This is a genomic window from Streptomyces sp. NPDC049585 (assembly GCF_040675615.1).
Taxonomy (GTDB): domain Bacteria; phylum Actinomycetota; class Actinomycetes; order Streptomycetales; family Streptomycetaceae; genus Streptomyces; species Streptomyces luteosporeus.
In genome coordinates this window covers 169,807-227,477 of the sequence record NZ_JBFAPE010000002.1, presented here as the reverse complement: position 1 = coordinate 227,477, position 57,671 = coordinate 169,807, and the positions used below count along the sequence as shown (strand labels likewise).

The window sequence follows — 57,671 nt, the reverse complement described above, 5'->3', positions numbered from 1 at the left end:
GTCGCCGTCGGTCTTCAGGGCGGCGAAGACCGCGCCGTGGAAGGTGAAGAGCACGAGCGTGAACAGGCCGCCGAGCAGGGCGTACGGGCTGATCAGGTCGAGCACGTCACCGGTGAAGTTCTTGTCGGGCCCGATCGGCACCCCGCGCACGACGTCGGCGAAGGCGACGCCCCACAGGAAGGCGGGCAGCAGAGAGCACCAGAAGATGGCGGCCTCCCAGCTGCGCTGCCAGCGCTCCTCGGGGCGCTTGTGGCGGTACTCGAAGGCCACGCCCCGCACGATCAGGCACACCAGGATCGCCAGCAGCGGCAGGTAGAAGCCGCTGAAGAGGGTGGCGTACCAGTCGGGGAAGGCGGCGAAGGTGCCGCCGGCGGCGGTGATGAGCCAGACCTCGTTGCCGTCCCAGACGGGCCCGATGGTGTTGATCAGGACCCGGCGTTCGGTGCGGTCCTTCGCCAGGGTGCGCGTGAGCACGCCGATGCCGAAGTCGAAGCCTTCGAGGAAGAAGTAGCCGGTCCACAGGACCGCGATGAGCAGGAACCAGAAGTCGTGGAGGTGCATGGCCCTCTCTCCCTTGTCTGTGACGCTCCGCCGCGCCGGTCAGTACGCGAACGTCATCGGCTTGTCGGCGTCCTCGGGCCGCTCGTCGGCTCCGTCGCGGCCGCCGGGCAGCCGCAGCCGGGGGTCCTTCGCCGGCGGCTGCTCGTCGGTGTCGGGCCCGGCCTTGCCGTACTTCAGCAGCAGCCGGACCTCGACCACGGCGAGCACCGCGTACAGGCCGGTGAAGACGGCCAGCGAGGTGACGACCTCGCCCTGGCCCACGCCCGGCGAGACGGCGTCGGAGGTCTTCATCAGGCCGTAGACGGCCCAGGGCTGACGGCCCATCTCGGTGAAGATCCAGCCGAAGGAGTTGGCCAGGAGCGGGAAGCCCATGGTCAGGATGCCGATGCGCCAGGACCACTTGGTCAGGAAGGGGTTCATCTCCCGGGTGCGGGTGAGCATCAGGCGCGGGATCTCGTCCTGTCCGACGCGCTTGTCCGGTGCCACCCACAGCTTGCGGCGGGTGGTCCACAGGCCGATCAGGCCGGCCACGAAGGAGGTCATCCCGAAGCCGATCATGAGGCGGAAGCCCCAGAAGGTCATGAAGATGCTCGGGATGTAGTCCTCGGCCTTCCCGCCGTAGCGGGCGGCCTCCTGCGCCGCGATGTCGTTGATGCCGGGGACGGAATCGGTGAAGTTGTTGTGGGCGAGGAAGGACAGCAGGCCGGGAATCTCGATCTCGACGCTGTTGTGCCCCCGGGAGACGTCGCCGACCGCGAAGACCGAGAACGGTGCCGGCGACTGCGTCTCCCACAGGGCCTCGGCGGCGGCCATCTTCATCGGCTGCTGCTCGAACATCACCTTGCCCAGCTCGTCGCCGCTGACGGCCGTGCCCAGGCCCGCGATCACGGCGACGACCAGGCCCACCCGCAGCGAGGCGAGCATGGCGGGCAGCTGCCGGCGCTGCTCGGCACCGAGCTCCTCGCCCCTGATCTGCTTGCGCTTGGCGCGCCAGAGGTGGAAGGAGGAGACGCCTATGACGAAGGCCGCGCCGGTGAGGAAGGCGGCGGTCAGGGTGTGCAGGACGACGACCATGGTCGTGTTCTGGGTGAACACCGCCCAGATGTCGGTCAGCTGCGCCCGGCCGGTGGCCTTGTCGACGGTGTAGCCGACGGGGTGCTGCATCCAGGAGTTGGCGGCCAGGATGAAGTAGGAGGAGAGGATCGTGCCGATGGCCACGATCCAGATGCAGGCGCAGTGGATCTTCTTGGGCAGCTTGTCCCAGCCGAAGATCCACAGTCCGATGAAGGTGGACTCGAAGAAGAAGGCGAGCAGGGCCTCCATCGCGAGCGGGGCACCGAAGACGTCGCCGACGAAGCGCGAGTAGTCCGACCAGTTCATGCCGAACTGGAACTCCTGCACGATGCCGGTGACCACACCCATCGCGATGTTGATCAGGAAGAGCTTCCCCCAGAACTTCGTGGCGTGGAAGTACTTCTCCTTGCCCGTGCGGACCCAGGCCGTCTCCAGGCCGGCCGTGATCGCCGCGAGGCTGATGGTGAGGGGGACGAAGAGGAAGTGGTAGACGGTCGTGATGCCGAATTGCCAGCGGGCGAGCGTCTCAGGAGCCAGGGCCAGATTCACCGGGGTCTCTCCTTGCCTCTTGCCTCACCGGTGACGCCTGCCACCGGTGGTTTCGCCCCTGTATGACCCGTATAAATACGGGCATCCAAGCGCGCTTGTGAACGCGTTCACATTCACAAGCATCATGGCACACCTGTTTTTCGGACAAGCAGCCGGGGTGCCCCAACAGGCCCTAGCGCACACAACGGAACGGGCCCCCACCCCGCCAGGGGTGAGGGCCCGTACGCCCGACGGACGGCGCCGTCACAGCTCCTTGCGGAACTCCTCCGCCGCCCGCAGCACCAGGTCGTTCGCCTCGGTCTCGCCGATCGTCACCCGCACGCCCTCGCCCGGGAACGGCCGGACGACCACGCCCGCCCGCTCGCACGCGGCGGCGAAGTCCGCGGCGCGCTCCCCCAGCGGCAGCCAGACGAAGTTGGCCTGCGACTCCGGCACCGTCCAACCCTGGCCGACCAGCCCCTCGACCACCCGGGTGCGCTCGGCCACCAGCGCATCCACCCGCTCGCGCAGCGCGTCCTCGCTGCGCAACGAGGCGACGGCCGCGTCCTGGGCCATCTGGCTCACACCGAAGGGCACCGCGGTCTTGCGCAGCGCCGCGGCCACCGGCTCGTGGGCAACGGCGAAGCCGATCCGCATGCCGGCCAGGCCGTAGGCCTTGGAGAAGGTGCGCAGCACGCAGACGTTGGGCCGGTCGCGGTACAGGTCGATGCCGTCGGGCACCTCCTCGTCCCGGATGAACTCGCGGTAGGCCTCGTCGAGAACGATCAGCACATCCGAGGGCACGCGGTCCAGGAAGGACTCCAGCTCGGCCCGGCGCACCACGGTGCCGGTGGGGTTGTTGGGGTTGCAGACGAAGATCAGACGCGTCCGCTCGGTGATCGCGGCCAGCATCGCGTCCAGGTCGTGGACCGCACCCTCGGTCAGCGGCACCTCCACCGGGGTCGCACCGGCGACCCGGGTGATGATCGGGTACGCCTCGAAGGACCGCCAGGCGTACATCACCTCGTCGCCCGGCCCGGCCGTCGCCTGCACCAGCTGCTGGGCGACGCCGACCGAACCGGTGCCGGTGGCCAGGTGGGCCAGCGGCACGTCGAAGCGCTCGGCGAGCTCGGCCATCAGGCCGGTGCAGGCCATGTCGGGGTAGCGGTTGAGGGAGGCGGCGGCCTGCAGGGCGCTCTCCAGCACCCCGGGCAGCGGCGGGTACGGGTTCTCGTTGGAGGAGAGCTTGTACGCCACGGGGCCGCCGGCGGCCGCGGGCCGGCCGGGCTTGTAGGTCGGTACGCCCTTGAGCGCGGCGCGCAGCTTGGGGGTCTTCTCGGTCACCGCGGGTCCTCCTCCACCTCTGACTGAATACACCACACCTTATGAGGATTGCCCGGGGCGGCGTCCAGAGTTTCGGGAGCGCTCCCCGCAGGTCCGCGCGCCGTGGCGGGCGCCCTGGCGCGCGTCCCCCGTGAAGGTGAGTTGAGACCTCTTCGAGACCTGGACCATTCCGCGGGCGTGGATATGCCAGAGGCGCACGGCACCCCACAAGCTCCCCCAACTACCTGCGATTCCATGATCATTGAGGGAAGCGGTCACAGCAGAAACGTGCCTGTCAACAGTCAAATGAGGCACCCTGCCAAAGGACCACCCGAGCCCTACTATCGGCCTGCCATGACAGCAGCAGGGAAGCATCAGGTGAGCCGGGCTGAGACCTCCCGCCGGGGCAGCAGGCAGGGGCGCGCGGGCATCCGCGACGTGGCCGCCGCCGCCGGGGTGTCGATCACGACCGTCTCCGACGCGCTCAACGGCAAGGGCCGGCTACCGGACGCGACCCGCCGCCACGTCCGCGAGGTCGCCGACCGGCTGGGCTACCGCCCGTCGGCCGCGGCCCGCACGCTCCGTACGGGCAAGTCCGGGCTCATCGGACTGACCGTGACCACATACGGGGATGAACCTTTCACCTTCACCGAGTTCGCCTACTTCGCCGAGATGGCCCGGGCCGCCACCTCCGCCGCGCTGGCCCGCGGCTACGCCCTGGTCATCCTGCCCGCGACCTCCCGTCACGACGTGTGGTCCAACGTCGCCCTCGACGGCACGGTCGTCATCGACCCCTCCGACCACGACCCGGTCGTCTCCGACCTGGTGCGCCAGGGCATCCCGGTGGTCTCCGACGGGCGCCCGGCCGGCTCCCTGCCGGTGACCGCCTGGGTGGACAACGACCACGAGGCCGCGGTGCTCGACATCCTCGACCACCTCGCCGCCGCCGGGGCCCGCCGGATCGGCCTGCTCACCGGTACCACCACCGACACCTACACCCGGCTGTCGACCACCGCCTACCTGCGCTGGTGCGAGCGCGTGGGCCAGGACCCGGTCTACGAGGAGTACCCCGCGCACGACCCCTGCGCCGGCGCCGTCGCCGCCGACCGGCTGCTGGCCCGGCCCGACCGGCCGGACGCGGTGTACGGGCTGTTCGACCCCAACGGCACCGACCTGCTCGCCGCCGCCCGCCGCTACGGCCTGCGCGTCCCCGACGACCTGCTGCTGGTGTGCTGCAGCGAATCCACCGTCTACGCCACCACCGAACCGCCGATCACCACGCTCTCGCTCAAGCCGCGGCGCATCGGCACCGCGGTGGTCCAGCTGCTCATCGACGCGATCGAGGGCCTGGGCAGCGGCCGCCCGGTCGAGCAGGTGATACCGACGGAGCTGATCGTGCGGACGTCCTCCGAACGGCGCCCCCCGCGCACCACCGTGAGCCCCCCGCGGGGGCCCGCATCCGGCTGACGCCCCGCGACCACCCGTACGCGCGGCATCCGCAACACCACCCGCACCACCCCGCACGTCCCCCCACTGCCACCGCAGTCGCCTCCCGCCCGCCGCGCCGATCCGCGGCGGTCCGCCGGCCGACCGGCCCACGGACCCACCTGCCCGCCCACCCGCCACGCCCGGGTGTCAACCGGGCGCGGGACGTCAACCGGAAGCACACCCGCTCCCGGGGGAGCGGGTCATCGCCCCCGGGGACGGCGCACAGGGCCGCTCGACCGGCCCGAACGGCTCATTTAACGGCGCATTTGGGGAGAAATGACCGGCGATCCCGGTCACCCGCCCCGATTCACAGCCCCTGGTGCGTCACAAGGCGCGACGGTCATTCCTATGATGGGCGCACGACACCGCGGACCGCCGTCGACCAGGCAAGGTCCACAAGGTGCACGGCGGCGCGATGGTGGAGGGGTCGATGACTCAGGGGGCCGGGCAGGGACCTGCGGCACGGGCCACGGCGGCGATGCCGCCCATCTCCGGGTACGCCGCAGCGCAGCCTCCCGCGCCCGGCTACGGCCATCCCGCCCCGCCCCCGGTGCCGCCCGCCCCGGCCCAGCCGCCGCTGCCCGGCGGCGGGGAGTACGCGGAGTACCCCGAGGGCTACACCCCCACCGCCCGCGACCTGCCGGTCATCAACCGCGGCGTCCCGCAGGACGTGCCCACCGTCGAGCTCACCCCGCTCGCCGCGCCGCAGCCGCAGCCCCAGCCCCAGCAGGAGCCCCTGCCGGCCGGCCCCGGCCCGCTGTACGTCGTCGGCGACGTCCACGGCTACCTGGACGAGCTGTACGAGGCGCTGGCCGCCGAAGGGCTGATCGACGCGCACGGCAACTGGGCCGCCGGCAACGCCCGGCTGTGGTTCCTCGGCGACTTCACCGACCGGGGCCCCGACGGCGTCGGCGTGATCGACCTGGTGATGCGGCTGTCCGCGGAGGCCGCCGCCGCCGGAGGCTACTGCAAGGCCCTCATGGGCAACCACGAGCTGCTGCTCATCGGCGCCCGCCGGTTCGCCGACACCCCCGTGAACTCCGGCGCCGGCACCGCCTCCTTCCAGGCCGCCTGGCTGCTCAACGGCGGGCAGCGCAGCGACATGGAGCGGCTGCAGGACCACCACCTGCAGTGGATGTCGCGCCTGGACGCGATCGCGGAGGAGGACGGCCATCTGCTGCTCCACTCCGACACCACCGCCTACCTCGAATTCGGCGACTCCATCGAGGCCGTCAACGACGCCATCACCGAGGCCCTGCAGCGCAACGACCCCGACGAGTGCTGGGAGCTGTTCCGCAAATTCACCAAGCGCTTCGCCTTCCGCGACGAGGAGGCAGGTCCCCTCGCCGTACGGGAGCTGCTGCAGACGTACGGCGGCAGCCGTATCGTCCACGGCCACAGCCCCATCCCCTATCTGCTGGGCGACGTGCCCGCGGAGGACGCGGACGGCGAGGACGGCGCGCCCCTGGTGGACGGCCCGCACCTGTACGCCGACGGGCTCGCGGTCGCCATGGACGGCGGGGTCACCATGGCCGGAAAACTGCTGGTGGCGCAACTTCCGCTGACCGACTGAGGATTCAGCGGGGCGTTCCCCGGGCAGATCGAGGGTTCCACCGGCACGGGGCAATTCGGGAAACCGGCTGTCACCACGCGCCGGTAGCGCTCTACCATCGGCTTGTCCGTCGCAGGCTCGCTCTCCTCCGTTTCCGCCCACTGCCCGGTACAAGCCGACACCACGGCGCCATACGGAGCATCGGGGGATGCACATGAACAGCGCTCCGCACCTGCTTGCCGAGGACCGCCCGGAATTCGAGCGGCTTCTCGACCAGGCGCTGCGTACCGCGAACCAGGACCCGGAACTGTCCGCACTCATAGGACAGCGGCTCGGCACCGAGCAGCTGCGCAGCATGGCACGAGGAGCCATGGCTGCCATCGTCTCGTGCGCGGCGACGGAATATCAGGAGTTCATCGCCGCCCGTGAGGAACTGCGCGCCCGCTCCGCCGCCACCCGGCCCCAGCCGGTCGGCGGCGGTTCCGCTTCCGGTGGCGGGAGCGAGGCGGGGGACGACCACACGGCCCCCTCCGCGAGCGCGACCCCGGAGGGGCCGGACGCCCCGGGCGCCGGCGCGCTCGCGGTGGTCGCGGTGCTGGCCCCCGTGCTGGCCGGGATCGCGGGGTTCCTGTTCCTGCTCATCGGCTATGTGATGCGCACGGTGGGCACGGGCGGGTCGGCGGCCGGCCAGATGGTCACCATCGGCTGGTGGTTCGGCGGCCTGACCGTCGCCGCGGTGCTGGTGGCCTCCTCCGGCCTGCTGGTCACCGCTCTGCGCACCGGCCGGGAGGCGCAGGACGGCGCGCCGCACGATCCCCTCGCCGAGGAGGCCGAGCGGGCCCGCGAGACCTGGCGGCAGGCCGTGCTGCACCGCGGCCTGCTGCCGTTCCTGAGAGAGGCACTGATCAACACGGGCGCGCCGGCCCGCCGTTCGTACACGAACGGCAGCGGCCCGCCCGGCGGGACGGGCCGCACGCCGCGGTTGGGCTACTCCGCGCCGGGTTTCACGAGCCCGGAGCAGGGCGGTGACGGGGCGCCCCGTCAGGGCGCCCCATAGGGGCGCCGCCCCAGGCCGCGTCCGGCGGATGTTCGTCAGGCGCCACCAAGGCGCCCCGTAGGGGCGCGGGGCGGTGTCGATCTGCGGCTGCCGCCGCGTGGCGCGATCAACCACGGACGGCCCGCAGCTGACACGCCACTGCGGGCGCGTCGTGGCTTGTCGCGCAGTTCCCCGCGCCCCTTACGGGGCCTGCCTGATCCGCCGGATACGCCTGGCCGTCGGTGGCCGATCGCGCCCACGCGGCGGCAGCCGCACATCGACACCGCCCCGCGCCCCTATGGGGCGCTGCCCTAGTCGGCGATCGGGAGGTAGACGCGGTTGCCGGAGGCGGCGAATTCGCGGGCCTTCTGGGCCATTCCCTCGTCGGGGTCGACGGCCAGGTCGCCGCCGTGCTCGCGGCGAATGTCCTGGGAGATCTTCATCGAACAGAACTTCGGTCCGCACATCGAGCAGAAGTGCGCCGTCTTCGCGGGTTCGGCCGGCAGCGTCTCGTCGTGGAAGGCGCGGGCGGTGTCCGGGTCGAGGGCCAGGTTGAACTGGTCCTCCCAGCGGAATTCGAAACGCGCGTCCGACAGCGCGTCGTCCCACTCCTGGGCGCCCGGGTGGCCCTTGGCGAGGTCCGCCGCATGGGCCGCGATCTTGTAGGTGATGACGCCGGTCTTCACGTCGTCGCGGTCCGGCAGGCCGAGGTGCTCCTTGGGCGTGACGTAGCAGAGCATCGCCGTGCCCCACCAGGCGATCATCGCCGCACCGATGCCGGAGGTGATGTGGTCGTACGCCGGTGCGACGTCGGTCGTCAGCGGACCGAGGGTGTAGAACGGCGCCTCCTCGCAGATCTCCTGCTGAAGGTCGATGTTCTCCTTGATCTTGTGCATCGGGACATGGCCCGGGCCCTCGATCATCGTCTGCACGTTGTGCCGCTTGGCGATCGAGTTGAGCTCGCCCAGCGTCCGCAGCTCGGCGAACTGGGCCTCGTCGTTCGCATCCGCGATCGAACCGGGGCGCAGGCCGTCGCCCAGGGAGAACGTCACGTCGTACGAGGCGAGGATCTCGCAGAGCTCCTCGAAGTTCTCGTAGAGGAACGACTCCTTGTGGTGCGCCAGGCACCAGGCCGCCATGATCGAGCCGCCGCGCGAGACGATGCCGGTCTTGCGGCGGGCGGTCAGCGGGACGTAGCGCAGCAGCACGCCGGCGTGGACGGTCATGTAGTCGACGCCCTGCTCGGCCTGCTCGATGACGGTGTCCTTGTAGATCTCCCAGGTGAGCTCCTCGGCCTTGCCGTCCACCTTCTCCAGCGCCTGGTAGAGCGGGACGGTGCCGATCGGCACGGGGGAGTTGCGCAGCACCCACTCGCGGGTGGTGTGGATGTTGCGGCCGGTGGAGAGGTCCATGACCGTGTCGGCGCCCCAGCGGGTGGCCCAGGTCATCTTCTCCACCTCCTCCTCGATGGAGGAGGTGACGGCGGAGTTGCCGATGTTGGCGTTCACCTTCACCAGGAACTTCTTGCCGATGATCATCGGCTCGATCTCCGGGTGGTTGACGTTGGCCGGCAGCACGGCGCGGCCCGCGGCGATCTCCTCGCGGACGGTCTCCGGGGAGACGCCCTCGCGCAGCGCCACGTACTCCATCTCGGCGGTGATCTCCCCGCGCCGGGCGTACGCGAGCTGGGTGACCGCCCCTCCGTCGCGGCCCCGGCGGGGCTGGCGGGGGCGGCCGGGGAAGACGGCGTCGAGGTTGCGCAGGCCCCCGCGCGGGGCGGTGTGCCTGATGCCGTCGTCCTCCGGGCGCACCGGCCGCCCGGCGTACTCCTCGGTGTCGCCGCGGGCGATGATCCAGTTCTCCCGGAGCGGGGCGAGGCCCCGTCGTACGTCCGTTACGACGGACGCATCGGTGTACGGGCCGGACGTGTCGTAGAGGCGGACGTCCTGCCCGTTGGTGAGGTGCACCCGTCGCACCGGAACGCGGATGTCCGGACGCGAGCCCGTCACATAGTCCTTGTGCCAGCCGATCTCGCGACCGGTTCCGGACGTGCGTGCATCCTGCGAGGTCATATGACCGTAACTCCCTACGCCGGCATTACCCGGTAACAGGTTCGGCGGTCGGCGCAGCGGCTTTCGCACCCATGTCCGGTTCGAACATGTCCAGTGCGAAGGTCAGCGCCCTCTCAGCCCGGTGCTCCGAGCTCCCGCGATTGCAAAGGTGGCACCACGCTAGCGCCTCCCGCGCCCGGAGGGCCAGGGGGGCTTGTCATCATCGACGGGTGACCCCCACGCATCCTTCCCCCCACTCGCACGCCCCCCACGACCCCGACCACGCCCGTGCGCCCGCCCCCGACGGTCCTGCGCACGGAGATGGGCACGGAGATGGGCACGGGCATGGCCACGGACGACGGCAGAACCATGGACACAGCCATGGGCACGGCCACAGCCATGCCCATGCGCACGGTCCCGCGACGCCCGTCTCGGGTCATCTGCGCAAGGTCATCGCGGCCGTACTCATCCCCTTCGCCGCCGCGGTGGCCGCCGGGCTGATCGTGCTGTGGCCCGGCGGCACCCCGCCGCACCAGCACACCGGCGTCGGCATGGACCAGCAGACGCAGTCGGGGCGGGTGACGGCCGTCAAGGAGTACTCCTGCCCGGCCTCCGGCGGGTTCGGCGGCCCGCAGCAGCAGCCGCAGCAGGGCGCCCCGTCGGCGCCGCCGCCGGCGCAGGGCACCTGCCAGAAGGCCACCGTCGAGGTGACCTCGGGACCGGACAAGGGCACCACGTTCACCGAGCAGGTGCAGCCCGGCTCCTCGCGCCACTACTCCTCCGGGCAGAAGGTGGTCCTCGCCTACGCCCCGAAGGCCCCGGAGAACCTGCGCTATTCGGTCACGGACGTCGACCGCGACCTGCCGATGGGGCTGCTCGCGGGCGTCTTCGCGGTCGCCGTCGTGGCCGTCGGCCGGTTGCGCGGCGTCTTCGCGCTCGTCGCGCTGGTGATCAGTTTCGGGGTGCTGACGCTGTTCATCCTGCCGGCGATCCTGCAGGGCTCGGACCCGCTGGTCGTCGCGGTGGTGGGCGGCGGCGCGATCATGCTGATCGCGCTCTACATGTGCCACGGGCTCAACGCCCGCACATCCGTCGCGGTCCTGGGCACGCTCACCTCCCTGCTGGTCATCGGCCTGCTGGGGTCGCTGTTCACCTCGTGGGCCCATCTGACGGGCAACACCGACGACCAGACCGGGCTCGTGCACGGCCTCTACCCGCAGATCGAGATACGGGGTCTGCTGCTCGCCGGGATCATCATCGGTTCGCTGGGCGTGCTCGACGACGTCACGGTCACCCAGACGTCGGCGGTGTGGGAGCTCAAGGAAGCGGACCCGGCGGCCACTTGGCGCCGGCTGTACGGACAGGCGATGCGCATCGGACGCGACCACATCGCCTCGGTGGTCAACACGCTCGTGCTGGCCTACGCGGGTGCGTCGCTGCCGCTGATGCTGTTGTTCACCATCGCGGACCGGGGGGTGGGCACGGTGGCGACGAGCGAGGTCGTCGCGGAGGAGATCGTACGGACCCTGGTGGGCAGCATCGGCCTGGTGGCCTCGGTGCCGGTGACCACGCTGCTGGCCGCGCTCGTGGTGAGCGCCGACCGGCCCGGCGCCGCGGGGGGCGGCAGGGGGACGGGGCGGCCCAGGTCGCGCGGTGGCAGGCGCCGCCGGGCGAGGTGAGGCCCCGGCTAACCGGCGTTCTGCCCCTCGGGGTTGCCGGCCAGGATGCTGTCGAGGGCCGCGGCGAGCTCGTAGTCGAAGTCGGCGACCGTGTGCTCCTCGCCGAGGGGGGCGATGCGGTCGGTCCGGTCGAGGAAGGCCACCAGCGGGGCGGCCCCGGCCCGGAACAGCGCGCCCTCGCCGCCCACTTGCAGCCGGATGAAGACGTCGGACAGGTGCTGCGAGGAGGCGGGGGCGATGTGCACGTCGCCCTCGCCGGAGGGCTGACTGAGCCCGTCCAGCAGCAGCTCCCGGGCGAAGGCCCAGGTCACCGGCGCGTCGCCGGGGAGGTGGAAGGTGAACTTCACCGCGTAGGGGTCGCTGCTGTCGTAGCCCAGCTCCACCGGGATCCGGAAGGACAGCTCCTCGGAGACGAGGAACGTCATGACCACTTCTGCCTGAACTGTGTCGCGCATCGCCCAATGCCCCGTCTTCGTCGGTTTGGCAGGGATTGGAGCCTGGTGGCCCCAATGACGCCATAGTCTGACAAGAACGCCCAGTGGATCACAAGGAGTGATTTTCCAGTTACTCATGGAGACCGAGGGTGAGCATACGAGCTCTCCGACTCTGGAGCGTAGCGACTCGACTACTCCACGGAGTCGTAACGTGGGATTTGATGGCACGGACCGGCCGAGAACTGGCCAAAGTGGCGCGAGAGGGCACGGATTTCCGTGGGGGCGGTCTCCGGAGCGTTCAGGTTGACGGAGGAAAGTTGACGGCGGAGATAACTCCCCGCCGTCCGTTTCGTTGAGCCGGTGGAGCGGACACCGGACGGTGGCGTGGGCGACGCCCCCTGCCCGGTGGGCGTTCCGAGCGCCCCCGCGCGCCCGGAACCCCCGGCCCTACCAGTCGCCCCTCGACGACGAGGACGACGTGAACTTCTTGACCAGGAAGATCAGGCCGCCGACCAGGGCCACCAGCAGCAGGACCTTGAAGAGCAGGTTGATGACAAAACCGAGCAGGCTCAGGATCAGGCCGCCGAAGACCAGCACCACGAGAGCCGGCAGCACGACCAGCGTCACCCACCACGGCAGTCCCGCGAAAAATCCCTTCTCCGACATCTCAACCCCTGCTCTCGACTTCGTGCGCGTATTCCCGCGCTCTTGTTGATGTGCGGTCGCCGAACGCGCCGCCGCACAATTGCGTCCGCGCATTCCCGGCCGTCCGGAGCGAATGCCCCGTCCTGCCCACGATGCTAGGCGCGCCGGGTGCGCCGCAGGGGCGCGCGCACCCCCGTCCACCCCTGAACCGCCCCCTACGGGATGCCGGGGCCGGACCCCGGACACGGCATCCCGGGACCTCGGCTCCCGGGACCTCAGCTCCCGGAACCTCAGCTCTCGGGCGGCGAGAAGACCACGAGCACCCGCAGGTCCTCGCTGATGTGGTGGAAGCGGTGCGTCACCCCGGCCGGTACGTACACGACGCTGCCGCGCCCGACATGGGTGGTCTCCTCCCCCACCGTGATCGACGCACGGCCGCTCATGACGACGTAGATCTCGTCCTGGGCGTGCGGGCCCTGGGGGTCGGGGGCGCCGGCGTCCAGCGCGTACAGCCCCACCGACATGTTCCGCTCGCGCAGGAACTGCAGGTACGCACCCTCGTTCGCGACCCGCTCGGCCTCGAGTTCGTCCAGCCGGAACGCCTTCATGTCCTGACCCGCTTCCTGCCGCACCGATCATGGTTGATGTGCGGCTCCCCGTGGGCCGCGCCCGTCTGCAACGATCTCACCATGAAGAATTTCGTAGTCAAGACGGTCGCCAACGCCGCGGCCCTGGCGGTGGCCATCTGGCTGCTGAAGGGCATCACGCTCTCCGGCGAGAACACCGCCCGCAAGGTGATCACGCTGTTCCTCGTCGCCCTGGTCTTCGGCGCGGTGAACTATCTGGTCAAGCCGGTCGTCAAGCTGATGTCCCTGCCGCTGTTCATCCTGACCCTCGGCCTGTTCACGCTGGTGGTCAACGCGCTGATGCTGCTGCTGACCTCGTGGCTCGCGGGCAAGCTGGACCTGGCCTTCCACGTCGCGGGCTTCTGGGCCGCGCTCGTCGGCGGCGTGATCGTCTCCATCGTCGCCTGGGCGATGCACGTGATCCTGCCCGACGAGCAGGACTGACGAGCAGGACTGACGGCGGCGGGGCGCGGCGGCCGTGGTGCCGCCGCACCGCCCGCCCGCGCGGGGACTTACGAACCCGCGCCCACCAGGCGCCTGGTCAGCCGCAGCTGGGCCCGCGAGAGGGCGATGACCAGCCGGGGACCGGCGAAGAGCGCGAGGACGCCCGCCGCGAAGTGCAGGGCCACCGCACCCTCGGGAGTGGGACCGCCCCAGGCCGGGTCCGGATAGGGCGCCCAGCCCCACACCGGATAGGTCAGGTTGCGGGCGCAGACGATGACCACGCCCACGGCCAGCGCGCAGGCCACCCCGCTGAGCAGCAGGTCGGCCAGGAAGTACGCGAGCGCACCGCCGAGCCGGCCCGCCCCCGCACGCGGCGCGATCCGCGCCCCGAAGAACCAGCGCGCCCGCGCCCGGCCGAACGCGCCGGCACACAGCAGGGCCAGCGCGGTGAGCACCACCGCACCCACCACGCCAAGCACGGGAACGCCCCTCTCCCGGGTGATTCTCAGGCCGTTGACCACGGCCAGGAACCAGGCCAGGCCCAGCGGCGCGAGCAGCGCATGCAGCATGTGCCGCCAGGTGAGGGCCCTGAAGGGCACCCGCAGCAGGTCGGCGAGCACGGCTCGGGGCGGCGTGCGTGACATGAAGAATCGTCTCCTCGGGGGGTCGGAGGTCATGCAGGTGACGACACCGCAAGAGCGGTGCGGCGCCTGCGTCGTACGACGTCGCGCGCCCAGGCGATGCCCGCCAGCACGGCACTGGCCACCGCCGAACACAGGACCTGCACCCTGGCGTCCGCGTCGGTCAGCATCAGCACGAGCACGGCCGCGACGCCGGCCAGGGTCAGCCAGGTGACGTAGGGGAAACCCCACATCCGTACCGCGGGTCGCTCGGCGCCCGCCTGCTCCATGCGGCGGCGCAGCCGCAGTTGGGATGCGGCGACCAGCAGCCAGACCACCAGCAGCACGGCGCCGACGGTGTTGAGCAGGTAGAGGAAGACCGTGTTCGGCCACAGCAGGTTCAGCACCACGGACGCGAAGCCGAAGCCCACGGAGGCCAGGACGGCCCGGTGCGGCACGCCCTCGCGGTTGACGGCCAGCAGCGCCCGCGGGGCCTCGCCGCGCTCGGCGAGGGAGAAGACCATGCGCGAGGCGCCGTAGAGGTTGGCGTTGATGGCCGACAGCAGGGCCACCACGACCACCACGTTCATGATCTGCCCGGCGGCGGGGATGCCGAGGTGCTCCAGGACCGCGACGTAGGGGCTGCGGCCGATCTCGGAGTCGTTCCAGGGCAGCAGGGTGACGACGACCGCGAGCGAGCCGATGTAGAAGACCAGGATCCGCCACACCGCGCTGCGCACCGCCCGGCCCACGGCCCGGGCCGGGTCCTCGGACTCGGCGGCGGCGATGGTGAGCACCTCCAGGCCGCCGAAGGAGAAGGTCACCGCGAGCACGCCCGCGACCACCCCGCCCCAGCCGTGCGGCAGGAAGCCGCCGTGGCCGGTGAGGTTGGCCAGACCCGGCGAGGACGAGCCGGGCAGCAGGCCGAGGACGGCGAGCAGGCCGAGGCCGAGGAAGCAGACGATGGCGCCCACCTTCAAGGCGGCGGCCCAGAACTCGAGTTCGCCGAAGTTCTTCACCGAGGCCAGGTTGGCGGCGGTGAAGAAGGTGATGAACATCAGCACCCAGGCCCACTGCGGCACCGCCGGCAGCCAGCCGGAGGCGATGGCCGCGGCACCGGTGGCCTCGACGGACAGCACGACCACGAGCATCAGCCAGTACAGCCAGCCCACGGTGAACCCGGCCCAGCGCCCGAAGGCCCGCTCGGCGTGCACCGAGAAGGAGCCGGGCGTGGGGTCGGCGGCGGACATCTCGCCGAGCATGCGCATCACCAGCAGCGCGAGGGTGCCGGCGATGGCGTACGAGATCAGGATGCCCGGGCCCGCGAGGGCCACGCCGGCGCCCGAGCCGACGAACAGCCCGGCGCCGATCACCCCGCCCAGGCCGAGCATGGTCAGGTGGCGCTGTTTGAGGGCGGCGGGCAGGGCCCTGCCGGTGTCGGTCGTCACATGGGTCTCCTGCGGGTCTACGGGACCGCCGGCCGTGCGCCGGCGGGCACGGGGACCCTAGGCAGGGGGCTTTTTGCCTCGTTATCGAAGCGTTTTGCGCCTCCCCGCGCCGCCCTCGCCTCCCGCCCCTTCGCGTTCCTACTCGCCCTCCGAGCCGACCTCGATGCCGGCGGGGCGCAGCAGCGGCAGCCGGTCCTGCGGCACCAGCCGCGGCAGGACCAGGGCCCACACCCGGGCGATCCACTCCGCATCCGCGCCCCGGCCCGCGCCGCCGTAGCCGTCGCCGTCGCCGTCGCGGGAGAAGAGTTCGGCGCCCGCGACCAGGGAGAGGGCGAGGGCGGCCACCGAGTCCTCGTCGGCGTCCGGCAGCAGGCTGCCGTCGGCCTTGGCCCGCTGCAGCAGCGACCGTACGGCCGCGCCCCACTCCTCGTAGCAGTCCGGCCGGGAGCGCTCGGGGAACTCGGCGTCGCGGGAGAGCCGGACGTCGGCCCGGGTCAGCGGGTCGGTGCGCAGGGCGCGGGAGAGGTGGTGGGTGAGGTCGACCACGGTCTGCAGGGCGAGCACCGGCCGCCGGGCCAGGGCGTCGACGGCGGCCGTGGAGGCCGTGCGGGCCTCGTCGCGCACGGCCTGGGCCAGGTCGGCCTTGGTGGAGAAGTGGAAGTACAGCGCTCCCTTGGTGGCCCCGGCGGCCGCGCTGATGCGCGACAGCGTGGCGCGCTCGTACCCGATGCGGTCGAAGACGTCCGCGGCTCCTCGAATGAGGGCCCGGCGGGTGCGCTCCGCCCTCTCCTGCTGCTCCACGTGCCACCTCGGCGTCCGCTGGGTCAACAACATGCGAAGAATAAACATACCGCGTGGTTTCTTCCAAGCCGGTCGGCCCGATTCCTGGGGGTCCGCCCGGCACATCCCACCTGGACAGGGCGGGCACCCGGCTTTGACAAACCGGCTGGCTGGTTTTTAACTGGCATCTGCCCACACCCCGGGCAGCGCCCGGCGCCGTCGATCACGGCGCCCCACACGGGACGTGGCGACACGGCCCGCGCGGCAACCACAGCACGACCGGCACGGAACAACGGGGGCGGAGATGACAGAGGTGGCGTACGAGCAGCAGGCCGGAACGGAGACGGCCGCAGCGGGAATGGAATTCGGGATCCTCGGCCCGCTGCAGGTGACCGCGGGCGGCCGCCAGGTGCCCGTCGGCGGGCCCAGACAACGCACGATCCTCGCGATGATGCTGCTCGCCCAGGGCCAGGTGGTCTCCGTCGACCGCCTGGTGGACGTGGTGTGGGACGGCCGTCCCCCCGCCACCGCGCGCACCCAGGTCGCCATCTGCATCGCCGGGCTGCGCAAGACCTTCAAGGCCGCGGGCTGCGCCGAGGACGCCATCGTCACCGTCCACCCCGGCTACCTGCTGCGCATGAGCGGGCACCGCATCGACGCCGGGGACTTCTCCGCCCTGGTCGCCGAGGGCCGGCAGGCCGCCCGCGAGGGCCGCACCACCCGCGCGGAGGCCCTGTACCGTCGGGCGCTCGGCCTGTGGCGCGGCCCGGCTCTGGCCGGCGTGGCCGGCAGACCCGTGGAGGGCGAGGCCGCCCACCTGGAGGAGCACCGCCTCGCCGCGTACGAGGAGTGGTCCGACCTGCGCCTGGAGCTCGGCCAGTACCAGGCCCTCATCCCCGAGCTCGCCGACCTGACCCGCGAGCACCCGCTGCGCGAGCGGCCCCGCGTCCAGCTGATGCTCGCCCAGTACCGGGCCGGCCGGCGGGCCGAGGCGCTGGAGGTCTTCCGCGAGGCCCGCAGCCGCTTCATCGAGGAGCTCGGCCTCGAACCGGGCCCCGCGCTCACCGAGCTGCACGACGCGGTCCTGCGCGACGACCCCGCCCTGATGCCCGCCCGCACCCCCGAACCCCCGCCCGCCGTCGCCGAACCCGCCGTCACCCCGGCCCATCTGCCCACCCCACTGCCCGTCTTCGTCGGCCGGCAGGCCGAACTCGCCGCGCTCGACGCCCTGCTGGACGAGGAGTCCGGCCCGCGCACCGACGCGCAGCCACCCACGATCGCCCTGGTCAGCGGCATCCCCGGGGCCGGCAAGACCGGCCTCGCGCTGCGCTGGGCGCACCGGTGGGCCGACGCCTTCCCCGACGGACAGCTCTACGCCGACCTCGGCGGCCGCGGCGGCCAGGAGGAGGTCACCGCCGCCGACGTCCTTGCCCGCTTCCTGCGCGCCCTCGGCGTGCCCGGCGAGCGGGTGCCGGCCGACCTCGGCGAGCGCGAGGCCCTCTACCGCAGCGTGCTGGCCACCCGGCGCATCCTGCTCGTCCTCGACGACGCCCAGTCCGGCGCCCAGCTGCGCCCGCTGCTGCCCGGCACCGGCCGCTGCCGCGTCGTGGTCACCAGCCGCGCGCCGCTCGACAGCGCGGCCACCGCGGGTGGCGCCGTGCGCATCGGCCTGGGCATGCTGCACGAGGCGGAGGCCGTCGAGCTGATCGGCCGCATCGCCGGCCGCGACCGCGTCGCCGCCGAACCCGCCCACGCGGACCGGCTGGCCGCCCAGTGCGACCGGCTGCCGCTCGCCCTGCGCATCGCCGCGACCCGGCTCGCGGCCAAGCCGCACTGGACCCTGCGCCACCTGACCGCCCGGCTGGCCGACGAGCGCCGCCGGTTCGCCGAACTGAGCGAGGCCGACCCGGCGCTGCGCGCCGGCCTCGACCTCAGCTACCGCCGGCTGACCGCGGACGCCGCCGCCATGTACCGGCGGCTCGCCCTGCTGGAGGCGCCCGACTTCGCCGTCTGGGCCGGCGCCGCCGTCCTGGACACCGGCGTGCTGGAGGCCGAGCGGCTCATGGAGCAGCTCGTCGACGCCCAGCTGCTGGGCACCACCGGCACCGACGCCACCGGCAGCCTGCGCTACCGCTTCCCCGACCTGCTGCGCCTGCACGCCCGCGAGCGCGCCGAGGCCGAGGAGCCGGCGGACGAGCGGGAGCGGGCGGTGGACCGGGCGCTGCGCGCCTGGCTCACCATCGCCGAGGAGGCCCACCGCCGCGAGCACGGCGTGCGCCGGGTCTCCCTGCAGCGCAGCACGCTGCGGCGCCGGATCGACCCCGACTACCTCGACGAGCTGCTCGCCTCACCGCACGACTGGCTGGAGGCGGAGCAGCGCTGTCTGACGTCCGTCATCGCGCAGTCCGTGGCGCTCGGCCGGGACGAACTCGCCTTCGAGCTCGCGCTCTCGGCGGGATTGCGGGAGCAGGAGACCTCCGCGGCACCGGCACAGGTGCTGGCCGCGGGTTGCCGATGAAGCAGGAGTCAAGGAAAGAGAGGACGAGTGAGGGAGACATCGCATGCGGTCATCGCCGGTTCCCTGATGATCAGTTGTGCCATGCTGGCCGGAGCGGCCGTCGTCTGGCGGGCGGCCACCGAGCAACGCACCGCGTTCGCCGACACGGCGGAACGGGTGCGGGCGATGCAGCGGCTGTTGGAGGATGCCGAATAGCCGGCTGACGATATGACGAAGGGGCCGGGCGGGCACGGGATTCCCGTGCCCGCCCGGCCCCTTCCGCATGGGCTGCCCGGGCTCAGAACTCCTCCTCCAGCTGCACGCTGGTGAACTCCTGGGCCGTGGTGTAGCCCAGGCGCCGGTACAGCCGCACCGCGGACGCGTTGTCGGAGTGCACCGACAGCGTGCACACCGCCTCGCCGCCCGCCAGGACGTCCCGCGTGAGCCGGCCCGTGACGGCCGCGGCCAGCCCGCGGCCGCGCAGTGCGGGCGCGGTGGCGATCGAGGCGAGGTGGGCCGTGCCCGTCCCCGGGCGCCGCTGCAGCGCGCCGGCGGCGGCCAGTTCGCCGTCCTCCGTACGCAGCGTGGCCCACGTCTGCACGGTCGGGTCGCCGGGGCGTACGGCGTAACCGGGGCTGGCCGCCGTCAGCAGGGCGGTGATCTCGGGTATCCCCGCGTCGTCGGTGCGCACTCGCTCTTCCAGCGGATGCGGCTGCGGAGCACGGGTCGCCGTCATCAGCTCCCAGTGCTCGTACGTCTCGTCCGCCACGGCCGTCCCCGGCAGCCCGGTCAGGTCCGTGCCACGCGGCACCGTCAGCCCGTAGGGCGGGGCCGGCAGGTCCGGCAGAACGGCCCGCAGCAGGTCGGCCGCCGGTTCCGGGGCGCCGACGACGGTGAGCCACTCGGTGGGCTCCGGGCCGGATGCGGTGCCGTAGGCCGCGGCGCCCGGCAGCGACCAGGCCACGAGGTCACGGCCGGGGGCGATCAGCGCGGCGGTCCACGCGTCGCCGGCCACGGCGAGGAGCGAGGCGCCGGTGCGGTGGGTGGTGAGGGTCAGCACAGGGGCTCCAGGGCGGTGCCGGCCAGGCGCCGGGCGACGTCGTCGAGCAGCGCGGCCTCGTGCGGCACGAGGTAGAAGTGCCCGCCGGCGAAGCCGCGGGCGGCGAAGCCCGCGCCCGCGACGGCGGCCCAGGCCAGCGCCTCGGGCTCGGCGGCGCCCGTGTCCTGCTCGCCGTAGTACGCGGTCAGCGGCACGGGCAGCGCACGGGTGGTGGCCTCGCCGGCGTAGGCGTCCAGCATCCGGTAGTCGGCGCGCAGCACGGGCAGGAACAGCTCGCGCAGCTCGGGGTGGTCGAGGGCGGCCGATGCGGGCGCGCCCCGGCCCTGCACGTGCGCGACCAGGGCGTCGTCGGCCAGGTCGCCGGTGCCCGAGGGCCGAAGCCGGTGCGGGGCGCGGCGGGCCGAGACCAGCAGGGCCGCAGGTACCCGCGCATGCTCGCCGGCCAGCCGGTGCGCCACCTCGTAGGCGACGGAGGCGCCCATGCTGTGCCCGAACAGGGCCAGCGGCCGCTCGTCCAGGGCCAGCAGGGCCGCGGTGACGGCGTCGGTGATCTCCCCCATCCGCGTGGCGCACGGCTCGGCGATCCGGTCCTCGCGGCCCGGGTAGCTCACCGCCAGCACCTCGACGTCGTCCGGCAGGCCGGCCGGCCAGGTGCGGAAGGCGCTCGCCGTACCGCCGGCGTGCGGGAAGCACACCAGCCGTACGCGCGGCTCCGCCACCGCGCGCAGGACCCGCAACCAGTTCGTGCTCATGCCCGCCTCCTGTACTGCCGCACCGCCAGGCCCGTGAAGAGCGCGATCAGGCCCGCGCTCCAGGCGAGCGCGCCCGTCGCACTGCCGGCCACCGGACCGCCGTTCATCAGGTTCCGGGCGGCGTCGACGACCAGCGTCATCGGGTTGTTGGCCACGACCACGCGCAGCCAGCCGGGCATCGTACCCGGGTCGACGAAGATGGAACTGCCGAACTGGAACGGCACCATGGCCAGCATGCCGATGCTCTGCACCGTCTCCGGCGTGCGGGCGGCCAGCCCGATGTAGGCGTGCATCCAGCACAGCGCCACGCCGTACAGCAGGATCAGCCCGATCGCGCCCAGCACACCGAGGACGTCGGTGTGCACGCGAAAGCCGATCAGCAGCGCGAACGCCAGGATCACCAGCAGGCTCACCAGCATGCGGACCGTGTCCGCGAGGATGCGCCCGCCCAGCACCGCCGAACCCGCCATCGGCAGGGAACGGAAGCGGTCCATGATGCCGTTGCCGAAGTCGCCGTTGATGCTGATGCCCGAGGTACGGGAGGCGATGGTGATGCTCAGCGCCATGATGCCCGGCATCAGGTACTGCCGGTACTCCGCGGCACTGCCCGAGATCGCGCCGCCGAAGCCGAACACGAAGATCACGGCGAAGATCAGCGGCATCAGCGTGGCATCCAGGACCTGCCCCGGACTCGCCAGCACCTTGCGCAGGTTGCGGCGGGCGATCGCCAGCGTGTGCTGCACCGCATCCGCCGCTCCGGGCACCCGGGCCCCCGTGGCAGTCGTCGCGCTCATGCCGCGCTCCTCGTGGTCTCGTCCCTCGTGGTCTCGTCGTCGTGCGCACCGGCCCCGGTGAGCGTCAGGAACACCTCGTCCAGGCTCGGCACGTGCGTGTTGACCCCGGCCACCGGGATCCCGGCCGCGCCCAGCGCCCGTACGGCCGCCGTCAGCGCCCCGCCGCCCTCGCCGGACAGCGGCACCTGGACATGGCCCGCGGCCTCGTCCAGCTGTGCCTCCCCCGCCCCGCAGCCCGCCAGGACGCGGCGCACCTCGGGCAGCTGCCCGGGATCCTCCGGCACCACCCGCAGCACCTGACCGCCCACCCGGGCGCGCAGCTCGGCCGTGCCGCCGGAGGCGATGACCCGGCCGCGGTCGATGACGACCAGCGAGTCGGCGAGGGCCTCGGCCTCCTCCATGTACTGGGTCGTGAGCAGCACCGTCGTACCGGCGGCGGCCAACGCCCGCACCTCGTCCCACAGTTCGTTGCGGCTGCGGGGATCCAGTCCGGTGGTCGGCTCGTCCAGGAACAGCACCCGCGGACTGCCGACCAGGCTCACCGCGATGTCCAGCCGGCGGCGCATGCCACCGGAGTAGCCGCCCGCGGCCCGGCCGCCGGCCTCCGTCAGCCGGAACCGCTCCAGCATCTCGTCGGCCCTCGCCCGCGCGCCACGCCGGCCCAGGCCCGTCAGCCGGCCGACCAGGTAGAGGTTCTCCCAGCCGGAAATGTCCTGGTCCACCGCCGCGTACTGGCCGGTCAGACCGATCAGCGAACGCACCGTGCGCGCCTCGCGCACCACGTCGTGGCCCAGGATCTCCGCCCGCCCGCCGTCCGGGCGCAGCAGCGTGGAGAGCATCCTCACCGTCGTCGTCTTGCCCGCGCCGTTGGGGCCCAGCACGCCCAGCACGCTGCCCGCCGGCACCTCCAGGCTCACCCCGCGCACCGCGGGGGTGCCCGCGAAACTCTTGACCAGATCCTCGGTCCGGATCGCCGTCGTCATCGGGTCCTCTCGATTTCTCCCGGGGTACCACCGGGGTCCGGAAACTAGGCGGCCCGCGTATTGGCGGCATATCGCTTGCTTATCCCGAGCGGCGCCCCTCGGTATGAAAAGCCGTCAATAACACGTCGAAAACCCGGCTCATTAACTTCCCCGCAAGATCGCAATGAGCGAACGAGGAGTCGGATTGATGGAAGGTGTCCCGATGCCGTACGAGTCCCTGCGGGACCGGCTCGCCGCGCACGCGACCCGTACGCCGGAGCGCACCGCGCTCACCGGCGCGGGACGGCGGTGGAGCTACCGCGAACTGGACCGGGACACCGAGGTGCTGGCGCGGCGGCTGTACGACGTCGGCGTGCGCGCCGGTGACGTGGTGGCCGTGCACGCCGAGCGTGATCCGCATCTGGTGCTGGCGTTGGTGGCCGTGCTGAAGGTCGGGGCCGCCTTTACCGTGCTGGATGCGGGGCATCCGGGTGCTCGGGTTGCCGACTGTGCGGCTGCGGCTGCGCCGCGGGCTTGGCTGACGTGTGCGGCTGGTCCGGTGCCGGCCGGGGACGGGGTGCCGGTACTGGACGTACCGGGGGTCGTTGCTGCCGGTGGGTCGGTTGGCGCCCACCCGTCCCGCCCAGCGGGACGCCTGCCCGCCAACGCGTATGTTGCGTTCACTTCCGGGACCACCGGGAAGCCGCGTGCTGTTGTGGGCGCTTGGGAGCCCGTTGCGCACTTTCTTGAGTGGTACAGCCAGGCGTTTGCGCTCGGGGCCGGGGATCGGTTCGCCGCGCTGGCCGGGCTCGGGCATGACCCGTTGCTGCGCGATCTGTTCACACCCCTGTGGATCGGCGCCGAAGTGCACTTCCCCGACGTGCCGTTGCGCGACGCCGCCGCGCTGGGCCGGTGGCTGGCGCAGGCCGGCGTCACCGTCGTCCACCTCACGCCCGGTCTCGCCGACGCCCTCGCCGACGCCGCCCCCGCGGGCGGCTGGCCGGCGCTGCGGCAGGCCGGCTTCGGCGGGGAGGCGCTGGGCTGGGGGACCGCCCGTACCTGGGCGCGGCTCGCGCCCGGTGCGCGGCTGCTGAACCTCTACGGCGCCACCGAGACCCCGCAGGCCGTCTCCGTCCTCGTCGTGCGCGAGCCGGGCGGCCCGCTGCGGGCCGAGTCCGGGGCCCGTGTGCCGCTGGGGCCGGGCATCGACGGCGTGACGCTGCTGGTGCGTGGCGAGGACGGCACCCTCGTGGACGCCGGCACCGCCGGGGCCACCGGTGAGCTGGTCGTGCGCACCCGGTACCTCGCCCGGTACGCCGACGCCCCCGAGGTGCCCGCCGAGTACGCCACCGGCGACCTCGTGCGCGCGGCCGGCGACGGCACGCTCACCTACCTGGGGCGCGCCGACGACCAGGTCAAGATCCGCGGTTTCCGCGTCGAGCCCGGCGAGGTGGAGGCCGTACTGCGCGCCCACCCCGGGGTCTCGGGCGCGGCCGTGACCGTCACCGAGGACGCCTCCGGCGACCGCGGTCTCGTCGCCCACGTCGTGGGCGACACGGCGGGGCTGCGCGAGCACGCCGCGGCTCTTCTGCCCTCCTACATGGTCCCCTCGGTCTTCGTGGCGCTCGACGCCCTCCCGCTCACCCCCAACGGCAAGGTGGACCGCGCCGCGCTGCCCGCCCCGGGCGCCGCGGCGGCCGCAGCGCGCGGCCGGGCGCCGCGCACGCCGCGCGAGGAGGTGCTGTGCGGGCTGTTCGCCGAGGTGCTCGGCGTCGCGCAGGTCGGCATCGACGACGACTTCTTCGTGCTGGGCGGCCACTCGCTCAAGGCCAACCGCCTGATCAACCGGGTGCGCAAGGTCTTCGGCGCGGCCCTGTCCGTGCACACCCTCTTCGACGCGCCGACGGTCGCCGCCCTGGCCGCCCGCCTCGACGCGGAGGCCGGCTCGCACCGCCCGGCCCTTCGCCCGGCCGAGCGCCCCGCGCGCGTGCCGCTGTCCGCCGCCCAGCAGCGTCTGTGGTTCCTGCACCACATGGACGACCTGGAGGACGGCGCCGCCGCGTACAACGTCGCCCTGCGTGTGCACCTGCGCGGCCGGCTGGACCGCGGCGCCCTCGCCGCGGCCCTGGCCGACCTCACCGACAGGCACGAGTCGCTGCGCACCCGTTACCCGGCGGTGGACGGGGAGCCGTACCAGGACGTGCTGCCGGCCGGCGACCACCGCCCGCAGCTGGCGGTCGTCGCCGCGGGCGACGGCCTGGAGGAGGCCGTCACCGAGGCGGCCCGCCACCGTTTCGACCTCGCCGCCGAACCGCCCTTCCGTCCCACGCTGTTCACCGTCTCCGACGACGAGCACGTGCTGCTCCTGCTGCTGCACCACATCGTCACCGACGGCGGCTCCCTGGCGCCGCTCAGCCGCGACCTGTCCACCGCGTACGCCGCCCGGCTCGGCGGCCGTGCGCCGCAGTGGGCGCCGCTGCCCGTGCAGTACGCCGACTACGCGCTGTGGCAGCAGGGCCACCTCGGCGACGAGCAGGCCGCGTACTGGAAGGAGCGCCTCGCCGGCCTGCCCGAGGTGCTCGAACTGCCCACCGACCGGCCCCGGCCGGCCGTGGCCAGCAACACGGGCGGCCTCGTCCCGCTGAGCCTGGACGCCGACCTGCACCAAAGCCTCACCAAGCTCGCCCGCCGCACCGGCACCACGGTCTTCATGACCGTGCACGCCGCGCTGGCGGCGCTGCTCACCCGGCTCGGCGCCGGCACCGACATCCCCCTCGGCACGCCGGTGGCCGGCCGCGGCGACGAGGCCCTCGACGACCTCGTCGGCTTCTTCGCCAACACCCTCGTCCTGCGCACCGACACCTCCGGCGACCCCACCTTCCGCCAGCTGCTGGGCCGCGTGCGCGAGGGCGACCTGGCCGCCTTCGACCACCAGGACGTGCCCTTCGAGCGCGTCGTCGAGACCGTCAACCCGGCCCGGTCGCTGGCGCACACCCCGCTGTTCCAGACGATGCTGACGTTCGCCGGCTCCACCGGCGCGCAGTTCGCGCTGCCGGGCCTGACCGCCGACCTGACCACCGTCGACAAGCGCGTGGCGAAGTTCGACCTGTCGTTCGTCCTGCAGGAGGAGCACACGGCCGACGGCGCCCCGCAGGGCATCACCGGCAGCCTGGAGTACGCCGCCGACCTCTTCGACGAGGACGGCGCCCGCGCCGTCGCCGACCGCCTGGTGCGGCTGCTGGCCGCCGCCGCGGCCGAGCCCGACCGGGCCATCGGCGAGCTGGAGATCCTCTTCCCCGAGGAGCGCCACCAGCTGCTCTCCGGCTGGCACGGCGAGGAGCGCGAGGTCGACGCCACGACGCTCACCGCGCTCTTCGAGGCCCAGGCCGCCCGGACCCCGCACGCCGTCGCCGTCGAGCACGCCGGCACCACGCTCACCTACGCCGAGCTCGACGCCCGCGCCAACCGGCTGGCCCGGCTGCTCGTGCGCCGCGGCGTCGGCCCCGAGCGGTACGCGGCCGTCGCGCTGCCCCGCTCGGTCGACCTGGTCACCGCCCTGCTCGCCGTGCTCAAGGCGGGCGGCGCCTACCTGCCGCTCGACCTGGCGTACCCGGCCGAGCGCACCGGCTTCATGCTGGCCGACGTCCGGCCCGTCACCGTCATCGGCCACGGCGCACAACTGCCCGCGCTGCACGAGGCCATCGCCCTGGCCGGCCCGGCCGACGAGGCCCCGGACGTCCTGCTCCTCGACGAGGACGCGACGCACGCCGCCCTCGCCGCCGAGGCCGACGGCGCCCTGGACGACGCCGAGCGCACGACGCCGCTGCGGCCGTCCCACGCCGCCTTCACCATCTTCACCTCCGGCTCCACCGGCCGCCCCAAGGGCGTCATGGTCGAGCACCGCTCGCTGGTGCAGTACCTGTCGTGGGTCCGCGAGGCGTACGACTGCGTCGACGGCCGCGCGCTGGTGCACTCGCCGGTCTCCTTCGACCTGACCGTCACCGGCCTGTTCGCCCCGCTCATCACCGGCGGCTGCGCCCACCTCGTCCGCCTGGACGGGCGCACCGACCCCGACGAGGTCACCGAGGCGACCCGGCCGACGTTCGTGAAGGCCACCCCCAGCCACCTGCCGCTGCTGCTGGAGCTCGACGACCGCTTCTCCCCCTCCCGCCAGCTGGTGCTGGGCGGCGAGTCGCTGATGGGCGAGGTGCTGGACCTGTGGCGGGCCCGCCACCCGCAGGCCACCGTCATCAACGAGTACGGCCCGACCGAGACCACCGTCGGCTGCACCGAGTACCGCATCGAGCCCGGCGAGCGCGTGCCCTCGGGCGTGGTCACCATCGGCCGCCCCATCTGGAACACCCAGATGTACGTGCTGGACGCCGCGCTGCGCCCGGTGCCGGCCGGGGTGCCCGGCGAGCTGTACATCGCCGGCGACCTGGTCACCCGCGGCTACCTGGGCCGCCCGGCCCTGACCGCGGGGCGCTTCGTCGCCAACCCGTACGGGCCGCCCGGCAGCCGCATGTACCGCAGCGGCGACATCGTGCGCTGGGCGCGCGACGGGCAGCTGCAGTTCGTCAGCCGCGTCGACAACCAGGTCAAGCTGCGCGGCTTCCGCATCGAACTCGGCGAGATCGAGACCGTCCTGGGCGCCCACCCGCAGGTCACCCAGGCCGCCGTCGTGGTCCGCGAGGACCGGCCGGGCGACCGGCGCCTGGTCGCCTACGTCGTCGGCGACACCGCCGGCCTGCGCGAGCACGCGGCGGCCGAACTACCCGAGTACATGGTGCCGTCGGCCTTCGTCACCCTGGACGTGCTCCCGCTGACCCCCAACGGCAAGCTCGACCACCGCGCCCTCCCCGCGCCCGCCTCCAGCCGGGCCGGCAGCGGCCGGGCGGCACGCACGCCGCGCGAGGAGATCCTCTGCGGCCTGTTCGCCGAGGTCCTCGGCCTGGACGCGGTCGGCGCCGACGACAACTTCTTCGCGCTGGGCGGCCACTCCCTGATGGCCACCCGCCTCATCAGCCGCATCCGCACCGCCTTCGGCGCCGAGCTGCCGATCCGGGCCCTGTTCGAGGCCCCGACCGTCGAGCGCCTCGCCGAACGGCTCGCCGAGGCCGGCGAGGCCCGGCCCGCCCTCGTGGCCGCGCAGCGGCCCGAGGTGCTGCCGCTGTCCTTCGCCCAGCACCGGCTGTGGTTCCTGAGCCGCCTCGAAGGCCCCAGCGCCACCTACAACGTGCCGCTGGCCGTACGCCTGTCCGGGCCGGTCGACACCGACGCCCTTCAGGCGGCCCTCGGTGACGTGGTGGCCCGCCACGAGAGCCTGCGCACCCTCTACCCCGAGGTCGACGGCACGCCCGTCCAGCGCATCCTGCCCGCGGACGAGGCCACGGTGCGGCTGACGGTCACCGACACCACCGACGCCGACGCCGCGCTGCGCGAAGCGGTCGGCCACGCCTTCGCGCTCGACACCGAACTGCCGCTGCGCGCCACGTACTTCCGCGAGACGGCCGAACAGGGCGTACTCCTCGTCCTCATGCACCACATCGCCGCCGACGGCTGGTCGACCGCGCCCCTGCTGGCCGACCTCACCGCCGCCTACACCGCCCGCCTGGCGGGCGAGGCACCCACGTGGCAGCCGCCGGCCGTGCAGTACGCCGACTACGCGCTGTGGCAGCACGACGTCCTCGGCGACGAGAACGACCCCGCCGGCGTCGCCGCCCAGCAGGCCGCGTACTGGAAGGAGCGCCTGGCCGGGCTGCCCGAGCTGCTCGACCTGCCCACCGACCACGCCCGCCCCGCCGTCGCCTCGCACCGCGGCGAGCAGGTGGACTTCGCCCTGCCGGCCGACGCCCACCGGGCCGTCACCGAGCTCGCCCGCCGCACGGGCACCACGGTCTTCATGACCGTGCAGGCCGCCCTCGCGGCCCTGCTCACCCGCCTCGGCGCCGGCACCGACATCCCCCTCGGCACCGCCGTCGCGGGCCGCACGGACGAGGCCCTCGACGACCTGGTCGGCTTCTTCGTCAACACCCTCGTCCTGCGCACCGACACCTCCGGCGACCCCACGTTCGAGGAGCTCCTGGCGCGCGTCCGCGAGACCGACCTGGCCGCCTACGCCCACCAGGACATCCCCTTCGAGCGCCTCGTGGAGATCGCCAATCCGGCGCGCTCGCTGGCACACCACCCGCTCTTCCAGGTCATGCTCGTCCTGCAGAACAACGCCGAGGGCACCCTCGACCTGCCGGGCCTCGCCGCCACGACGCTGGAACTGCAGGCGGCGGCCGCCAAGTTCGACCTGTCCTTCAACCTGCACGAGCGCTTCGCCCCCGACGGGACGCCGGCCGGCATCGGCGGCGGCCTCGTCTACGCCACCGACCTGTTCGAACGGCACACCGCCGAGGACATCGCCGGCGGCCTGGCCCGCCTGCTCACCGCCGCGGCCGCCGACCCGGCGCGCACCGTCGGCGAGCTCGACGTCCTGGCCGCCGAGGACCGCGCCCGGCTGCTGGGCGGCGACTGGAGCGGGGAGCCGCGCGCCTTCCGCACCGCCTCGGTGCCGCAGCTGTTCGCCGAGCAGGCGGCCCGCACCCCGGACGCCGTCGCGCTGGTCGCCGGCGGGAACACCGTCACGTACGCCGGGCTCGACGCCCTCGGCAACCGCGTCGCCCACCGCCTGCTGGCGCACGGCGTCACCGCCGAGACCCGCGTGGCCCTGCTCCACGACCGCTCCGTCGAGGCCGTGGCCTGCCTGCTGGGCGTGCTCAAGGCCGGCAGCGCGTACGTACCGCTCGACGCCCGCCACCCGGCCTCCCGCATCCGGGCGATCCTGGCCGCGTCCGGCGCGCAGGTGCTGCTCACCGACCGGCCGGCCGCCGAACTCGGCGACCTGCCGGAGCAGATCACCGTCGTGCCCGTCGCCGAGGCCGTCTCCGGCACCGCCGACCACGACCCGGGCATCACCGTCCACCCCGGACAGCTGGCGTACTCGATGTTCACGTCGGGCTCCACCGGCACCCCCAAGGGCGTCGCGACCACCCACGCCAACATCGTCGCCTTCTGCGCCGATGCCACCTTCCACACCGGCCGCCACCGCAGGCTGCTGCTGCACTCGCCGCTCGCCTTCGACGCCTCGACGTACGAGATGTGGGTGCCGCTGCTGGCCGGCGGCCAGGTCGTCCTCGCCCCGCCCGGCGACCTCGACCTGCCCGCCCTGGCCCGCACCATCACCGAGGAGGGCATCACCAGCGTCTTCCTCACCGCCGGTCTCTTCCGGCTGATCGCCGAGGAGCACGTGGCGTGCCTGCGCGGCGTCCACGAGGTGTGGACCGGCGGCGAGGTCGTCTCCACCGCCGCCCTGCGCCGCGTCGTCGAGGAGTGCCCCGACACCACGGTCATCGACGTCTACGGACCGACGGAGACCACCACCTTCGCCACCTTCCACCCGCTGCGCCGCCCGTACGACTACCCGGGCACCGTCCCGATCGGCGCGCCGATGGACAACACCGCCGCGTACGTCCTGGACGCCGCGCTGCGCCCGGTGCCGGTGGGCGTGCCCGGCGAGCTGTACCTGGCCGGCGCGGGCCTGGCCCGCGGCTACCTCGGCCGCCCCGACCTGACCGCGGGCCGCTTCGTGGCCGATCCGTACGGGCCGCCGGGCTCCCGGATGTACCGCACGGGCGACCTCGTGCGCTGGGACCGCGACGGGCAGCTGCACTTCACCGGCCGCGCCGACGACCAGGTCAAGATCCGCGGCTTCCGCATCGAACTCGGCGAGATCGAGAGCGTGCTGCTCACGCACGACGCGGTCGCCCAGGCGGCCGTGGTCGTCCGCGAGGACCGGCCCGGCGACAAGCGCCTGGTCGCCTACGTCGTCGGTGACGCCGAGGGCCTGCGCGAGCACACCGCGGAGCGCCTGCCCGAGTACATGGTCCCGTCCGTCTTCGTGACGCTCGAGGCCCTGCCGCTCAACCCCAACGGCAAGCTCGACCACAAGGCACTGCCCGTCCCGGACCCGACCGACCGGCCCGCCGGGCGCGCGCCGCGCACCCCGCGCGAGGAGGTGCTCTGCGGCCTGTTCGCGGAGGTGCTGGGGCTGGAGAGCGTCGGCATCGACGACGACTTCTTCGCGCTGGGCGGCCACTCCCTGATGGCCACCCGTCTCATCAGCCGCATCCGCACCGTCTTCGGCGTGGAACTGGCCATCAGGGCCCTGTTCGAAGCACCGACCGTCGCGACGCTCGCCGGTCACCTGGACACCGCCGAGAAGGCGCGTCCGACACTCCGGCCGAAGCTGCGGCCGATGAAGAGGTCTGTTGAGGAGATGTCATGATTCCGCTCTCTTACGCGCAGCACCGGCTGTGGTTCCTGAACCGCCTCGAAGGCCCGAGCGCCACCTACAACGTCCCCCTCGCCCTGCGCCTGACGGGCACCGTCGACACCGACGCCCTCGAGGCGGCCCTGCGTGACGTGGTGACCCGCCACGAGAGCCTGCGCACGGTCTTCCCGGAGACCGACGGCGTGCCCCGGCAGCGCATCCTGCCCCCGGAGACCGGCTTCACCGGCCTGACCGTCACCGACACCGACACCGCTGATCTCGACGCCGCACTGCAGCAGGCGGTCGGCCACGCCTTCGCGCTGGAGACCGAACCGCCCCTGCGCGCCACGCTCTGGCGCACCGACGCGACGCACAGCGTGCTCCTGGTGCTGATGCACCACATCGCCGCCGACGGCTGGTCGGTCGGCAACCTGCTGCGCGACCTGTCGACGGCCTACACCGCCCGCCTGGAGGGCGGCGCCCCCGGCTGGGAGCCGCTGGAGATCCAGTACGCGGACTACGCGCTGTGGCAGCGCGAGGTCCTCGGCGAGGAGGACGACCCCGCCAGCCTCGCCTCCCGCCAGGCCGCCTACTGGGCCGAGCAGCTGGCCGGCGCGCCCGAGCTGCTGGACCTACCGGCCGACCGGCCGCGCCAGGCCGTCGCCGGGCACACGGGCGACACCGTCCCGCTGACCGTGGACGCCACCACGCACGCCCGCCTGGCGGAGCTGGCCCGCACCCACCGGTGCAGCCTGTTCATGGTCGCCCAGGCCGGCCTCGCCGCCCTGCTCACCCGCCTCGGCGCGGGCACCGACATCCCCCTCGGCACCGCCGTCGCGGGCCGCACGGACGAGGCGCTCGACGAGCTCGTCGGCTTCTTCGTCAACACCCTCGTCCTGCGCACCGACACCTCCGGCGACCCCACCTTCGCCGAACTCGTCGAGCGCGTCCGCGACACCGACCTGGCCGCCTACGCCCACCAGGACATCCCCTTCGAGCGGGTCGTGGAGGCGGCCAACCCGGTGCGCACCCTGGCGCACCACCCGCTCTTCCAGGTCATGCTCGTCCTGCAGAACAACGCGTCCGGCACGGTGCAGCTGCCGGGCCTGGCCACCGAGGTCGAGGACCTCAACGCCAGGACGGCGAAGTTCGACCTGTCCTTCACCCTGCACGAGCACCACGACGCCACCGGCGCGCCGGCCGGCCTGACCGGCGGTCTGACCTACGCCACCGAGCTGTACGACGAGGAGACGGCCGCGTACCTGGCGGCGTGCCTGTCCCGGCTGCTGGCGAGCGCCGCCGCCGACCCGGCGCGGCCGGTGAGCGCGCTGGACGTCCTCTCGCCCGCCCAGCGCGAGCGGCTGCTCGTGGAGTGGAACGACTCCGCCCGCGACGTCGCCGAGGGCACGCTGCCCGAGCTGTTCGCGGCGCGCGTCGCCGAGACCCCCGACGCCGTGGCGGCCGTGTCCGGCACGACCGAGCTGACGTACGCGGAGCTGGACGCGCGCGCCAACCGGCTCGCCCACCACCTCGCCGGACTCGGCGCCGGCCCCGAGCGGATCGTCGCCGTCGCCCTGCCGCGCTCGGTGGAGTGGCTCGTCGCGCTCCTCGCCGTGGTCAAGGCGGGTGCCGCCTACCTTCCGGTCGACCCCGAGTACCCGGCCGAGCGCATCGCCTACATGCTCGACGACGCCGCACCCCTGTGCGTCGTCACCGACACCGCCACCCGCGACCGCCTCCCGGCCACGGCGAACGTGCTGGTGCCGGACGAGGCGGAGCTCGCCGGGCAGCCGTCCCACGCCCCGCAGCCGCAGCTGACGCCGGCGAACGCGGCGTACGTGATCTACACGTCCGGCTCGACGGGCCGCCCCAAGGGCGTCGTCGTCACCCACACCGGCATCGCCAGCCTCGTCGCCGAGCAGATGACCGCCTTCGGCGTCGGCACCGGCAGCCGCGTGCTGCAGTTCGCCTCGCCGAGCTTCGACGCCGCGACGTGGGAAGTGTGCATGGCCCTGCTCTCGGGCGCCACGCTCGTGCTGGCCCCGCGCGAGGAGCTGCTGCCGGGCGACGCGCTGGCCGCGACCCTGCACCGGCATGCCGTCACCCACGCCACGCTCCCGCCGGCCGCCCTGGCCGTCCTGCCCGACGGCGCGCTGCCCGAGGGCATGACCCTGGTCGTGGCGGGCGAGGCCTGCGCCCCGGACCAGGTCGCCCGCTGGTCCACCGGCCGCCGGATGATCAACGCCTACGGGCCGACGGAGACGACCGTCTGCGCCACGATGAGCGGCCCCGTCTCCGGCACCGCCGTGCCCCCCATCGGCCGGCCCATCGCCAACGCGCAGGTGTACGTGCTCGACGCGGCGCTGCGCCCGGTGCCCGTGGGCGTCGCCGGCGAGCTGTACGTCGCCGGCGCCGGCCTGGCCCGCGGCTACCACGGGCGCCCCGACCTCACGGCCGGCCGCTTCGTCGCCGACCCGTACGGCCCGGCGGGCTCCCGGATGTACCGCACCGGCGACCTCGCCCGCTGGGACCGCGACGGACAGCTGCACTTCGTCGGCCGCGCCGACGACCAGGTCAAGCTGCGCGGCTTCCGCATCGAACTCGGCGAGGTCGAGTCGGTGCTGGCCGCGCACGAGCGCGTGGTCCAGGCCGCGGTCGTCGTCCGCGAGGACCGCCCGGGCGACCGGCGCCTGGTCGCCTACGTCGTCGGCGACACCGAGGGCTTGCGCGAGCACGCCGCCGCCGAACTCCCCGAATACATGGTGCCGTCGGCCTTCGTCGCCCTCGACGCCCTGCCGCTCACCCCCAACGGCAAGCTCGACCACAAGGCCCTGCCCGCCCCGGACACCACCGAGCGGCCCGCGGGGCGTGCCCCGCGCACGCCGCGCGAGGAGATCCTGTGCGGCCTGTTCGCCGAGGTCCTGGGCCTGGACGGCGTCGGCATCGACGACAGCTTCTTCCAGCTGGGCGGCCACTCCCTGATGGCCACCCGCCTCATCAGCCGCATCCGCACCACGTTCGGCGCCGAACTGGCCATCCGCGACCTCTTCGAGGCCCCCACCGTGGCCGCCCTCGCGCCCCGCCTGGACGACGCCGGCTCCGCCCGCAACCGGCCCGGCGCCGACCGCGAGCGCCCCGAGGTGCTGCCGCTGTCCTTCGCCCAGCGCCGGCTGTGGGTGCTCGACCACGTCGAGGGCCCCAGCGCCACGTACAACGTGCCGCTCGCCCTGCACCTGACCGGCACGGTCGACACCGACGCCCTGCGCGCGGCGATCGGCGACGTGGTGGCCCGGCACGAGAGCCTGCGCACGGTCTTCCCGGAGACCGACGGCGTGCCCCGGCAGCACATCCTGCCGGCCGGCAGCGGTTTCACCGGCCTGACCGTCACCGACATCGACGCCGCTGATCTCGATGCCGCACTGCGGGAAGCAGCGGGCCACGCCTTCGCGCTGGGCACCGAACCACCGCTGCGCGCCACGCTGTTCCGCACCGACGCGCAGCACGGCGTGCTGCTCCTGCTGATGCACCACATCGCCGCCGACGGCTCGTCCGCCGGCCCGCTGCTGGCCGACCTGACCGCCGCGTACACCGCCCGCCTGGCGGGCGGGGCACCGCAGTGGCAGCCGCTGCCGGTGCAGTACGCGGACTACGCGCTGTGGCAGCACGACGTCCTCGGCGACGAGGCCGACGCCGCCAGCACCGCCGCCCGCCAGGCCGCCTACTGGACCGAGCGCCTCGCCGGCCTGCCCGAGCTGCTCGACCTGCCCACCGACCACGCCCGCCCCGCCGTCGCCTCCTACCGGGGCGACCAGGTCGGCTTCTCGATCGGGCAGGAGACCCACCAGGCGCTGTCCGCACTGGCGCGCCGGACGGGCGCGACGACCTTCATGGTCGTCCAGGCGGCACTCGCCGCCCTGCTCACGCGCCTCGGCGCCGGCACCGACATCCCCCTCGGCACCGCCGTCGCGGGCCGCACGGACGAGGCACTGGACGGGCTCGTCGGCTTCTTCGTCAACACCCTCGTCCTGCGCACCGACACCTCCGGCGACCCCACCTTCGCCGAACTCGTCGAGCGCGTACGGGAGACCGACCTCGCCGCCTACGCCCACCAGGACCTGCCCTTCGAGCGCCTGGTCGAGATCGCCAACCCCGTCCGCTCCCTCGCCCACCACCCGCTCTTCCAGGTCATGCTGACCCTGCAGAGCCAGGCCGAGGCCGCCGTCGAGCTGCCCGGCCTGACCACGCGGGTGGAGGGGCTGGACGCCGGTGCGGCGAAGTTCGACCTCTCCTTCAGCCTCCGCGACCGCTACGCCGCCGACGGGACGCCCGCCGGCATCGACGGCAGCGTCGTCTTCGCCACCGACCTCTTCACGGCCGGCACCGCCCGCGGCATCGCCGACCGGCTCGTGCGCCTGCTGCAGGCCGCGGCGGACGCGCCGGACGCCCCGGTCGGGCAGCTGGAGGTCCTCGCGCCGCAGGAGCGCGAGCGGCTGCTCGTCGAGTGGAACGACTCCGGCCGCGACGTCGCCCGGGGCACCCTGCCCGAGCTGTTCGAGGCGCAGGCGGCCCGTACCCCGCAGGCCGTCGCCCTCGTCCACGGCGGGACGACGCTGACGTACGCCGAGCTGGACGAGCGCGCCAACCGGCTCGCCCACCACCTCGCCGGACTCGGCGTGGGCCCGGAGCGGATCGTCGCCGTCGCCCTGCCGAAGTCCGCCGCCCTGGTGGTGGCCCAGCTCGCCGTGGTGAAGGCGGGCGGCGCCTATCTGCCGGTCGACCCGGAGTACCCGGCCGAGCGCATCGCCTACATGCTCGACGACGCCGCACCCCTGTGCGTCGTCACCGACGCCGCCACCCGCGACCGGCTGCCGCAGGCCGTGCCCGTCGTCGACCTCGACGGCACCGACCTCACCGGCCGCCCGGTCCATGCGCCGCAGCGCACGGCGGTGCCCGCGAACCCCGCGTACGTCATCTACACGTCCGGCTCGACGGGCCGCCCCAAGGGCGTCGTCGTCACCCACACCGGCATCTCCAGCCTCGCCGCGGGCCAGATCGAGGTCTTCGGCGTGACGCCGGACAGCCGCGTGCTGCAGTTCGCCTCGCCGAGCTTCGACGCGGCCACGTCCGAGATGTGCATGGCCCTGCTGGCGGGCGCCACGCTCGTGCTCGCCTCCCGCGACGAGCTGCTGCCCGGCGAGGACCTCGTCCGTACGCTCGCCCACCACCGCATCACGCACGCCACGCTCCCGCCGGCCGCCCTGGCCGTCCTGCCCGACGGCGCGCTGCCCGACGGCATGACCCTGGTCGTGGCGGGCGAGGCCTGCGCCCCGGACCAGGTCGCGCGGTGGTCCACCGGCCGCCGGATGATCAACGCCTACGGGCCGACGGAGACGACGGTCTGCGCCACGATGAGCGGCCCGGTCTCGGGCGCCGTCACCCCGCCGATCGGCCGGCCCATCGCCAACGCGCAGGTGTACGTGCTCGACGCGGCGCTGCGTCCCGTGCCCGCCGGGGTGCCCGGCGAGCTGTACGTCGCCGGCGCCGGCCTGGCCCGCGGCTACCACGGACGCCCCGACCTCACCGCCGGCCGCTTCGTCGCCGACCCCTACGGGCCCGCCGGCTCGCGCATGTACCGCACCGGCGACCTGGCGCGCTGGGACGAGGACGGGCAGCTGCACTTCGTCGGCCGTGCCGACAACCAGGTCAAGGTCCGCGGCTTCCGCATCGAACTCGGCGAGATCGAGGCCGTCCTGGCCGCCCACGACGGCGTGGCCCAGGCCGCGGTGATCGTGCGCGAGGACCGCCCGGGCGACCGGCGCCTGGTCGCCTACGTCGTCGGCGACACCGGCGGCCTGCGCGAGCACGCCGCCGCCGAACTCCCCGAGTACATGGTCCCCTCGGCCTTCGTCGCCCTCGACGCCCTGCCGCTCACCCCCAACGGCAAGCTCGACCACAAGGCCCTGCCCGCCCCCGGCCAGGGCGAACGACCCGCCGGACGCACCCCGCGCACCCCGCGCGAAGAACTCCTGTGCGACCTGTTCGCCGAGGTCCTGGGCCTGGACGGCGTCGGCGCCGACGACAACTTCTTCGAGCTCGGCGGCGACAGCATCCTGTCCATCCAGCTGGTCAGCCGCGCCCGCAAGGCCGGGCTCGTCCTCACCGCCCGGGACGTCTTCAAGCACCAGTCGCCGGCCGCCCTCGCGCTGATCGCCGCGGACAGCGGCGCCGCCACGGCCCAGGAGGCACCGGACGCCGGCGTGGGCACCCTGCCGCTGACGCCGATCATGCACTGGCTGCGCGAACTCGGCGGCCCCTCGGACGGCTTCAACCAGTCGATGGTGGTCCAGGTGCCGGCGGGCGCGGACGAGGACCGGCTGCTGCGGGCCGTCCAGGCCCTGCTGGACCGGCACGACGCCCTGCGCCTGCGCCTGACCGGCCCCGACGGCTGGACCCCCGAGATCGCCCCCGTCGGCGCGGTCGCCGCCGCCGGCTGCCTGGAGCGCGTGGACGTCACCGGCCTGACCGGCGAGGCACTGGCCGAGGCCGTGGCCGTCCACGGCGAGGCCGCCCGGCAGCGGCTCGCCCCCGCGGACGGCGCGGTGCTGCGACTGGTGTGGTTCGACGCGGGCACCGAGCGGCCCGGCATGCTGCTGATCGTCGCCCACCACCTCGTGGTCGACGGCGTCTCCTGGCGCATCCTGCTCCCGGACCTCGCCGCCGCCTGGGAGGGCGCGGCCGACGGCGCCACCCCCGCCCCGGACCCCGTACCGACCTCCTTCCGCCGCTGGTCGCAGCGGCTGACCGAGGCCGCGGCCGACCCGGCGCGCACGGCCGAACTCCCCGTGTGGCAACGGGTGCTGGACACCCCCGACCCGCAGCTGGGCACCGTCGCCCCCGACCCCGGGCGCGACGTGGCGGCGACCACCGTCTCCGTCACCCTGCGGCTGCCGGCCGAGGTGACCGAACCCCTGCTGACGTCCGTTCCGGCCGCCTTCCACGCCGGCGTGAACGACGTCCTGCTGACCGGCCTCGCCCTGGCGGTACGCGAGTACCGCACGCGGCGCGGCCACGGCGCCGGCGCCGTCCTGCTGGACCTGGAGGGCCACGGGCGCGAGGAGATCCTGGACGGCGCCGAACTCTCCCGCACCGTCGGCTGGTTCACCTCGCTCTTCCCCGTCCGCCTGGACCCCGGACCGGTCACCGACGCCGACGTGCGCACGGCCGGCCCCGAGCTGGGCCGGGCCCTGAAGCGGATCAAGGAGCAGCTGCGCGAGCTGCCCGACAACGGCATCGGCCACGGCATGCTCCGGCACCTGAACCCGGACACCGCCCCCCGCCTGGCCGGGCGGGCCGCGCCGCAGATCGGCTTCAACTACCTGGGCCGCTTCCCCGCCTCCGGCGGCGGCGCCCCCACCGCCGACTGGGCCGTGGTGCCCGGCGTGAAGGGGCCCGCACCCCGCGACGGCGCCATGCCCGTCGGGCACACCCTGGAGATCAACGCGATCACCGAGGACCGGCCCGGCGGCCCCGAGCTGAGCGCCGTGTGGACCTGGCCGGCGGCACTGCTGACCGAGGCCGAGGTCCGCGAGCTGGCCGAGGGCTGGTTCCGCGCGCTACGGGCCCTGGCCGACGCCACCGCCACCACCGACGTGGGCGGCTACACCCCGTCCGACCTCTCGCTGGTCGAGCTGAGCCAGGACGAAATCGACGATCTTGAAGCTGAATTGAGGGAAATCGCATGAAGACTTCGGGTCTTGAGGATGTCCTGCCGCTGTCTCCCCTGCAGGAGGGCCTCCTCTTCCACGCGCTCGCCGGTGAGGCGGGCGACACGGACGTCTACAACACCCAGCTCTTCCTCGACCTGGAGGGCCCCCTCGACGTCGAGCGGCTGAAGACCTCGGCGCGCGCCCTGCTGCGCCGCCACGCCAACCTGCGCGCCGGCTTCCGCCAGCGCAAGAACGGCCAGGCCATCCAGGTCGTCCACCGCGAGGTGCCACTGCCCTGGGCGGACGTGGACCTCTCCGCCCTGCCGGAGGCCGTGCGGGAGGCGGAGCTGACCGCGCTGCTGGAGGCCGACCGCGTCCGCCGCTTCGACCTCGCCGTCCCGCCGGCGCTGCGCTTCACCCTCGTCCGCCTGGGCGCGGGGCTGCACCGCCTGGTGATGAGCAACCACCACATCCTCATCGACGGCTGGTCGGCGCCCGTGCTGCTGCGCGAGCTGCTCACGCTGTACAAGGAGAACGGCTCGGACGCGACGCTGCCGCCGGTCACCCCCTACCGCGCCTACCTCGCGTGGCTGGCCCGCCAGGACGCCGGGGCGGCCAAGGACGCCTGGCGCCGCGCCCTCGACGGCCTGCAGGGCCCCACCCTCGTCGTGCCCGCCGACCCCGACCGGCCCGGCATCCTGCCCGCCTACCGCTCCACCGACCTGCCCGAGGAGCTCACCGCCTCCCTGGAGGCCATGGCCCGCACCCGCAACCTGACCGTCAACACCCTCCTGCAGGGCGTGTGGGCGCTGGTGCTGGCCGAGCTGACCGGCCGCGACGACGTGGTCTTCGGCTCGGTGGTCTCCGGCCGCCCGCCGGAGATCCCCGGCATCGAGACGATGGTCGGGCTGTTCATCAACACCGTGCCCGTGCGCGTGCGCCTGGACCGCGGCGCCTCGCTGGCCGCCAACCTCACCCGGCTGCAGGAGGAGCAGGCCGACCTGCTCGACCACCAGCAGCTGCGCCTGGGCGAGGTGCAGCGCCTGGCCGGGCACGGCGACCTGTTCGACACCGCGCTCACCGTCGAGAACTACCCCTCCGACGGCTCCGGCAGCCAGGAGGTCGCCGGCCTGCGCGTCGCCCGCGTCTCCGGCAAGGACGCCGCCCACTACCCGCTGCGCCTGATCGCCGGCATGGCCGGCCGGCGCCTGCACGTCCGCCTGGAGTACCGCCCCGACCTCTTCGACGAGGCCGCGGCCGACGTCCTCGTCGCCCGTGCGGAACACCTGGTGCGCACGGCCGTCGAGCAGCCGGAGCTGCTCCTCGGCGACGTCGAGCCGCTCACCGCCGCCCAGCGCGCCCTGCTGCCCGTGGCGGCCCCCGCCGAGGCGTCCGCGCCGGTTGCGGCCCGGGTGCGCCGGGAGCGCGAGCGCAGCCCGCAGGAGGAGATCCTGTGCGGCCTGTTCGCCGAGGTGCTCGGCAAGCCGGCCGTCGCCCCGCACGAGGACTTCTTCGAGCTCGGCGGCCACTCCCTCTCGGCGATCAAGCTGCTGGGCCGGGTCCGCGCGACGTTCGCCGTCGAACTGCCCGTGCGCGCCCTGTTCGAGGCCCCCACCGCCGCCCTGCTGGCCCAGCGCCTGGACCAGGGCCGCACCGCCCGCGAGCCGATCCGCCCGGCCGTGCGCCCCGAGCGCGTGCCGGTCTCCTTCGCCCAGCGGCGGCTGTGGTTCCTCGACCGCCTGGAGGGCCCCAGCGCCACCTACAACATCCCCATGCCGCTGCGCCTGACCGGCCGCCTCGACGAGCAGGCCCTGCGCGCCGCGCTGGGCGACGTCGTGGCCCGCCACGAGAGCCTGCGCACCCTCTTCGGCGAGCACGAGGGCGTCCCGTACCAGCGCATCCTCGACGCCGGCGAGCACCGGGCCGAGCTGGCCGTCGTCACCACCGACGCGGCCGGCCTGCCGGCCGCCCTGGCGAAGGCCGCGCGCCGGCCCTTCGACCTGGCGCTGGAGACGCCGCTGCGCGCCACCTTGTTCCGGGTGGGCGAGGAGGAGCACGTGCTGCTCCTGCTGCTGCACCACATCGCGGGCGACGGCTGGTCGGCCGCCCCGCTGGTGCGCGACCTGGGCGCGGCGTACACCGCCCGCACCGCGGGCCGCGCCCCGGCCTGGGAGCCGCTGCCCGTGCAGTACGCCGACTACACGCTCTGGCAGCACGAGCTGCTGGGCGACGACGGCGACGCCGACAGCGTGCTGGGCCGCCAGCTGGCCCACTGGACGCAGGCGCTGGCCGGGGCGCCCGAGCTGCTGGCCCTGCCCACCGACCGGCCGCGCCCGGCGGTCGCCGACCACCGCGGCGACTACGTGCACCTGTCGGTCGACGCCGCCACCCACCGCGCGCTGGTCTCCCTGGCCCGCGCCCACCGCTGCAGCCTGTTCATGGTGGTGCAGGCGGGCCTGGCCGCCCTGCTCACCCGCATGGGCGCGGGCACCGACATCCCCATCGGCACGGCGGTGGCCGGCCGCGGCGACGAGGCCCTGGACGACCTGGTGGGCTTCTTCGTCAACACCCTGGTGCTGCGCACCGACACCGCGGGCGACCCGGGCTTCGGCGAGCTGCTGGAGCGCGTGCGCGAGACCGACCTGGCCGCCTACGCCCACCAGGACATCCCCTTCGAGCGCCTGGTCGAGGCCGTCAACCCGGTGCGCTCGGCGGCCGCGCACCCGCTGTTCCAGGTGATGCTCGCCTTCCAGAACAACACCGGCCCCGCCCTCGAACTGCCGGGCCTGACGGTGGGCTTCGAGGCCACGGGCGCGGGCGTCGCCAAGTTCGACCTGTCCTTCAGCGTGGCCGAGAGCCATGGCGCCGACGGCGAGCCGGCCGGGCTGCGCGGCATCGTCGAGTACGCCACGGCCCTGTTCGACCGCGAGACCGCCCAGGAGCTCGCCGACCGCCTCGCCCGGCTGCTGTCCGCCGCGGCGGCCGACCCCAAGGCCCCGCTCAGCCGCCTGGAGGTGCTGGCCGACGCCGAGCGCGAGCAGCTGCTGCAGGGCTGGCACGGGCCCGTCCTCGACCTCGAAAGGGCGCCGCTCGGCGAACTGTTCGCGGCCCAGGTCGCACGCACCCCCGACGCCGAGGCGCTGACCTCTCACGACGGCACCTCGCTGACGTACCGCGAGCTCGACGCGCGCGCCAACCGCCTGGCCCACCGCCTGGCCGACCTGGGCGCCGGCCCCGAGCGGTTCGTGGCCCTCGCGCTGCCGAAGTCCGCCGACCTGGTCACCGCCCTGCTGGCCGTGGTCAGGACCGGTGCCGCCTGGGTGCCGCTGGACCCCGCCTACCCGGCCGAGCGCCTGGCCCTGATGCTGGCCGACGCCGACCCGGTGTGCGTGCTCACCGGCTCCTCGGTGAGCGCCGCCCTTCCCGCGGACGCACCCGTCGTCCTGCTGGACGACCCGCAGTTCGCCGCCGAGGTCGCCGAGCGGCCGGCCACCGCCCCCGCCGTGACCGTGCGGGCCGACCACCCCGCGTACGTCATCTCCACCTCCGGCTCGACCGGCACCCCCAAGGGCGTCGTCGTCACCCACCGCGGCCTGGCCGCTCTCGCCCACAACCACCGCACCCTGCACGGCGCCGGACCGGGCAGCCGGGTGATCCAGTTCGTCTCGCCGAGCTTCGACGTGTCGGTCTCCGAACTGTGCATGGCCCTGCTGACCGGCGGCACCCTCGTGGTGCCGGACGGCACGCCCATCGGCGAGGAGCTGGCCCGCTTCCTGGCCGAGCAGCGCATCACCCACGCCCACATGCCGCCCTCGGTCCTGGCCGGCCTGCCCGCCGTGGACCTGCCCGACCTGCGCACCCTGATCGTCGGCGGCGAGGTCTGCGCCCCCGAGCTGGTGGCCCGCTGGGCGCCCGGCCGCCGCCTGGTCAACGGCTACGGCCCCACCGAGGCCACCGTCGAGGTCACCTCCGCGGTGTGCGACCCGCAGGCCGGGCCCGTGCAGCCCATCGGCCGGCCGGTGGCGAACGCCCGCGCGTACGTGCTGGACGCGGCCCTGCGGCCGGTGGCCGCCGGCGTCGTCGGCGAGCTGTACCTGGCGGGCGACGGGCTGGCCCGCGGCTACCTGCGCCGGCCCGCCGTCACTGCCGCCCGCTTCGTCGCCGACCCCTACGGTCCGGCCGGTACCCGCATGTACCGCACCGGCGACCTGGTGCGCCGGCGCCGCGACGGGCAGCTGGAGTTCGTCGGCCGCGCCGACGACCAGGTCAAGCTGCGCGGCTTCCGCATCGAGCTCGGCGAGGTCGAGTCGGCCGTCGCCGAACAGGCGGCGGTCGCCCGAGCGGTGGCCATGGTCCGCGAGGACCGGCCCGGCGTGCGGCGCCTGGTCGCCTACGTCGTCCCGGCCCCCGGCGCCGGCGCCGCGGACGTTGCGGCCCTGCGCTCGCGGCTGCTGGGCCGGCTGCCGGAGTACATGGTGCCCTCGGCCTTCGTGCCGGTGACGGAGATCCCGCTCACCCCCAACGGCAAGGCCGACCACCGGGCGCTGCCCGAGCCGCCGGCCGCCCCCGCGGGCCGCGCCCCGCGCTCGGGCCGCGAGGAGGTGCTGTGCGGCCTGTTCGCCGAGGTGCTGGGCGCCCCGGGCATGGGCATCGACGACAACTTCTTCGAGTTCGGCGGGCATTCGCTGCTGGCGTCCAAGCTGGCCGGCCTCATCGGCGCGGTGCTCGGCGCCGAGGTCTCCGTCCGTACGATCTTCGCCGCACCCACCCCGGCGGCGCTGCTGGAGCGCATCGACGGCGGCGACGCGGCCGGCGGCTTCGACGTCCTGCTGCCGCTGCGCACCACCGGCACCCGCCCGCCGCTCTTCGCCGTCCACCCCGTGGGCGGGCTGAGCTGGTGCTACGCGGGCCTGCTGCGCGCACTGGACGCCGACCAGCCGCTGTACGGCCTGCAGTCGCGCGGCGCCGACGGCAGCGAGCCGCCGGCGGCGACGCTCGCCGAGATGGTCGCCGACTATGTGGCGCAGATGCGTTCCGTGCAGCCGGCGGGCCCCTACCACCTGGTGGGCTGGTCGCTGGGCGGCGCCCTCGCCCAGGCGGTGGCCGCCGAACTGCGCCGCCAGGGCGAGGAGGTGGGCCTGCTGGCCCTGCTCGACTCCTACCCGGTGGAGGCCGACCGCAAGGAGCCGCTGGAGACGGAGCGCATCCTCACCGACATGTTCCAGGCGTACGCCCGCATCCACGGCGAGTCCGACGTGGTGCCCGGCGACCTCGCCGCGGTGCGCCGCGCCGTCGTCGGCTACATGGGCCGCGGCTCCAGCGAGTCCCGGCACCTGGACGAGGAGCAGCGCGCGGCGGTGCTGGACGTGCTGGTGAACAACGTGCGCCTGGTGACGCCGGCCGAACCCGCCCCGTACGACGGCGACATGCTGCTGGTCGTCGCCACCGAGAACCGCCGCGAGTGGGCGGACCCGGCCGCGTGGGAGCCGTACGTCTCCGGCGCGGTGGAGCTGGTGGAGGTCGCCACCACGCACGAGCGGATGACCGAGTCGGCCCCGCTGGCCGAGATCGGCCGCCTGCTGGCGGAGCGCCTGCACCGGGTGCCGGCCGCGGCCCTGGTCTGAGGCGCCTTTTCGCCGGGGCGGTTCCCTGAATTCGGGGAACCGCCCCGGCGGGCTTTCGGGCGAGGTTCGGGCGGGCTCGAGCGAGTGGGCTTCAGCGGCGGGCTTTAGCGGGCGGGAATTGCCGCGATAGTCCGCCGATAATTCGGCTTTTTAGGCTCCCGGCCACCAGTTCCCGGCCGGGAGGCGGAATGAATCACTCCGCTAGCCCGGCACAGCAACGCGGAGGTCGTGAAATCGTGCCGGACGAAGCGGAGGACACCATCGTCGAGGGCCGCAGGCCCCCCGGGATACCCCGGCCCCTGCGGCGCGGCCTGCTCGCCGCCGTCGTCGCCGCCGCGGTGGCCGTCCCGGTGACCGGCGCCCCCTCGCAGGCGCGCGACGTGCAGACACCCGCCCCACCGGCCCTGCCGGCCCTGACGGCGGACACCCTCGACGCGCGCTACCGGCTCACCCGGCAGGCCGCCGAGGACGCGGCCGCCGCCGCCGAGCGCGCCGACGACACCGACCGCGCCGCCGCCCTGCGCGCCCTGGCCGCGCCCGGCCGGCACTTCCTGTCCTTCGACGGGCGCGGACGCGGCCGGGCCGTGGAGGTCGTCGGCGACGACCTCGCCACCGCCTCCACGGTCACCGTCCTCGTCCCCGGCGCGGACACCACCGTGCGCCACTTCGACAGCCACGGCCCGGCCTGGGCCGCACCCGGCGGCGGCGCCCGCGCCCTCGCCGGCCAACTGCGCGGCGACGACCCCGGCGGCCGCCACGCGGTCGTCGCCTGGCTCGGCTACGACACCCCGGAGACCATCAGCGGCGCCGTCATCACCCCCGGCCGCGCCCGGGAGGGCGCACGCAGCCTGCTGACCTTCCTGACCGGGCTGCGCGCCGCCGCCCCGCACGCCCGCCTGACCCTGCTGTGCCACTCCTACGGCTCGGTCGTGTGCGGCAGCGCCGGCCCCGGCCTCGACGCCGCGCACGTCGCCGACGTCGCCCTCTACGGCAGCCCCGGCAGCGGCGCCACCACGGCGGCCGGCCTGGGCACCGCGGCCCGCGTCTGGGCCGGCCGGGCGAGCGGCGACGGCATCGCGCGCGTCCCGCACGTCTCCCTGCGCCTGCCGCTCGACATCACCCTGGGCCTGGGCACCGACCCGGTCTCCGGCGCCTTCGGCGCCCGCCGCTTCGCCGCCGGCAGCGGCGGCCACGGCGACTACCTGCGCCCCGGCGGCACCGCCCTGCGCAACCTCGCCCTGATCGCGCTGGGCCGCACCGCGGACGTCACCACCACGGGAGGCGACCGTGCGTGAGACCGTCACGGCGCTCGCCCACCGCGTGCAGAGCGCCACCCCCGCCCGCCGCGACCGGGCCGTGGACGCCCTGCGCGCCTTCGGCATCTGCGGCGTCGTCCTGGGGCACTGGCTGGTGACGGCCGTCGTCCAGGACGGCGACGGACACCTGTACACCGACAGCCCGCTCAAGCACCTGCCCGCCCTGACGCCCCTGTCCTGGGTGCTGCAGACCCTGGCCGTCTTCTTCCTCGTCGGCGGCTACTCGGCCGCCCGCAGCTGGGAATCCGCCCGCGCCCGCGGCGAGTCGTACGGGCGCTGGACCGCCCGCCGGCTGGGACGGCTGACCCGCCCCGTGCCCGCCGTCCTGGGTGTGTGGATACCGGCCGCCCTGTGGCTGACGGCCGGCGACGCCGGCTGGGGCACGGTGCGCACGCTGATCGCGCTCGTGGTCTCCCCCCTGTGGTTCCTGTGCGTCTTCGCCGCCCTGACCGCGGCCACCGCCCCCGTCGTGGCGCTCGTACGGCGCCTGGGCCCCTGGGCCGCGCTGCTGCCGGCCGCCACGGTGGCCGTCGTGGACGCCGCCCGGTTCGGCTGGAGCACCCCGGAGCAGCTGGGCTGGCTGAACGTGCCGGCCGGCTGGCTCGTCCCGTACGTCCTCGGCACCGCCTGGGCCGCAGGTCACCTGCGCGGTGTCCGCGCCCCGCTCGCCCTGCTGGCCGGCGGCGCGGCGGCCGCGGTCGCCCTCGTCGTGGGCTGCGGCTACCCGGCGAGCATGGTCGGCGTGCCCGGGCAGGACGTCTCCAACCTCAGCCCGCCCACCCTCGCCGCCGTCTGCTTCGGACTCGCCCAGACGGGCCTCGCACTGGCCCTGCGCGGACCGCTGCGCCGCCTGATGCGCCGCCCCCTGCCCTGGATGCTCGTCGCCGGGCTCAACCTGAGCGCGATGACGGTGTTCCTGTGGCACCAGACGGCCATGCTGCTGACCACCTGCCTGGGCCTGACCGCCGGCCCGCTGCCCGGCCTGCACACCGCCCCCCTCTCCTTCGGATGGGCCCTGGAACGGCTCGCCTGGCTGCCGGTGTTCGCCGTCGTCCTGGGCCTGCTCATGCCCTCCTTCCGGCACCGCGAGCACGCTCCCGCAGACGCCCGCAAACGCCGGGGCGCATTTATCCGTGGGAGAGCTGAATTGATATTCCACCGATAAAGCCCCCGCCTAGTGTCGCTGAGGAAAGTAATCCGATGAATTATCCGGGTGGAGGGTTGCGCTCGTGGTGAGTTGGGCTGACGGGCACGGGCCGGAGGCGGCCGGTGCCGCGGAGGGCGAGAACCACTGGCGGGAGGTGCTCACCGCCGGCGGCTTCACCGCCCTGCCGCGCTGGACGCAGGACCCCGGCGCGACGGCGGACGAGCCGTCCGCGGAACACCGCACCCGCGCCCCCGGGGCGCTCGCGGAACTCGCCGCCCGCACGGCCGGCGAACTCGGCGTCTCCGTCGGCGCGGTGCTGCTCGCCGCGCACGTGAAGGTGCTGGCGGCGCTCACCGGCGACCGGGACGTCGTGACCGGTTACCTGCGCGACGGCTGGGAAACCCCGCTGCCCTGCCGCGTCACCGCCACGGACGGCACCTGGCGCGAGCTCGTCGCCCGCGCCGTCGGCGCCGAGGCCGCCACCGAGCGCCACCACGGCCACCCCCTCGACGCCCTGCGCGCCGAACTGGGCCGCACCGACGCGCTGTTCGACACCGTCCTGGTCACCGACCGGGCCCCGGCCGGGGCCGACCTCGCCCCCGGCACCCTGCTCGCCGTCGGCCTCGACGTCACCGGCACCGCCTCCGGCGACGCCGAACTCGTCGTACGGCACCGCCCCCACGCGCACGACGCCGGCTTCGCCGCCCGCGTCGCCGGCTACCTGCTCACCGCCCTGCGTGCCATGGCCGCCGACCCCGACGCCCCGCACCACGAGCTGTGCCTCGTCGACGACGACGAGCTCACCTTCCAGCTGCAGGACCTGGCCGGCCCCGAGCGTCCCCTGCCCGACCTGCGCTTCCACGAGCTCTTCGAGGAACGGGTGCGCCTGCACCCCGACCGTGTCGCCGCCGTCCACGGCACCGAACGCTGGACCTACGCCGAACTCAACAGCCGCGCCAACCGCATCGCCCGCGCCCTGCGCGCCCGCGGCCTCGCCGACGAGGACGTCGTCGCCGTCGTCGCCGAGCGCAACCTGCACTGGCTGGCCGGCGTCCTCGCCGTCCTCAAGGCCGGCGGCGCCTACCTGCCGATCGAGCCCCACTTCCCCGCCGGCCGCATCGCCACCGTCCTCACCCGCGCCGACTGCCGCTGGGCCCTCGCCCAGCGCGGGACCGCCGCCCACCTGGACGAGGCCACCGCCGGACTCGGCACCGTCACCACCGGCTACCTCGACACCCTGCCCGCCGAGACCGACGACGACAGCGACCTCGGCCTGCCCGTCGGTCCCACGCAACTCGCCTACATCTACTTCACCTCCGGCTCCACCGGCCTGCCCAAGGGCGCCATGTGCGAGCACGAGGGCTTCCTCAACCACCTGCTGGCCAAGATCGAGGACCTCGGCGTGCGCGAGGGCGGCACCGTCGCCCAGACCGCGCCCCAGAGCTTCGACATCTCCCTGTGGCAGCTCGTGGCCGCCCTCCTCGTCGGCGGCACCACGCTCGTCGTCGAACAGGACGTCGTCCTCGACGTACGCCGCTTCGTCGACAAGCTCGCCGCCGAACGCGTCGAGGTCGCCCAGCTCGTGCCGTCCTACCTGGAGGTCATCCTCTCCCATCTGGAGGACAGCCCCCGCGAACTGCCCCACCTGACCTGTGTCTCCGCCACCGGCGAGGCGCTGAAGAAGGAACTCGTCGAACGCTGGTTCGCCGCCTTCCCGAAGGTCCGGCTCGTCAACGCCTACGGCCTGACCGAAACCTGCGACGACACCAACCACGAGGTCATGGACCGCGTCCCCGACCACCCCTCGGTGCCGCTCGGACCCCCCATCCGCAACGTCCTCGTCCTCGTCGTCGACGAACGCCTCAACCCCGTGCCCCTCGGCGCCCCCGGCGAAATCGTCTTCTCCGGCGTGTGCGTCGGCCGCGGCTACGTGGGCGACGAGGAACGCACCCGCGCCGCCTTCGTCCCCGACCCCTTCCGCGCCGGCCGCGGCCGCCTCTACCGCTCCGGCGACTTCGGCCGCTGGCTGCCCGGCGGCACACTCGAATACCTCGGCCGACGCGACTCCCAGATCAAGATCCGCGGCTTCCGCATCGAGATCGGCGAGATCGAGAACCGCCTCCTGCGCGTACCCGGCGTCCGCGACGGCGCCGTCGTCGTCGCCGGCGAGGGCGACGGCCGCCACCTCGTCGCCTTCTACGCGGCCGACGAGGACCGCGCCGTACGCGAGACCCTCGCGGCCGACCTGCCGCCGTTCATGGTCCCCGACCACGCCCACCGGCGCGAGGCACTGCCGCTCACGCCCAACGGAAAGATCGACAAGAAGGCCCTGACGGCCCTCGCCGCCGAACTCGCGGTGAGCGACGCGCCGTTGCGGTCCGCCCCGCACACCCCCACCGAACGCAAGCTGGCCGCGCTGTGGGCGGCGGCCCTGAAGGTCCCCGAGGACCGCATCGGCCGCCACGACCACTTCTTCGAGACGGGCGGCACATCACTGTCGGCCCTCCGCCTCGTGATCGCCCTCGACCGCCGCATCACGGTGACGGAACTGGCCCGCACGCCGATCCTGGCGGAGCTGGCGGCAACGCTCGACGAGCGGGGCTAGGCCCCGCCCCCGTTTCCCGTGGTGGTGCACGCCGGTGGGCCGGTTTGTGCCCACCCGTCCCGCCCTGCGGGACGCCTGCCCACAAACCGGCAGCACCCCTTCAGCCCGTCCGGCGTTCGAGGACACCGGGCGGAGCCCGGTCCCGGGGGTCCGGGGCGCAGCCCCCGGGAAACGGTGAAAGGGCGGGACCGGGGCACCCCTACCAGACCTCAACCACCCACAGGACGCACATGACCACCCTCCTCGACCCGCCCCTCCCCATCGTGGCGGAGCCCGGCCGTACCCCCATCGCCACCGTCACCACCTCCACCCTCGACCGCGAAGCGATCCGCACCGCCCTCGCCACCCACGGCGCCCTCCTCCTGCGTGGTCTCGACGTGGCGACGGCCGCCGACGTGGCCGCCGTCGCCGACGCCCTCGGTGTCGTCCCGATGCGCGAGCGCGAACGCTTCGCGTCGCGCCGCGACCTGGGCGGTGGCGTGCACTCCGGCTCGGAGTGGCCGCACGACGAGCCGATGTGCATGCACCACGAGTTGAGCTACGCCGCCGAGGTCCCGGCGACCGCCGTCTTCGGCTGTCTGACGGCCCCCGCGGACGGCGGTGCGACCGCCGTGGCCGACTCGCAGGAGGTCCTGCGGGCGCTGCCGGCGGAGGTCGTGGAGCCGTTCCGCCGCCTGGGCTGGCTGCTCAAGCGCGCGTATCACGAGGTGGGCGTGGCGTGGACGGAGGCGTTCGGCGCGGACGACACGGCAGCCGTCGACGCGTACTGCGCGGCGAACGCCGTGCAGGCCGAGTGGCTGCCGGACGGCCGCCTGCACACCCGCCAGCGCCGGGCAGCCGTCATCACGCATCCCGTCACCGGCGAGGAGGTCTGGTTCAACCAGGCCGCGTTCCTCAACGGCCGCACCCTCGACCCGATGATCCGCGAGTACCTCGTGGCGATGTACGGCGAGGACGGCCTGCCGTTCGACACGGCGTACGGCGACGGCACCCCCGTCCCGGAGGACGTCGTCGAGACGATCAACGCCGCCTACCGCGCGGCGACCCGTCGCGAGCCGTGGCAGCGCGGCGACGTGCTGCTGGTGGACAACCTGCGCACGGCGCACAGCCGCGAGCCCTACACGGGCGACCGCGAGATCGCGGTGGTGCTCGGCGACCCGGTCCGCCTTCCGGGCCACGTCCTCGGGCACTGAACAGCACACACCGCCACCACGGAGACTGACAGACGCATGTCGCAGACGCAGACCGATACCCCTACTTTCGCCGTCATCCCCGGCGCCCAGGTCCACCGCATCCTGCAGGGCCGCGAGCGGGAGGTGACCGACCTGGTCGAGGCCGCCTACCGGCTGCACGGCGAGGGCGCCACCGTCAATCCGCCCTCGTACTTCCTGCGCTTCCCGGACCGGCCGTCGTCGCGCATCATCGCGCTGCCCGCCTCCCTGGGCGGCGGCAACCGCGTCGACGGGCTGAAGTGGATCTCCAGCTTCCCGGAGAACGTCGAGGCCGGCATTCCGCGTGCCTCGGCGGTGCTGATCCTCAACGATCACGCGACCGGCTATCCGCTGGCCTGCCTGGAGAGCTCGATCATCAGTGCCGCCCGTACCGCCGCGTCGGCGGCGCTGGCCGCCCGCGCGCTGGCCGACGGCCGACCCGGCGCCCCGCGACCGCGCCGGGTCGGGTTCATCGGCACCGGTCTGATCGCCCGGTACCTCCACACCTACCTGGTGGGCACGGGCTGGGAGTTCGACGAGGTGGCGGTGCACGACCTGTCCGCGGAGCACGCGGAGGGCTTCAGCGCGTACGTGCGCGGCACGGGTACGGCGGCGCAGGTGAGCGTGCGCGGGAGCGCCGAGGAGCTGATCCGCTCCTGCGACCTGGTGGTGTTCGCCACCGTCGCGGGCACGCCGCACATCGACGACCCGGCGTGGTTCGCGCACAACCCGCTCGTCCTGCACGTCTCGCTGCGCGACCTCGCCCCGGAGGTGGTGCTGGGCGCCACCAACATCGTCGACGACGTCGAGCACTGCCTGAAGGCGAACACCTCGCTCCACCTGGCCGAGCAGGCCACGGGGAACCGCGACTTCGTGCACGGCACCCTGTACGACGTCCTGACCGGGAGCGTGGAGCTCCCCGCGGACCGGCCGCTGGTCTTCTCGCCGTTCGGACTGGGCGTCCTGGACCTCGCGCTCGGCAAGCACGTCTACGACGCCGCGCTCGCCGGCGGCGAACTGGCGGTCGTCGACGACTTCTTCCACGAGATGCGGCGCTACGGCTGACGCCTCGCCGGACCGCAAGAACCGGAGGACAACGTGCCGATCATCTCGGTACCCCAGGAATTCAACGAAAACGATCTCTACGTCGATCTGCGCACCACCCTCGGCCTGCCGCTCTACCTCAAATGCGAGGGCCTGAACTTCGCCGGCTCCGTCAAGCAGAAGGCCGCGGCCGAGATGATCGAGGCCGCGGAGCGGGAGGGCCGGCTGCGGCCCGGCTCGGTCCTGGTGGAGTCCTCGTCGGGCAACCTCGGCGTCGCGCTCAGCATGATCGCGGCCAGCAAGGGCTACGGCTTCCTGTGCGTGACCGACTCCCGCTGCAACCTCGCCACCCGCCGGCTGATGGAGACCTTCGGCGCCCGGGTGCACACCATCACCGAGCCCGACCCGGAGACCGGCTTCCTGGGCGCCCGCATCGCGTACGTGAGCCGGTTGTGCGAGAGCGACGAGCGGTACGTGTGGCTCAACCAGTACTCCAATCCCAACAACTGGCGTGCCCACCACCGGCACACCGCGCCGGTGATCTCCCGCCGCTTCCCCGACCTCGACACGCTGTTCGTCGGGGCGGGCACCACGGGCACGCTGATGGGCTGCGCCCGCTGGTTCAAGGAGCACCGCCCGGACGTACGGATCGTCGCCGTCGACAGCGTCGGCTCGGTCACCTTCGGCACCCCGCCCGCCCCGCGGATGATCCCGGGCCTGGGTGCGGGCGTCCGCCCGCCGCTGCTGGACGAGGCCTACGTGGACGACGTGGTGCTCGTCCCGGAGCGCGACACCGTGCGCGCCTGCCACCGGCTGGCCTCGCGCGGCTTCCTCTTCGGCGGCTCCACGGGGACGGTCGTCGCCGGCGCCGCCGCCTGGCTGGCCGACCGGGCGCCGGTGGGCACCGCCGTCGCGCTCTCCCCGGACCTGGGGGAGCGCTACCTGGACACGATCTACCAGACCAACTGGCTGCACGGGGTGTACGGCCCCGACGTGCTGGACGGCGCCGTCGACGCGCAGGCCGCCGACGACACCGTGCCCCTGGCCACCGCGACCGTCTGACCACCCTCACTCGAAGATCAAGGATCGTTTGCCATGACCAACCCGTTCGAGAACACCGACGGCCGCTACCTCGTGCTCGTCAACGACGAGCGCCAGTACTCGCTGTGGCCCGCCTTCGCCGAGGTGCCGGCCGGCTGGCAGGTCGCCCAGGGCGAGTCCGGCCACCAGGAGGCCCTCGACTTCATCACCGCCACCTGGACCGACATGCGCCCCCGCTCGGTCGCCGAGGCGATGGCGGCCTGACGCGCCCGCGCGCAGCCCTTCCCTCCCTACCTCAGACGGTGATCAATCCATGACCGCAATACTCGAATCCCGGGTCTCCGTGCCGACCGTGACGGTCGACCCGTACAGCGCGCCGGCCGTCGAGCGGACGGTCCGCGACCTGCGCACCGCGGCCGGGGGCCGGGTGGACAGCCCCGAGTGGGTGGCCGCCGCGCGCGACGCCTGGTCGGAGTTCCCCGCCGCCCTGCGCCGCGCCCTGGCCGACTACCGGCGCGACTCCGGCCGTACCGGCGCCCTGCTCGTGCGCGGCCTGCCGGTCGGCGAGGAGGAGCTGCCCGACACGCCGTCGGCCCCCGACTCGGTGCAGCGCACCGCCACCGTCGCCGCCGGCGTGCTGACCGCCGTCGCCTGCGGCCTGGGGGACCCGGCCGCGTTCCGCCCGGAGAAGACCGGTGCGCTGGTGCAGGACGTCATTCCGCGCCGCGGCCAGGAGGACTTCCAGGGCAACGCCGGCTCGGTGCTGCTGACGTTCCACACCGAGAACGCCTTCCACCCGCACCGCCCCGACTTCGTGATGCTGATGTGCCTGCGCGCCGACCACGAGAAGGTGGCCGGGCTGCGGACCGCGTGCGTGCGCGAGGTGCTGCCGCTGCTGTCGGACGAGGGCCGTGCGGCGCTGTCCGCGCACGAGTTCGTCACGACCGCCCCGCCGTCCTTCGGCACCGGCGGCACCGACGCCCCGCACCCGGTCCTGTCGGGCGCGCCCGACGACCCGGACCTGCGCGTGGACATGGCGGCGACGACGCCGCTGACCGACCGGGCCCGCCGGGCCATGGAGGAGCTGCGGGAGCTGTTCGAGCTGACCGCGCAGACGGCCCGGCTGCTGCCGGGCGACCTGGCGATCGTCGACAACCGGGTGACGGTGCACGGCCGTACCGCCTTCCGGCCGCGCTACGACGGCCGGGACCGCTGGCTGCAGCGCACCTTCATCCTGTCGGACCTGCGGCGTTCGCGCGTCCACCGGGCCGGCGACGGCTACGTCCTGGACTGAGCCGGGCGCACGGCGACCGCAGGCACGGGGCCGGTCACGGGCGCGGCGCGAGGAGCGCGCGCCGGTGCCGGCCCCGCCGCGGTCGTGCACGACCAAGGAGGAGAACCGTGCCACCCATCGCACTGACCGGCCGCCCGGCCGGTCCCACTGCCGTCGGCGCGCTGCGCGTGGTGGTGGACGAGCCCTTCGCCCTGCTGCGCACGGGCCTGTTGCGCACCCTGGCCGACGCCGGCCACACCCCCCTGGCCACCGGCGACGACCCCGGCGGCGCACTCGCCGCGACCGTCGCCGCCCACCGCCCGGACGTGGTCGTCGCCGCCGCCGGCCGCCTGCAGGAGGTCGTCGCGCTGCGCCGCGAGCGGCCCGCAACGCCCGTCCTGGTCCTGTCGCGGCGCGCCGAGGCGCACCACGTGCCGCAGTTGCTTGCGGCGGGCGGCCGGGGCACGGGCTATCTGCTGCACCGGCGGATCGGGGACGAGGCGGAGTTCCTGGACGCGCTGACGCGGGTCGCCCGCGGCGGCACGGTGCTGGACCCCGACGCGGTGACCCGCGCCCTGCGGGCGCACGAGGCGCACGACGACCTGGCGCAGCTCAGCCCCCGCGAGCGCGAGGTGCTCGCGCTGATGGCCGAGGGGCTGAGCAACGCCGGCATCGCCCGGTCGCTGGTGCTGTCGACGGCGACGGTGGAGAAGCGGGTCGCGGGCGTGTTCGCCAAGCTGGGGCTGGAGCCGGACGGCGTGGCCAACCGCCGGGTGCTGGCGGTGCTGCGCTACCTGAGGGCGGCGGGCGACTGCGGGTCGTCCAGCACGTGCGCGATCCGTTCGGCGCCCCGGTGCGCCCTGACCTCCACGGGTGCGGTGCCGAGCACCGCGAGGGTGGCCAGGTAGCCCTCGCCCAGGGCGAGTTGCGGGTGGCTGCGGTCGCTCAGGTCGGTGAGCTGCGCGCGGACGCCGGCGCCGCCCGGGCCGTGCCAGGCCAGCAGCGCCGGCGGCTCGGCGGGCGCCGAGACGGTGAAGTCGGTCATGGGCACGGCCAGCCCGTCGCCGGTGGCCTTGAGGACGGCTTCCTTGCGCGTCCAGTACGTCAGGAAGCCGCGCTGCCGGGCGGCGGGCGGCAGCGTGCGCAGCGCCTCGCGCTCGGCCGGGGTGAGGGTCAACGACGCCTCGACGGGCTCCTCCTCGTCCGCGTCGGCCGGTGCGGTGAGCTCCTCGACGTCCAGGCCGAGGGGCCGGCCGTGGGCGAGGGCCACCAGGACGCGGTCGCCCGAGTGCGAGACGGACAGCTCCCAGCCCGCCGCGGCGCCGTCGGGGCGCGGCTTGCCGTGCGGTCCGCCGCAGTCGGGGCAGCGCACGGGCAGGCGGACGGCGTCGATGCCGGTGCCCACCTGCTCGGCGAGGGCGGCCTTGGCGAGCACGCGGCCGGTGACGAAGCGGGCCCGGTCGCCCTCGTGCGCGTAACTGCCGAAGCGGGACCGCTCGGCGGCGTCGAGCAGCGGCAGGTAGCGGTGCGGCTCGGGCAGCGGCGCCGCGCCCCAGACGTGGCAGACGGCGTGCGGCATTGCGCTCGGCTGCAAGGCACCTCCAACCAACGGACCGTACGGCGGAGGGTCCTCCGCCGGCCTCGCCATGGTGGCCCGGGCGGGCGGGCCGGCGATATCCGGCTGCCCTCCGCGTTCGTTACGGAAAACCCGCCCCGGTGGGGCGGGCCGTGTCCTTCAGGAGGCGGCCGGCAGGTCCTTCGCCGCGGCCTCCGCGTACCCGCCGGTGCCGCGCGGGTCCATGTGTGCGAGGGCGCCGGGGAAGGCGATGCCCGGCAGGACGTGCTGCCAGAACTTCGTGATCCGCCCCGGCAGGTCGGCCCGCCCGGTGAGGATCTCCGACATCACCTGGATGCCGGTGAAGGAACCGACGATCATCATCGCGGTCTCGTGCGGCACCACCTGCGGCAGCACCTCGCCGCGCTCCTTCGCCTCGCTGAGCAGCCGCTCGATCACGCTCACCCACGCCTCGTAGGGCGCGGGTGCCGGCGAGTCGAAGGTGGTCTCCAGGGTGAGCCGGATGCTGGCCCGGAGCATCACGTCGTGCTGCAGGGCGCGGGCGGTCTCGTGGGTGAGGTCGATCGCCCCCTGCAGGCCCTCGCCGGTGGTGGCGCCGGCGGCGACGCCGAGCTGCTCCTCGATGACGGCCTGGGCGAGGGCCTCCTTGGAGGCGAAGTGGAAGTACAGCGCGCCCTTGGTCACCCCGGCCCGCTTGAGGATGTCGGAGATACCGGCCCGCTCGTATCCGTACTCGCCGAAGACCTCGGCCGCCGCCTCCAGAACAACACGACGGGTCCGGACCGCTCGTTCTTGTCTTGCCACGTGATCTCTACCCTTCGTACCCCCCGTGGACATCTGCGCAGCCCACAGCATAAGAGAAACGCCAAAAGAGACCGAGGATCGACCTGAAACCGGCTTGACGCGGGCACGATCATGTCAGGGGGATCAGTGCGGCATCGGTGTACGAAATCACGCGATCTTGGACCTTGAAAAAAACCGGCTGACCGGTATCGTGGCCTGAGTCGTCGCCAGAAGCGCCCTCACCAGGCGCCACCGCACTCATCTCAGGGGGACATGATGACCGCGACACTCGTCAGGGGAGCAACGACCACCACCGCGTACGACCGGGCCGCGTACGACCAGACCGTGCCCCGGCAGTTCGTCCACCGTTCCGCGCTGTCCGAGGTCTTCCTGACCGGCTCCGCCGGCCTCGGCGAGGGGACGTACCTCGTCTCCGCCCAGTGGCCGCGCGCCCACTCCTTCTTCACCCTCGAACGCAACCGCCGCCACGACCCCATGCTGGTCGCGGAAACGGTGCGGCAGACCGGCCTGCTGATCGCCCACACCGAGTACGGCGTCCCCCTCGGGCACAACTTCCTCATGTGGGACCTCTCCTACGACATCGAGGAGGAGGGCCTGCGCATCGACGGCGCCCCCTCCGAGGTCACCGCCATCGCCACCAGCCACGACGTGCGCCTGCGCGGCACGCAGCTGGCCGGCATGCGGCTGCAGATCGAGCTCTTCCGCGACGGCAGACGCATAGGCGGCGGCGGGACGTCCTTCCACGTCACCTCGCCCACCGCCTACCGCCGGCTGCGCCCCATCGACCTGCTCAGCGCCTGGGCGGACGCCGCCGAGGCACCACTGCCCGCCCCCGTCGCCCCGCACCTCGTCGGCCGCGACCGGGAGGAGGACGTGGCCCTCGCCCCCGCCGCCGGGACGAACACCTGGGACCTGCGCGCCGACTGCCGCCACCCCGTCCTCTTCGACCACCCCGTCGACCACGTGCCCGGCATGGCCGTCATGGAGGCCATGCGCCAGGCCGCCCACCTGGTCGCGGGCCCCGGACCGGTGACGCCGGCCTCCTACACCACCGAGTTCGCCCACTACGTGGAGTTCGGCACGCCCTGCACCGTGCACGCCGAGATCACCGGCCGCACCGAGGAGGGCATGCACATCACCACCCGGGCCGTCCAGGACGGCCGCACCGCCGTCACCGGCCGCCTCGTCATGCGCCCGCGAGCCGGCGCATGAGCACCGGCCGCATCCTGCTCACCGGCGCCACCGGCTTCATCGGCTCCGCCGTCCTGCAGGAGCTGACCCGCACCACCGCCGCACCCGTCCGGGCCCTGGTCCGGCGCCCCGTCGTCACCGCCCCCGGCCCGGCACCCGAATGCGTCCGCGGCGACCTCACCGCACCGCAGTCGCTGCACGGCATCTGCACCGGCGTCGACACCGTGCTCCACCTCGCCTCGTACGTCGGAAGCGACGAGGAGACCTGCGAGGCGGTCAACGCCGCCGGCACCCGCGCCCTGCTCGCCGAGGCCCACCGGGCCGGCGTGCGCAGGATCCTGTACGTCAGCACGACCGCCGTCCTCGGCGCCGGCCCGCACCGCGGCCTCGCCGAGGACGCCCCCGCCCGCCCCGTCTCGCCCGCCAGCCGCACCCGGCTGGCCGCCGAGCAGGCCGTGCTCG

Annotated in this window: 37 protein-coding genes and 1 riboswitch (2 of these 38 only partly in view); of the genes, 21 read left to right on the top strand and 16 right to left on the bottom strand. The window is 73.9% G+C overall.

Annotation, left to right across the window (positions count from 1 at the left end; all coding sequences use genetic code 11):
- The 3 genes from cydB to hisC all read right to left on the bottom strand — a co-directional run.
- A protein-coding gene (gene cydB, locus AB0K17_RS03360; RefSeq protein WP_365965044.1) for a cytochrome d ubiquinol oxidase subunit II crosses the window boundary here: on the bottom strand, positions 1-561 show its 5' portion. The gene continues 441 nt to the left of window position 1, outside the view; 561 of the gene's 1,002 nt are visible here — the first part of the coding sequence; its start codon is at positions 559-561; its stop codon lies off the left edge, out of view.
- 39 nt (positions 562-600) lie between these two features.
- On the bottom strand, positions 601-2,184 hold the full coding sequence (locus AB0K17_RS03355; protein WP_365981940.1) for a cytochrome ubiquinol oxidase subunit I: 1,584 nt from the start codon (positions 2,182-2,184) through the stop codon (positions 601-603).
- A gap of 243 nt (positions 2,185-2,427) precedes the next feature.
- Positions 2,428-3,507 carry a histidinol-phosphate transaminase gene (hisC, locus tag AB0K17_RS03350; RefSeq protein ID WP_365981939.1) on the bottom strand — a complete coding sequence of 360 codons (1,080 nt, stop codon included), beginning with the start codon at positions 3,505-3,507 and terminating at the stop codon, positions 2,428-2,430.
- Positions 3,508-3,840: 333 nt separating this feature from the next.
- Here hisC and AB0K17_RS03345 point away from each other — a divergent pair, with 333 nt between their 5' ends.
- The 3 genes from AB0K17_RS03345 (at position 3,841) to AB0K17_RS03335 (ending at position 7,583) form a co-directional block, all read left to right on the top strand.
- Entirely contained in the window at positions 3,841-4,953 is a 1,113-nt protein-coding gene (locus AB0K17_RS03345) for a LacI family DNA-binding transcriptional regulator (protein WP_344433077.1), read from the top strand.
- A gap of 451 nt (positions 4,954-5,404) precedes the next feature.
- A complete protein-coding gene (locus AB0K17_RS03340) occupies positions 5,405-6,547 on the top strand; it encodes a metallophosphoesterase family protein (RefSeq protein WP_365965041.1) in 1,143 nt (380 codons plus the stop codon).
- Positions 6,548-6,734: 187 nt separating this feature from the next.
- Positions 6,735-7,583, top strand: coding sequence for a hypothetical protein (locus tag AB0K17_RS03335; RefSeq protein ID WP_365981938.1), 849 nt, complete (start codon positions 6,735-6,737; stop codon positions 7,581-7,583).
- 290 nt (positions 7,584-7,873) lie between these two features.
- On the opposite strand, the gene thiC is transcribed toward AB0K17_RS03335, so the two are convergent.
- A complete protein-coding gene (thiC, locus tag AB0K17_RS03330; RefSeq protein WP_365981937.1) occupies positions 7,874-9,634 on the bottom strand; it encodes a phosphomethylpyrimidine synthase ThiC in 1,761 nt (586 codons plus the stop codon).
- Positions 9,629-9,782, bottom strand: a riboswitch (TPP riboswitch). It overlaps the preceding gene by 6 nt.
- Positions 9,783-9,843: 61 nt before the next feature.
- Here thiC and AB0K17_RS03325 point away from each other — a divergent pair.
- The gene (locus AB0K17_RS03325) at positions 9,844-11,292 is read left to right on the top strand and encodes a YibE/F family protein (protein ID WP_365981936.1); all 1,449 of its coding nucleotides are present in this window, start codon (positions 9,844-9,846) and stop codon (positions 11,290-11,292) included.
- Positions 11,293-11,300: 8 nt separating this feature from the next.
- On the opposite strand, the gene AB0K17_RS03320 is transcribed toward AB0K17_RS03325, so the two are convergent.
- From AB0K17_RS03320 to AB0K17_RS03310, 3 genes are all read right to left on the bottom strand, one after another.
- On the bottom strand, positions 11,301-11,747 hold the full coding sequence (locus tag AB0K17_RS03320; RefSeq protein ID WP_344433072.1) for an SsgA family sporulation/cell division regulator: 447 nt from the start codon (positions 11,745-11,747) through the stop codon (positions 11,301-11,303).
- A 426-nt stretch (positions 11,748-12,173) separates the two neighbouring features.
- Entirely contained in the window at positions 12,174-12,392 is a 219-nt protein-coding gene (locus AB0K17_RS03315; protein WP_365965036.1) for a DUF5326 family protein, read from the bottom strand.
- A 269-nt stretch (positions 12,393-12,661) separates the two neighbouring features.
- On the bottom strand, positions 12,662-12,979 hold the full coding sequence (locus AB0K17_RS03310; RefSeq protein WP_365965035.1) for a cupin domain-containing protein: 318 nt from the start codon (positions 12,977-12,979) through the stop codon (positions 12,662-12,664).
- 81 nt (positions 12,980-13,060) lie between these two features.
- On the opposite strand from AB0K17_RS03310, the gene AB0K17_RS03305 reads away from it, so the two are divergent.
- Positions 13,061-13,441, top strand: a complete 381-nt coding sequence (locus tag AB0K17_RS03305) for a phage holin family protein (RefSeq protein WP_365965034.1) — start codon at positions 13,061-13,063, stop codon at positions 13,439-13,441.
- Positions 13,442-13,509: 68 nt separating this feature from the next.
- Here the strand turns inward: AB0K17_RS03305 and AB0K17_RS03300 are convergent, their stop codons facing one another.
- The 3 genes from AB0K17_RS03300 to AB0K17_RS03290 form a co-directional block, all read right to left on the bottom strand.
- Positions 13,510-14,085, bottom strand: coding sequence for a hypothetical protein (locus AB0K17_RS03300; protein ID WP_365965033.1), 576 nt, complete (start codon positions 14,083-14,085; stop codon positions 13,510-13,512).
- A gap of 29 nt (positions 14,086-14,114) precedes the next feature.
- The gene (locus AB0K17_RS03295) at positions 14,115-15,452 is read right to left on the bottom strand and encodes an amino acid permease (RefSeq protein WP_365982046.1); all 1,338 of its coding nucleotides are present in this window, start codon (positions 15,450-15,452) and stop codon (positions 14,115-14,117) included.
- Between the two features lie 195 nt (positions 15,453-15,647).
- A complete protein-coding gene (locus tag AB0K17_RS03290; RefSeq protein ID WP_365981935.1) occupies positions 15,648-16,310 on the bottom strand; it encodes a ScbR family autoregulator-binding transcription factor in 663 nt (220 codons plus the stop codon).
- 283 nt (positions 16,311-16,593) lie between these two features.
- Between AB0K17_RS03290 and AB0K17_RS03285 the strand changes: the two genes are divergently transcribed.
- A complete protein-coding gene (locus tag AB0K17_RS03285) occupies positions 16,594-18,807 on the top strand; it encodes an AfsR/SARP family transcriptional regulator (RefSeq protein ID WP_365965031.1) in 2,214 nt (737 codons plus the stop codon).
- A 27-nt stretch (positions 18,808-18,834) separates the two neighbouring features.
- Positions 18,835-19,002, top strand: coding sequence for a hypothetical protein (locus AB0K17_RS03280; protein WP_365965030.1), 168 nt, complete (start codon positions 18,835-18,837; stop codon positions 19,000-19,002).
- An 82-nt stretch (positions 19,003-19,084) separates the two neighbouring features.
- On the opposite strand, the gene AB0K17_RS03275 is transcribed toward AB0K17_RS03280, so the two are convergent.
- Genes AB0K17_RS03275 through AB0K17_RS03260 form a run of 4 tightly spaced genes read right to left on the bottom strand, consistent with a single transcriptional unit; the run spans position 19,085 to position 22,375 of the window.
- The gene (locus AB0K17_RS03275; protein WP_365981934.1) at positions 19,085-19,846 is read right to left on the bottom strand and encodes a GNAT family N-acetyltransferase; all 762 of its coding nucleotides are present in this window, start codon (positions 19,844-19,846) and stop codon (positions 19,085-19,087) included.
- Positions 19,840-20,598, bottom strand: a complete 759-nt coding sequence (locus tag AB0K17_RS03270; protein WP_365981933.1) for an alpha/beta fold hydrolase — start codon at positions 20,596-20,598, stop codon at positions 19,840-19,842. Before AB0K17_RS03270 ends, AB0K17_RS03275 begins: the two co-directional genes overlap by 7 nt.
- Complete coding sequence (locus tag AB0K17_RS03265; RefSeq protein WP_365981932.1) at positions 20,595-21,362, bottom strand: ABC transporter permease; 768 nt, start codon at positions 21,360-21,362, stop codon at positions 20,595-20,597. The genes AB0K17_RS03270 and AB0K17_RS03265 overlap by 4 nt, the downstream gene beginning before the upstream one ends.
- 26 nt (positions 21,363-21,388) lie before the next feature.
- Positions 21,389-22,375: an ATP-binding cassette domain-containing protein gene (locus AB0K17_RS03260; RefSeq protein ID WP_365965026.1), complete on the bottom strand. Its 987-nt coding sequence runs from the start codon at positions 22,373-22,375 to the stop codon at positions 21,389-21,391.
- A gap of 187 nt (positions 22,376-22,562) precedes the next feature.
- Here AB0K17_RS03260 and AB0K17_RS03255 point away from each other — a divergent pair, with 187 nt between their 5' ends.
- From AB0K17_RS03255 to AB0K17_RS03200, 12 genes are all read left to right on the top strand, one after another.
- Complete coding sequence (locus AB0K17_RS03255; protein WP_365981931.1) at positions 22,563-30,686, top strand: amino acid adenylation domain-containing protein; 8,124 nt, start codon at positions 22,563-22,565, stop codon at positions 30,684-30,686.
- The gene (locus tag AB0K17_RS03250) at positions 30,683-38,413 is read left to right on the top strand and encodes an amino acid adenylation domain-containing protein (protein ID WP_365981930.1); all 7,731 of its coding nucleotides are present in this window, start codon (positions 30,683-30,685) and stop codon (positions 38,411-38,413) included. The genes AB0K17_RS03255 and AB0K17_RS03250 overlap by 4 nt, the downstream gene beginning before the upstream one ends.
- Positions 38,410-44,001: an amino acid adenylation domain-containing protein gene (locus tag AB0K17_RS03245; RefSeq protein WP_365965023.1), complete on the top strand. Its 5,592-nt coding sequence runs from the start codon at positions 38,410-38,412 to the stop codon at positions 43,999-44,001. The genes AB0K17_RS03250 and AB0K17_RS03245 overlap by 4 nt, the downstream gene beginning before the upstream one ends.
- A 236-nt stretch (positions 44,002-44,237) precedes the next feature.
- Positions 44,238-45,296 (top strand): alpha/beta hydrolase, encoded by a 1,059-nt coding sequence (locus AB0K17_RS03240; protein ID WP_365965022.1) that lies wholly within the window; start codon positions 44,238-44,240, stop codon positions 45,294-45,296.
- Entirely contained in the window at positions 45,289-46,482 is a 1,194-nt protein-coding gene (locus tag AB0K17_RS03235) for an acyltransferase (protein WP_365981929.1), read from the top strand. Before AB0K17_RS03240 ends, AB0K17_RS03235 begins: the two co-directional genes overlap by 8 nt.
- Before the next feature lie 67 nt (positions 46,483-46,549).
- The gene (locus AB0K17_RS03230; protein ID WP_365982045.1) at positions 46,550-49,069 is read left to right on the top strand and encodes an amino acid adenylation domain-containing protein; all 2,520 of its coding nucleotides are present in this window, start codon (positions 46,550-46,552) and stop codon (positions 49,067-49,069) included.
- Between the two features lie 230 nt (positions 49,070-49,299).
- Positions 49,300-50,262: a TauD/TfdA family dioxygenase gene (locus AB0K17_RS03225; RefSeq protein WP_365981928.1), complete on the top strand. Its 963-nt coding sequence runs from the start codon at positions 49,300-49,302 to the stop codon at positions 50,260-50,262.
- Positions 50,263-50,298: 36 nt separating this feature from the next.
- The gene (sbnB, locus tag AB0K17_RS03220; RefSeq protein ID WP_365965017.1) at positions 50,299-51,345 is read left to right on the top strand and encodes a 2,3-diaminopropionate biosynthesis protein SbnB; all 1,047 of its coding nucleotides are present in this window, start codon (positions 50,299-50,301) and stop codon (positions 51,343-51,345) included.
- Positions 51,346-51,378: 33 nt separating this feature from the next.
- On the top strand, positions 51,379-52,386 hold the full coding sequence (gene sbnA, locus AB0K17_RS03215; protein ID WP_365965015.1) for a 2,3-diaminopropionate biosynthesis protein SbnA: 1,008 nt from the start codon (positions 51,379-51,381) through the stop codon (positions 52,384-52,386).
- 33 nt (positions 52,387-52,419) lie between these two features.
- The gene (locus tag AB0K17_RS03210) at positions 52,420-52,629 is read left to right on the top strand and encodes an MbtH family protein (protein ID WP_344433049.1); all 210 of its coding nucleotides are present in this window, start codon (positions 52,420-52,422) and stop codon (positions 52,627-52,629) included.
- A gap of 49 nt (positions 52,630-52,678) precedes the next feature.
- Entirely contained in the window at positions 52,679-53,659 is a 981-nt protein-coding gene (locus tag AB0K17_RS03205) for a TauD/TfdA family dioxygenase (protein WP_365981927.1), read from the top strand.
- 107 nt (positions 53,660-53,766) lie between these two features.
- A complete protein-coding gene (locus AB0K17_RS03200) occupies positions 53,767-54,546 on the top strand; it encodes a response regulator transcription factor (protein ID WP_365981926.1) in 780 nt (259 codons plus the stop codon).
- Here the strand turns inward: AB0K17_RS03200 and AB0K17_RS03195 are convergent.
- A complete protein-coding gene (locus AB0K17_RS03195; protein WP_365965011.1) occupies positions 54,429-55,232 on the bottom strand; it encodes a 4'-phosphopantetheinyl transferase superfamily protein in 804 nt (267 codons plus the stop codon). The two genes, AB0K17_RS03200 and AB0K17_RS03195, sit on opposite strands and share 118 nt — an antisense overlap.
- A gap of 141 nt (positions 55,233-55,373) precedes the next feature.
- A complete protein-coding gene (locus AB0K17_RS03190; RefSeq protein ID WP_365981925.1) occupies positions 55,374-56,018 on the bottom strand; it encodes a ScbR family autoregulator-binding transcription factor in 645 nt (214 codons plus the stop codon).
- A 252-nt stretch (positions 56,019-56,270) separates the two neighbouring features.
- Here AB0K17_RS03190 and AB0K17_RS03185 point away from each other — a divergent pair, with 252 nt between their 5' ends.
- Positions 56,271-57,230 (top strand): ScbA/BarX family gamma-butyrolactone biosynthesis protein, encoded by a 960-nt coding sequence (locus tag AB0K17_RS03185; RefSeq protein WP_365981923.1) that lies wholly within the window; start codon positions 56,271-56,273, stop codon positions 57,228-57,230.
- Positions 57,227-57,671 carry the beginning of an NAD-dependent epimerase/dehydratase family protein gene (locus AB0K17_RS03180; RefSeq protein ID WP_365981922.1) on the top strand. Its footprint extends 509 nt past the window's final position, so 445 of the gene's 954 nt are visible here — the first part of the coding sequence; its start codon is at positions 57,227-57,229; its stop codon lies beyond the right edge, outside the window. The genes AB0K17_RS03185 and AB0K17_RS03180 overlap by 4 nt, the downstream gene beginning before the upstream one ends.

Excerpts from the sequence above, each read along its gene's own strand:
- AB0K17_RS03250 (WP_365981930.1), top strand. The coding sequence starts at position 30,683 with ATGATTCCGCTCTCTTACGCGCAGCACCGGCTGTGGTTCCTGAACCGC.
- AB0K17_RS03295 (WP_365982046.1), bottom strand. The coding sequence starts at position 15,452 with ATGCTCGGCCTGGGCGGGGTGATCGGCGCCGGGCTGTTCGTCGGCTCG.
- AB0K17_RS03335 (WP_365981938.1), top strand. The coding sequence starts at position 6,735 with ATGCACATGAACAGCGCTCCGCACCTGCTTGCCGAGGACCGCCCGGAA.
- AB0K17_RS03285 (WP_365965031.1), top strand. The coding sequence starts at position 16,594 with ATGACAGAGGTGGCGTACGAGCAGCAGGCCGGAACGGAGACGGCCGCA.
- AB0K17_RS03205 (WP_365981927.1), top strand. The coding sequence starts at position 52,679 with ATGACCGCAATACTCGAATCCCGGGTCTCCGTGCCGACCGTGACGGTC.
- AB0K17_RS03255 (WP_365981931.1), top strand. The coding sequence starts at position 22,563 with ATGGAAGGTGTCCCGATGCCGTACGAGTCCCTGCGGGACCGGCTCGCC.
- AB0K17_RS03340 (WP_365965041.1), top strand. The coding sequence starts at position 5,405 with ATGACTCAGGGGGCCGGGCAGGGACCTGCGGCACGGGCCACGGCGGCG.
- AB0K17_RS03245 (WP_365965023.1), top strand. The coding sequence starts at position 38,410 with ATGAAGACTTCGGGTCTTGAGGATGTCCTGCCGCTGTCTCCCCTGCAG.
- AB0K17_RS03310 (WP_365965035.1), bottom strand. The coding sequence starts at position 12,979 with ATGAAGGCGTTCCGGCTGGACGAACTCGAGGCCGAGCGGGTCGCGAAC.
- AB0K17_RS03320 (WP_344433072.1), bottom strand. The coding sequence starts at position 11,747 with ATGCGCGACACAGTTCAGGCAGAAGTGGTCATGACGTTCCTCGTCTCC.
- AB0K17_RS03185 (WP_365981923.1), top strand. The coding sequence starts at position 56,271 with ATGATGACCGCGACACTCGTCAGGGGAGCAACGACCACCACCGCGTAC.
- thiC (WP_365981937.1), bottom strand. The coding sequence starts at position 9,634 with ATGACCTCGCAGGATGCACGCACGTCCGGAACCGGTCGCGAGATCGGC.
- AB0K17_RS03305 (WP_365965034.1), top strand. The coding sequence starts at position 13,061 with ATGAAGAATTTCGTAGTCAAGACGGTCGCCAACGCCGCGGCCCTGGCG.
- AB0K17_RS03315 (WP_365965036.1), bottom strand. The coding sequence starts at position 12,392 with ATGTCGGAGAAGGGATTTTTCGCGGGACTGCCGTGGTGGGTGACGCTG.
- AB0K17_RS03300 (WP_365965033.1), bottom strand. The coding sequence starts at position 14,085 with ATGTCACGCACGCCGCCCCGAGCCGTGCTCGCCGACCTGCTGCGGGTG.
- AB0K17_RS03345 (WP_344433077.1), top strand. The coding sequence starts at position 3,841 with ATGACAGCAGCAGGGAAGCATCAGGTGAGCCGGGCTGAGACCTCCCGC.
- AB0K17_RS03225 (WP_365981928.1), top strand. The coding sequence starts at position 49,300 with ATGACCACCCTCCTCGACCCGCCCCTCCCCATCGTGGCGGAGCCCGGC.
- sbnB (WP_365965017.1), top strand. The coding sequence starts at position 50,299 with ATGTCGCAGACGCAGACCGATACCCCTACTTTCGCCGTCATCCCCGGC.
- AB0K17_RS03270 (WP_365981933.1), bottom strand. The coding sequence starts at position 20,598 with ATGAGCACGAACTGGTTGCGGGTCCTGCGCGCGGTGGCGGAGCCGCGC.
- AB0K17_RS03260 (WP_365965026.1), bottom strand. The coding sequence starts at position 22,375 with ATGACGACGGCGATCCGGACCGAGGATCTGGTCAAGAGTTTCGCGGGC.
- AB0K17_RS03210 (WP_344433049.1), top strand. The coding sequence starts at position 52,420 with ATGACCAACCCGTTCGAGAACACCGACGGCCGCTACCTCGTGCTCGTC.